Here is a 56275-nt window from a genome sequence, read left to right as displayed (position 1 = left end):
GCGAACGCGAGCAAAAAGCACCTGCTGGACCTGGCTCGCCGACTCGACGTCCGGGGCAGGTCCACGATGAGCAAGGCTGAGCTGGTGGACGCGATCAAGAAGCACAATCGCCGGGTCCGTGGCCGCTGAGAATCGCCGGCCGCGCTCATTTGACCGAACGCACCCGGTGGTGTGGTTTAGGCCCGCGGCTCGCGGGCATCCGGGCAGCCATGGTCGCGTCCACCACGCCCCGTCAGCTGCGTCGATGCCTGAGCGATGTGGACTTTCCGGTGAACAAGCAAGATCTGCTTGACGCCGCCGACCGCAATGGCTGCGACGACGACACGGTCCGCGCCCTGCGGGGCATTCCGCCCGAGACCTACAACAACGCGGCCCAGGTCGCCGCGTCGGTCACCATCGCCGACGACCGTGACGTGCGGCGCCGGTGAGGTCGCGGCGCGTCGCACCCACACCAGGCTCCTGAACCCCGCATTGCGGTGCCGCGCTAGAGAATTGGCCGGCCCCCGGTCACCGCCACCCGCGCGCCGGAGATGTAACTCGCGTCGTCGGAGGCCAACAACACATAAATGGGGGCGAGCTCGGCGGGCTGCCCGGCGCGGCCCAGCGGCGTGTTCTCGCCGAACGATTCGACGCTGTCCGGCGGCATCGTGGAGGGAATCAGCGGGGTCCAGATCGGGCCGGGCGCCACGCTGTTGACCCGAATCCCCTTCTCGCCCAGCAGCTGAGCGAGACTGGCCGAGAAGTTGGCGATGGCCGCCTTGGTCGCCGCGTAGGGCGCCAGGGTGGGGTTGGGCGTATCGGAGTTGACCGATGAACTGCCGATGATCGATGCGCCGGGCTTCATGTGCGGCACGGCCGCCTTGGCGAGATGGAAGTATGCGCCGACGTTGAGCCGGAATGTGTAATCCCATTCCTCGTCGCTGATTTCGTCGAGGCTTTTGTGCATCATCTGGTAGGCGGCGTTGTTGACCAGGATGTCGATGCCGCCGAATTCTTCGACGGCTCTATCCACGACGGCGCGGCAATGGGCCGCGTCGGACAGGTCGCCGGACACCAGTACGCATTTTCGCCCGGCGTCCTCCACGTGGCGGGCGACGTCGCGGGCGTCGTCGTTCTCGCTGAGGTAGGAGATCAGGACGTCGGCGCCCTCTCGGGCGAAAGCGATCGCCACCGCGCGGCCGATGCCGCTATCCCCGCCGGTGACGATCGCCTTCTTGCCCGCGAGCTTTCCCGAGCCCCGGTAGCTGTTTTCGCCGCAGTCAGGAACCGGGTTCATGTCGGCCTGCAAGCCGGGAGGGGATTGTTGTTGAGGCGCAAAGCCCATCTGTTTCCTCTATTCCTGTTTCGAGAATTGCTGCGAGCAAGCCGCTCGCCGGATTTACGGCTCGCGCGTCAGCGGCCGCGCCGTGGGGATGTCGGGGTCGTCGTCGGCTGGGGGTTCGGGATCGCGCCACACTTCGGCGCGGCTGGGCCGGTTCCCGCGCAGCGCGCCGTCCAATTCGTGCTTGAGTTCGTCGTCCTCGCGCGGGCTGTGCTTGGAGCTTCCGCGTTCCATGGACGGCCCCTTTCGTCCTCGTCGGTTTTCGTCCCGCTCCGACTACCCGCCAGTGCCGGGCTTAATCGCTCGTCTCAGGCCGCGGTGGCCGTCGCTGCCTCAGTGACGGAATGTGAATACCGGTACGGATGTTAAAACCCGAGGCGAAAATTGGCTTCCGCCAAACGAAGTGCGTTTTGGCAGCTAATCGCGGCGGCGATTCGTCATTATCCGAAGCCCATGTTTAGCGAGGATGGCGAATGGATACCTGCGGCTTATGTGCGGATTGCCCTTCGGGGGCGATTCTTCGACACGAAAGGGATGAGCATGAGGGTCACGAAGACCGCCATAAAGACGGCTGCCGCTGCCGGGGGGATAGCGGCAAGCATTTTCGCAGCCGCGCCGGCATTCGCCGGGCCGCCGCCGAACATTCAGGGTTTCGGCACCAGTGAGCAGCTCGTCGACGGGCCGTTGATCACCAACTACACGGTGAGCAACCTGCAGCCGAGCAACGTCACTATTCCGGGCTACACGCCCAAGGGGACGCTCTACCAGGCGGATGTCGCCGCCCGGGCGGACGGTGGGCTCGTTACGCCGATGGTCAACGACTTCATCGCCCGTGGCCCCAACGGGCAGAACTACCGGGTGATCGACAAGGTTGGAGTTCCCAATGGTCTCAACCCCGCGCCGATCGCGCAGGGTAGCGAGTCGACCGGAACGTTGTACTTCGACGTGACCGGCGCGCCGCCCAACGGCGTCGTCTACAACGACGGGATGCAGGACATCCTGATGTGGACGTCCAACGTGCCGAGCAGCGCCGCGCCTGGCGCTCCGAGCGTCAGCCCGGCACCGGGTGCGACGCCGGCCCCGGCCCACACTTAATTCGGCTTGTGGGTATCTCCCCGCGTCGCGAGCGACGCGGGGAGTTCCGCTATTTGGGGGCGTGAGGTGAATTGCGCGCGCGCGAATCGGGTACACCGCACCCATGAGTAATCCAGATCACAGACCAGCCGAAGTACGCGAACAGGCGAAACTGAACGCCCAAGAGGCGCGCGCGACGATGGAGGAACGGCGCGGCGGCCAGGACGGCGGAGTCAGCGGCTGGGTCGCCGAGCGCGCCGGCAGGTGGGATCTCAGCGGTCAGGACGAGGCCACTCTGCAGCGGCAGAAATACTTGTGGAATGTCCTGGTGGACTACTGGTTTCGCATGGAAATCGACGGCTGGGAAAATATTCCGGACCCACCCGCCCTGCTGGTGGGGATCCACTCCGGCGCTCCTTTCGTCTGGGACGCCTGGACCGTGGGTCTGCAGTGGTGGCGGCGCTTCGGGCAGGATCGCCCCCTGCACGGCACCGCACATGACGCCTTGATGGCGATTCCGGTGATCGGCCGGTACTTCCGTTCGATGGGAGTGCTGCCGGCCGCCCCCGACGCGATCGCCACCGCCCTCGCCGAAGGTCGTGACGTCGCGCTGTGGCCCGGCGGGGAAGTGGACTCGCTGCGCCCCTGGACCGAGCGCGACCAGGCCAACCTCGCAGGCCGAAAAGGCTTCGTGAAGATGGCGATTCGGGCCGGTGTGCCGATCGTGCCGATCGCCACGGTCGGCGGAGCCGACGCGATGCCGGTGCTGATCCGAGGCGACAAGCTCTCGAAGGCCCTACGACTGGACCGCCTGCTACGCCTCAAGGTGTTCCCGTTGGCCATCTCACTGCCGTGGGGAATCGCGCCGGCGGCGCTGCCGCAGCTGCCGCTGCCGGCCAAGATCAGGACCCGGTTCATGCCCGCCGTGGAGCTCGACCGCGACGCCAAGCGTGCCGACGATGACGCCTACGTCGAGCGCAAGTACCGCGAGGTTCAGGACGCCATCCAGGAAGGGATGGACGCGCTCGCGCGCAAGCGGACATTTCCGCTCTTCGGCTGACCGCGAAATGCTTGGCGCGCATGGGTATTCACTGCACGGGCGTGGATTCCAGCAGTCGCGCCGACTCGTCGCTGATGATCCATTCCGGATGCGGCGGGGTGGCTGCCATGTAGCCCACGCCGCGGACTGTGTCGACCATCGACTGATACCTGGGGCCGAGCTTGGCCCGCAGCCGCCGGACGTGGACATCGACCGAACGGACTCGGCCGTTGCAGTCGTAACCCCACGCCTCGTGCAACAGCCGGGTGCGGGCAAACGCCCGACCGGCATGCTGCACAAGGAAACTCAGCAATTTGAACTCGGTGAGCGTCAGGCCCAGGTCTTTGCCTTCCAGTGACCCGATGAGGCGGGTCGGGTGCAGCAGCAAGGGACCGAATTTCAGAGTTCCGTTGATTGCGTTGCGCCGGTGAGCGATCGCTCGTCCCAGCCGTGCCTGAAGCTCCTCGGCGTCGGTGCCCGGCGGCATGACGTCGTCAACGTTCCACTCACCGTCGACGGTCACGCCGTCGGCCCCGGACACCAGCGCCACCACCGCGGTGGCGGGAGTGTCGGTCGTCAGCCGGCGACAGGCGGCCTGGGCCGCCGCGAGATCCCCACGGGCGTCCACGATCGCCACGTCGCCGGAATGGGCGGTGCCGTCGCGGTCACCGGTGAGCGGCGCTCTCCGCATGATCCGCGCAAATGACTGCAGCGGTGGCAGAGCGCGATCGAAGTCGTCCGCGTCGGTCAGCACTAGTACGTCCAAGGACATCTCCGGAAAAAACTTCGTATGGCTTCCTCGGCCCGTAGGCACCTCAGGGAGATGTCTGCAAGCGCAGCGCTGATTACCCGCTCGTCGCGAAACTATGCAAACTGTGTTGAATTAGCCGGTGGCCGCGTCGGCTCAGCTAACCAGACCGGACGTCCTGTCCTGAATAAAGTCGATGGGTCCGGTCCGTTTTCACAGACCGGACCCATCCTCCCAGCAAGCTACTGATTGGCCTTCTGGCGCTCCTCAGCGGCCTCGGCGCCACCGCGGGCCGCCTCGGCCTCGGCTTCCTTCTTCGCCGCGTCGCGCTGGGCTTCCGCCTTGTCCTGCTGGGCCTGGCCCTCGCGGGTGAGGTCGTCTCGACCCGCCACCGCGCCAACGGCCTCCTTCGCCTTGCCCTTGACGTCCTCAACGACGCCCTTGACGGCTTCAGCAGGTCCCGAGTTGTTGTCCGCCATGGATGAGTTCCTCCTTGTAGGCGTACCTGAGCGATTCGCGCTCACTGCCGATCGCCAAGGCGACCGGTCCGGTCATGCGGTGAGGCTGGCCCTCGTTCTCAAGACCGTGAAATCCCCGCCGCGATGGTGCGGATTCCCCCTGCTGGGCACCCCTCAAACATCCGCGGTCCGCAGAGGGTGAGACCGCCGACGCCGGTGGCCTCACCTGGGCCGATAGCCGCGAAAAGCCGTCGCAATCGCCAACTCCGCGCATAATGCACCCCGCCGACGCCGCGTTGTGCTGCGATGGGGCAGGATGTGAAATGCCGTTCCGGAGGGCCACCCCGGGATGGCACTCTCATGCGAGGAGCCTGATGACGGAATCCAGGGAGCCCAAGGCGCCGGAGAATGGATCAGCTGCCGAGCAGCCGCGACCGCGGCCCAAATACTCCAGGGTGCTGCTCAAACTCGGCGGTGAGATGTTCGGCGGCGGGCAGGTTGGGCTCGATCCCGACGTCGTCGCGCGGGTGGCCCGCCAGATAGCCGAGGTGGTGCGCGACGGTGTCCAGGTTGCCGTCGTGATCGGGGGCGGCAACTTCTTCCGGGGCGCGCAACTGCAGCAGCGCGGCATGGAACGCACCCGCTCGGACTACATGGGCATGCTTGGCACGGTCATGAACAGCCTCGCGCTGCAAGACTTCCTGGAAAAAGAAGGCATCGTCACCCGCGTCCAAACCGCGATCACGATGGGACAAGTCGCCGAGCCCTACCTGCCGCTGCGCGCCGTCCGTCACCTGGAGAAGGGGCGCGTGGTGATCTTCGGTGCGGGCATGGGGCTGCCCTACTTCTCCACCGACACCACGGCCGCGCAGCGCGCGCTGGAGATCCGCGCGGACGTCGTCCTGATGGCCAAGGCGGTCGACGGGGTGTTCACCGAGGACCCCCGGGTGAACCCCGAGGCCCAGCTGATCGCCGCGATCAGTCATCGCGAGGTCATCGACCGGGGGCTGCGGGTGGCCGATGCCACCGCGTTCAGCCTGTGCATGGACAATGGCATGCCGATCCTGGTGTTCAACCTGCTGACCAATGGCAATATCGCCCGCGCGGTCGCCGGTGAGAAAATTGGGACACTGGTCACCACTTGAGGGAAGAGCGAACGATGGTCCGCGCTGACGATGATGCAGAACGCGGTGATGTGGGGGTACCTCCCGCTTGCGGGGGAGAGGAGCGGCGCAATGATTGACGAGGCTCTCTTCGACGCGGAAGAGAAGATGGAGAAGGCCGTAGCGGTCGCCCGTGACGACTTGTCAACCATTCGAACCGGCCGCGCGAATCCGGGCATGTTCTCCCGGATCGCCATCGACTACTACGGCGCGACCACCCCCATCACCCAGCTGGCCAGCATCAACGTTCCCGAGGCCAGGCTGGTCGTGATCAAGCCCTACGAAACCAGTCAGCTGGGCGCGATCGAAACCGCGATCCGCAACTCCGACTTGGGCGTCAATCCCACCAACGACGGCACCCTGATCCGGGTGGCAGTGCCGCAACTCACCGAGGAGCGCCGCCGCGAGCTGGTCAAGCAGGCCAAGGGCAAGGGCGAGGACGCCAAGGTGTCGGTGCGCAACATCCGCCGCAAGGCGATGGAGGAGTTGCACCGCATTCGCAAGGACGGCGAGGCCGGCGAGGACGAGGTCGGCCGCGCCGAGAAGGACCTGGACAAGACGACGCACCAGTACATCACCCAGATCGAGGACCTGGTCAAGCACAAAGAAGGCGAGCTGCTGGAGGTCTAACGGCCGCTCAGCAGCTAAGTTCACCAAGGTCCGTGGCAACCACCGGTGCAGCCAGCACGCCCGATGAGCCGGCGCGTGAGGGCAAGACGACCGCGCAGCAGCCGGCCAAGAAGACCTCCCGCGCGGGGCGCAACCTGCGCGCGGCTATCGCGGTGGGCGCCGGGATCGGCGGCGTGCTCATCGTCACGCTGGTGGTCGCGCCGCGCTTCTGGGTTGCGATCGTCGCGCTCGCCATCCCCGTCGCCACCCACGAGGTGGTACGACGGCTGCGCGAGGCCGGGTACGTCATCCCGCTGATCCCGTTGCTGATCGGCGGTCAGGCCACCGTCTGGCTGACCTGGCCGTTCCACGCCGCCGGCGCACTGGCCGGTTTCGGCGCCACGGTGGTGGTGTGCAACGTCTGGCGCCTGTTCATGCAGGACAACAGCAAGCGTCCCGAGCCGTTCGCGGGGTCCCCGTCGGCCAACTACCTGCGCGACGCCTCCGCGACGGTGTTCCTGGCCGCGTGGGTGCCGCTGTTCGCCTCCTTCGGCGCCTTGCTGGTCTACCCCAAGGACGGCGCGGGCCGGGTGTTCTGCCTGATGGTCACCGTCGTCGCTTCCGACGTGGGCGGCTACGCCGTCGGCGTGCTGTTCGGCAAGCACCCGATGGTGCCCGCGATCAGCCCGAAGAAATCGTGGGAGGGTTTCGCCGGTTCGCTCGTTTTCGGAATCACCGCGGCAATTTTGACCGCGACCTTCCTGGCCGGCAAGCCGCTGTGGATCGGTGCGGTGCTGGGCGTGATCCTGGTGCTGACCTGCACACTTGGCGATCTGGTCGAGTCCCAGATCAAGCGCGACCTCGGCATCAAGGACATGGGTCGCCTGCTGCCCGGCCACGGCGGACTGATGGACCGGCTCGACGGCGTGCTCCCATCGGCGGTCGCCGCCTGGACGGTGCTGACACTCGTGCCCTGAGGAGGGCCGATACTGGACTGGACATGGTCCAACAACTCGTCTTCACCGAACCCCGTCCCAGCAAGCCGCCGCGGCACCTGGCCGACCTGGATGCGGACGGCCGCGCCTCGGCCGTCGCCGAGCTCGGCCTGCCCGCGTTCCGCGCCAAACAGCTCGCGCAGCAGTACTACGGCCGCCTGATCGCCGACCCCCGGGACATGACCGACCTGCCGGCGGCCGTACGGGACCGCGTCGCCGACGCGATGTTCCCGCATCTGCTCACGTCGGCCGCCGAGGTCACCTGCGATGCGGGGCAGACCCGAAAGACGTTGTGGCGCGGGACCGACGGGACGACCTTCGAGTCGGTGCTGATGCGCTATCCGCAGCGCAACACCGTGTGCATCTCCTCGCAGGCCGGCTGCGGCATGGCCTGCCCGTTCTGTGCGACCGGGCAGGGCGGGCTGACCCGCAACCTGTCCACCGCGGAGATCCTGGAACAGGTCCGCTCCGCCGCGGTGGCCCTGCGGGACGATTTCGGCGATCGGCTCTCCAACGTCGTGTTCATGGGCATGGGGGAGCCGCTGGCCAACTACGCGCGGGTGGTGGCCGCGGTGCGCCGCATCACCGAAGCGCCACCGCATGGCTTCGGCATCTCCGCCCGTTCGGTCACGGTCTCCACCGTCGGCTTGGCCCCGGCCATCCGCAAACTGGCCGACGAGCGGCTCGGGGTGACGCTGGCGCTGTCGTTGCACGCGCCCGACGACGAATTGCGCGACACGCTGGTGCCGGTCAACAACCGGTGGAAGATCACCGAGGCGCTCGACGCGGCCCGCTATTACGCCGACGTCACCGGCCGCCGGGTCTCGGTGGAGTATGCGCTGATCCGCGACGTCAACGACCAGCCGTGGCGGGCCGACCTGCTGGGCAAACGCCTGCATCGCGCGCTTGGCCCGCTGGTGCATGTGAACCTGATCCCGCTCAACCCGACCCCGGGCAGCGAGTGGGACGCGAGCCCCAAGGCGGCGGAGCGGGAGTTCGTCCGCCGGGTGCGGGCGCACGGGGTGTCGTGCACGGTGCGGGACACCCGCGGCCGCGAGATCAGCGCCGCGTGCGGACAGCTGGCCGCCGAAGGCGGGTAGCTGGAGCGCAGGCGATTTGGCGGGGGCGTGCGGACAGCTGGCCGCCGAAGGCGGGTAGCTGGAGCGCAGGCGATTTGGCGGGGGCGTGCGGACAGCTGGCCGCCGAAGGCGGGTAGCGCCTACCTGATCCAGCCGCGCCGGCGGCCCCACAGGTCGCGGACCAGGGCGACGAGCACCAAAGCGGCGAACCCGATCAGGAACCAGTTCTCGACGTGGCCGACGTGGTTGCCGCGCAGCATCGCCAGCAGGAACCCGAAGATGACCAGGCCGGTGATGTGCCAGGTGCGGTGGTTGATCCTGCTCCAACCCCACGCCGCCGACGGCACCTCAACGGTGTCGACGCCGGTGAACTGTTCCACCTCGGTACTGGCCACGGTGAGTCCCTTTCGTGATCGGCTGGTAGGGAGATTCTGGCACACCGGTTGCGGGATCGAGCGGGCACAATGAACGAGTGACAATCGCGACACCCGAGCGCCGCCTGCGCGTGCTGGTGCTGGGCAGCACCGGCTCGATCGGCACCCAGGCGCTGGAGGTGATAGCGGCCAATCCCGACCGCTTCGAGGTGGTCGGCCTGGCCGCGGGCGGCGGCAACCTGGACACCCTGCTGCGGCAGCGCGCCGAGACCGGCGTCACCAACGTCGCTGTCGCCGACGAACGCGCGGCGCAGATCGCCGACGTTCCCTACCGCGGCCCCGAGGCGGTGACCCGTCTGGTCCACGACACCGAGGCCGACGTCGTCCTCAACGCGCTGGTGGGCGCGCTGGGCCTGCGGCCGACGCTGGCCGCGCTGGAATCGGGCGCCCGGCTGGCGCTGGCCAATAAGGAATCCCTGGTCGCCGGGGGCCCGCTGGTCCTCGAGGCGGCGCGCCCGGGTCAGATCGTGCCCGTCGACTCCGAACACTCGGCACTGGCCCAGTGCCTGCGCGGCGGCACCCCCGAGGAGGTCGCCAAGCTGGTGTTGACGGCCTCCGGCGGGCCGTTCCGCGGCTGGACCGCCGCCGAGCTCGAGGGCGTCACCCCGCAACAGGCGGGTGCCCATCCGACCTGGTCGATGGGTCCGATGAACACCCTGAACTCGGCGTCGCTGGTCAACAAGGGTCTCGAACTGATCGAAACGCACCTGCTGTTCGGCATCGACTACGACCGCATCGAGGTCGTCGTGCACCCCCAGTCGATTGTTCATTCGATGGTCACCTTCGTCGACGGCTCGACCATCGCCCAGGCCAGCCCCCCGGACATGAAGCTGCCCATCTCGCTGGCCCTGGGCTGGCCGGCCCGGGTTCCCGGTGCGGCGGCCTCTTGCGACTTCACCACCGCCTCCAGCTGGGATTTCGAGCCGCTGGACAGCGAAGTCTTCCCCGCCGTCGAGCTGGCCCGGTATGCCGGCCAGACGGGCGGCTGCATGACCGCCGTGTACAACGCAGCCAACGAAGAGGCCGCCGAGGCGTTCCTGCACGGCCGCGTCGGGTTCCCGGCCATCGTCAAAACCATCGCGGACGTGCTGCACGCCGCCGACCAATGGGCGGTTTCACCCGCTAACGTGGATGAGGTACTAGACGCGCAGCGCTGGGCGCGGGAGCGCGCGCGACGCGCCGTCGCACACGCACGGCCCACCGAGGCCTCCGTCAAGGCCTCCGGAATGGTGTGAGAAAGGTCCTGCAGTCCAGATGATGTTCGTTATCGGCGTTGTGCTGTTCGCCCTCGCCATCCTGATCTCGGTGGCCCTGCACGAGTGCGGCCACATGTGGGTCGCCCGCGCCACCGGCATGAAGGTCCGCCGCTATTTCGTCGGGTTCGGGCCCACGCTGTGGTCGACGCGGCGCGGCGAGACCGAATACGGCCTCAAGGCCGTGCCGCTGGGCGGCTTCTGTGACATCGCCGGCATGACCTCGGTCGAGGAACTGGCGCCCGACGAAACCGACCGCGCGATGTTCAAGCAGGACGCCTGGAAGCGCGTCGCGGTGCTGTTCGCCGGTCCGGGCATGAACTTCGTCATCTGCCTGGTGCTGATCTACGGCATCGCCCTGGTTTGGGGGTTGCCCAACCTGCACCCGCCGACCAGGGCGGTGGTTGGTGAAACCGCTTGTGTCGCACCGGAAGTGGCCCCTGGCAAGATCGCTGACTGCACTGGACCCGGTCCCGCCGCGCTGGCCGGGATCCGCGCCGGCGACGTCGTAACCAAGGTCGGCGACACCCCGGTGTCCACCTTTGAGGACATGGCCGCCGCGATCCGCAAGCTGCACGGCACCGTCCCGGTCGTCGTCGAGCGTGGCGGCAACACGATCACCACCTACGTCGACGTCACGCCCACCCAGCGCTTCCTGAGCAATGGGCCCAATGGGCAGGGCGGGCAGGCGGCTCCGTCGACGGTCGGCGCCATCGGCGTCGCCGCCGTCAAGCTCGCGCCCGCGCGCTACGGCGTGTTCTCCGCGGTGCCGGCGACGTTCGCGTTCACCTGGCAGCTGACCGGCGAGGTGGGCAAGGCGCTGGTCACCATCCCCACCAAGGTGGGCGCCCTGGTACATGCCATCGGCGGCGGGCAGCGTGACCCGCAGACCCCGATGAGCGTGGTCGGCGCCAGCATCATCGGCGGCGAGACCGTCGACCATGGGCTTTGGGTGGCGTTCTGGTTCTTCCTGGCCCAGCTGAACCTGATCCTGGGCGCGATCAACCTGGTGCCGCTGCTGCCGTTCGACGGCGGCCACATCGCCATCGCGATGTTCGAAAAGATCCGCAACCTCGTCCGGTCGGCCCGCGGCATGGTCGCGGCCGCACCGGTGAACTACCTCAAGCTGATGCCCGCCACCTACGTGGTGCTGGTGTTCGTGGTCGGGTACATGTTGCTGACCGTGACCGCTGATCTGGTCAACCCGATCAGGCTTTTCCAGTAGCTAAGGAACTATCACAGTGACCGTTGGCCTGGGCATGCCGGACGCTCCGGCGCCCACGCTCGCCCCCCGCCGCAAGACGCGCCAGCTCATGGTTCGCGACGTCGGCGTGGGCAGCGACTCTCCGATTTCGGTGCAGTCCATGTGCACCACCAAAACCCACGACGTCAACACGACGCTGCAGCAGATCGCGGAGCTGACCGCCGCGGGCTGCGACATCGTCCGGGTGGCCTGCCCGCGTCAGGAGGACGCCGACGCGCTCGCCGAGATCGCGCGGCACAGCCAGATCCCGGTGATCGCCGACATCCACTTCCAACCGAAGTACATCTTCGCCGCGATCGACGCGGGGTGCGCCGCGGTGCGGGTAAACCCCGGCAACATCAAGGAATTCGACGGCCGGGTCGGCGAGGTCGCCAAGGCCGCCGCCGCGGCCGGCATCCCGATCCGCATCGGCGTCAACGCCGGCTCGCTGGACAAGCGGTTCATGGAGAAGTACGGCAAGGCCACCCCCGAGGCCCTGGTCGAATCCGCGCTGTGGGAGGCCTCGCTGTTCGAGGAGCACGGCTTCGGCGACATCAAGATCAGCGTCAAGCACAACGACCCCGTCGTGATGGTCGCCGCCTACGAACAGCTGGCCGCGCAGTGCGACTACCCGCTGCACCTCGGTGTCACCGAGGCCGGCCCCGCTTTCCAGGGCACCATCAAGTCCGCGGTGGCCTTCGGCGCGTTGCTGTCGCGGGGTATCGGCGACACCATCCGGGTGTCGTTGTCCGCGCCGCCGGTCGAAGAGGTCAAGGTCGGCATCCAGATCCTCGAGTCGCTGAACCTGCGGCCGCGCGGGCTGGAGATTGTGTCCTGCCCGTCCTGCGGACGCGCGCAGGTAGACGTCTACACCCTGGCCAATGCGGTCAGCGCCGGGCTGGACGGCCTCGACGTCCCCCTGCGGGTCGCGGTGATGGGCTGCGTGGTGAACGGCCCCGGCGAGGCCCGCGAGGCCGACCTGGGCGTCGCGTCGGGAAATGGCAAGGGGCAGATCTTCGTTCGCGGCGAGGTGATCAAGACCGTGCCCGAGGCGCAGATCGTCGAGACGCTCATCGAGGAGGCCATGCGGTTGGCCTCGGAGATGGGAACCGATCACGGTCCTGACACAACGTCCAGCGGTTCGCCGATCGTGACCGTAAGCTGATGGGGTCCGGTTTCCCGGTCCTTTAGTTCGCAGCACAGAGAGTTCGCCAGATGTCGGCTCCGCCCCTGTTCCGCCTTGTCGGCGAGCGACGGGTGTCGGTGGTGCGCGACGCCGCCGCCGTCTGGCGGGTGTTCGACGAGGATCCCGTGGGCTCGTGCATGGTCGCCGCCCGCGTGGCGGATCACGGCATCGATCCGAATTCGATCGGTGGCGAATTGTGGACGCTGCGCGGCGCGGAGGAATCGCTGTGCTTCGCCGGCGCCAACCTGATCCCATTGCGCGGCGCGCTGGATGACCTGAACGCCTTCGCCGACGAGGCGATGAGCGGGACACGGCGCTGTTCGTCGCTGGTCGGCCGGGCCGACCTGGTGATGCCGATGTGGGAGCGGCTCGAGTCGGCCTGGGGCCCCGCGCGTGATGTGCGTGACAACCAGCCGCTGCTGGCGCTGTCCAGCTTCCCGGACTGCGACATCGACACCGGGGTCCGCCAGGTCCGCCCCGAGGAGCTGGACGCCTACCTGGTGGCCGCCGTCGACATGTTCATCGGCGAGGTGGGCGTCGACCCGCGGGTCGGAGACGGTGGCCGCGGCTATCGCCGGCGGGTGGCCAGCCTGATCGCGGCCGGCCGGGCGTGGGCTCGCTTCGAGCAGGGCCAGGTCGTCTTCAAGGCCGAGGTGGGCTCGCAGTCGCCGGGCGTCGGCCAGATCCAGGGCGTGTGGGTGCACCCCGAGTGGCGGGGCCTGGGGCTGGGCACCGCGGGCACCGCGACGGTCGCCGCGGTGATCGTGGGCAGCGGGCGCACCGCCAGCCTCTACGTGAACAGCTTCAACAGCGTGGCTCGCGCCGCGTACGCCCGGGTCGGCTTCGCCGAGGTGGGCACGTTCGCGACGGTGCTGCTCGACTGAGCCGCCTCGCGAATGTGCGGCTGGCCGCGCACTCGGCGGCGGCGAAGCTGCGGCTGGCCGCACACTCGGCTGGACGCCCGCGTTACATCACGGTCCGATCTCGGTGTGTCGACGCCGGTGCGACAGCCGCGCTTCATAACATCTGTACCAATGGTCACAAAAACCCCACTGGTAATCGTGGCGGCCGGATTGCTGCTTGCGGCCCTCGCGATGTCCGGGTGCACCCCGCGGCCCGACGGCCCCGGCCCGGCGGCCGAGAAGTTTTTCGCCGCCCTGGCGATCGGAGACACCGCCACGGCCGCCCAGCTCAGCGACAACCCGAACGAGGCCCGCGAAGCGCTCAACGCGGCGTGGGCGGGGCTGCAGGCGAGTCACCTCGACACGCAGATCCTCAACGCCAAGTACGCCGAGGACACCGGCACGGTCGGCTACCGCTTCACTTGGCACCTGCCCAAGAATCGGACCTGGACCTACGACGGCCAGCTGAAGATGGCGCGCGACGAAGGCCGCTGGGAGGTCCGGTGGACCACCACCGGCCTGCACCCCAAACTGGGCGAGCACCAGACGTTCGCGTTGCGCGCCGACGCCCCGCGGCGCGCGTCGGTCAACGAGCTCGGCGGCACTGACGTGCTGGTGCCCGGCTACCTGTACCACTACACGCTCGACGCCACCCAGGCCGGATCCGGAGCCGCGCTGATCGGCACGTCGCACGCGATCGTGGACGTCTTGCATCCCTTCAACGGCACCCTGAGCGACCCGCAGTTGCTCGCCGAGCAGGCCAGTGCGGCGACGCAGCCGGTGGACCTGGTGACGTTGCATCCCGACGACAACGACAAGGTCTTCCCGGCGATCGGACGGCTGCCCGGCATCGTCGTCACACCCCAGCCCGAGATCCTGCCGACCGACCCGCATTTCGCCCCGGCGGTCATGGCCGAGGTGAAGAAGGCCGTCGTCGACCAGCTCGACGGCGAGGCGGGCTGGCGCGTGGTCAGCGTCAACCAGAACGGCGTCGAGGTCGAGGTGTTGCACGAGGTGGCGGGTTCGCCGGCGCCGTCGATCTCGATCACGCTGGACCGGGTGGTGCAGAACGCCGCCCAGCGCGCGGTGGACACCCGCGGCGGCAAGGCGATGATGGTCGTGATCAAGCCGTCGACGGGGGAGATCCTGGCGATCGCGCAGAACGGGGGCGCCGACGCCGACGGCCTGGTGGCCACCACCGGCCTGTTCCCGCCGGGGTCGACGTTCAAGATGGTGACCGCGGGCGCCGCCGTGGACCGCGACATGGCCACCCCCAACACCATGCTGGGCTGCCCGGGCCATCTCGACATCGGGCACCGCACCATCCCCAACTACGGCGGCTTCGACCTCGGGGTGGTGCCGATGTCGCGGGCGTTCGCCAGTTCCTGCAACACCACCTTCGCCGAGCTCAGCAGCAAGATGCCGCCCCGGGGCCTGACGCAGGCGGCCAGCCGGTACGGCATCGGGCTGGACTATCAGGTGGACGGCATCACCACGGTGACGGGGTCGGTGCCGCCGACGGTCGACCTCGCCGAGCGGACCGAAGACGGCTTCGGCCAGGGCAAGGTGCTGGCCAGCCCATTCGGGATGGCCCTGGTGGCGGCGACCGTCGCCGCAGGCAAGACGCCGACGCCGCAGCTGATCGCGGGCCGGCCGACCGCGGTGCAGGGCGATACCACGCCGATCAGCCCGAAGATGGTGGACGCGCTGCGGCCGATGATGCGGCTGGTGGTGACCAATGGCACCGCCAAGGAGATCGCCGGCTGCGGCGCCGTCTACGGGAAGACCGGTGAGGCCGAGTTCCCGGGCGGATCGCATTCCTGGTTCGCCGGGTACCGCGGCGACCTGGCGTTTGCGTCGCTGATCGTCGGGGGCGGCAGCTCGGAATACGCGGTCCGGATGACCAAGGTGATGTTCGAGTCGCTGCCGCCCGACTTCCTGGCCTAGCGCCGCTCGCAAGCGCGGCGTTTGCGCCGGGCGCGGCGGGGCGGCGCCATCTGGCCTAGCCGCTCGCGAGCGCGGCGTTTGCGCCGGGCGTGGCGGGGCGGCGCCATTTGGCCTAGCCGCTCGCGAGCGCGGCGTTTGCGCCGGGCGTGGCGGGGCGGCGCCATCTCGCAAGCGCCCGGCCCCCGGGGCCGCTTCGGCGGTAAATTGCGAACATGACGGATCCCGGCGGCGACATGGTGGCATTGCGGGTCTCCGACGCCGACCGCAACGGCACGATGCGGCGACTGCACAACGCCGTTGCGCTCGGGCTGATCGATATCGACGAGTTCGAGCAGCGCTCGTCGCAAGTGTCCTACGCCCGGACGCGGGGCGAGCTGGACGGGCTGGTCGGCGACCTGCCCGGGCCGGGCGCCATCGTCACCTCCGCGGCCGACCGGGTGGAACTGCGCGGCTGGGCCGGCTCCCTGAAACGCCACGGCGAGTGGACGGTGCCCACCCGCCTGGCGCTGGTCCGCCGGCTGGGTTCGATCGAACTCGACCTCACCAGGGCGCGGTTCGCGGGCCCGGTGGTGGTCATCGAACTCGACATGCGGGGTGGTTCGGTGGACATCCGGCTGCCCGACGGGGCGAGCGCGTCGATCGACGACGTCCAGGTCTATGTGGGCAGCGCCCGCGACCGCCGCAAGGACGCCCCGGGTGAGGGACGGCCGCATGTGATCCTGACCGGGCGGGTGGTGTGCGGCTCGGTCACCATCCGGGGACCGCGGCGCTCGCTGATCCGTGGCCGTCTCGACGGCCCGCATCGTGGGCGGGCGCGCGGTTAAGCTGGTCGGCATGCCTGCTCGCACCGCGCTTTCCCCCGGAGAGTTGTCCCCGACTCTGCCGGTGCCCGGCCGCATCCCCCGCCCGGAATACGCCTGGAAGTCCAGTGTGCGCGAGGGCAGCGAGCCGTGGGTGCAGACGCCGGAGGTGATCGAGAAGATGCGGGTCGCCGGCCGGATCGCGGCCGGCGCGCTGGCCGAGGCTGGCAAGGCCGTGGCCCCCGGGGTGACGACCGACGAACTGGACCGGATCGCCCACGAGTACATGATCGACCACGGCGCCTACCCGTCGACGCTGGGTTACAAGGGCTTTCCGAAGTCGTGCTGCACGTCGCTCAACGAGGTCATCTGCCACGGCATCCCCGACTCGACGGTGATCGCCGACGGCGACATCGTCAACATCGACGTCACGGCCTACATCGACGGGGTGCACGGCGACACCAACGCGACGTTCCTCGCCGGCGACGTGTCCGAGGAGCACAGGCTGCTGGTGGAGCGCACCCGGGAGGCGACGATGCGCGCGATCAACGCCGTCAAGCCGGGACGGGCGCTTTCGGTCGTCGGCCGCGTCATCGAGGCGTACGCGAATCGGTTCGGCTACAACGTGGTTCGCGACTTCACCGGTCACGGCATCGGCACCACGTTCCACAACGGCTTGGTGGTGCTGCATTACGATCAGCCGTCGGTGACGACCATCATGCAGCCGGGCATGACGTTCACGATCGAACCGATGATCAACCTGGGAAGCCTGGACTACGAGATTTGGGACGACGGCTGGACCGTGGTCACCAAGGACCGCAAGTGGACCGCGCAGTTCGAGCACACCCTGCTGGTGACCGACACCGGCGTGGAAATCCTCACTTCGGTATAGCAGGCCGTGAACCCTTGAGCGGGGCGCTGCTGGTCGCCGGCACCAGCTCCGACGCCGGAAAGTCGGTGGTGGCGGCGGGCCTGTGCCGGTTGCTGGCGCGCCGCGGCGTTCGGGTGGCGCCGTTCAAGGCGCAGAACATGTCCAACAACTCCGTGGTCACCGTCGAAGGCGGCGAGATCGGCCGGGCGCAGGCGCTGCAGGCGCGTGCGGCGGGGCTGGAGCCCAGCCTGCGGTTCAATCCGATCCTGCTCAAACCGGGCAGCGATCGGACGTCGCAGCTGGTGATCCGGGGCCAGGTCGCCGATTCGGTCACGGCGGCAAGCTATGTGCAGCATCGGGACCGCCTCGCGGGGATCGTCGCGGACGAATTGGCCTGCCTGCGTGACGAGTTCGACGTCGTCATCTGCGAAGGCGCCGGCTCGCCGGCCGAAATCAATTTGCGTGCCACGGATCTGGCCAACATGGGACTGGCGAGGGCCGCGGAGCTGCCGGTGATCCTGGTCGGTGACATCGACCGCGGCGGGCTGCTCGCCCACCTGTTCGGGACGGTCGCTGTGCTCGATCCCGACGACCAGGAGCTGATCGCGGGCTTCGTGGTCAACAAGTTCCGCGGCGACCCCGCTCTGCTGGAACCCGGGCTGCGGCAGTTGCAGGCGATGACCGGGCGCCCGACCTACGGGGTGCTGCCGTACGCCGACGAGCTCTGGCTGGACGCCGAGGACTCCCTGTCGGTGGTTGCGCACCGCGTCGTTGGCACACCGGCGCCGCCGCGTGGGCGCGAGTGGCTGCGGGTGGCCGCGATCCGGTTGCCACGGATCTCCAACTCCACCGACGTCGAGGCGCTGGCCTGCGAACCGGGCGTCATCGTGCGCTGGACCACCGACCCCGCCGCCCTGGCCGACACCGACCTGATCGTGATCCCTGGCAGCAAATCCACCGTCGCAGACCTCGCTTGGCTGCGTGACCGCGGGCTGGCCGACGCGATCGGCGCGCACGCCGCGACCGGCAAGCCGGTGCTCGGTATCTGCGGGGGCTTCCAAATGCTGTGCCGGCGCATCGACGACACCGTGGAATCCGGGGCGGGCGAGGTCACCGGGCTGGGGCTGCTGAACGCGGATATCGCTTTCGGCGAGGCCAAGGTTCTGCGCCGCTGGCCGCGGCCGCTCGCCGGCTACGAAATCCGTCACGGCCGGGTGTCGCGCAGCGCCGAGGAGAGCTGGTTCGGCGCGGAGGGCGGGCGCGACTGCGAACCGCACGGCCTCGTGCGGGGAGCGGTCTTCGGCACCCACTGGCACGGCCTGCTCGACAACGACGATTTCCGCCGCGCGTGGCTCACCCGCGTCGCGGCCGCGGCGGGCCGTGGCGGGTTCGTCGTCGCCCACACCGACGTCTCCGCGCGACGCGGCGCTCAGCTGGACACGGTCGCCGATTTGCTGGCAGGCCATCTCGACATCGACGCGGTTCTCGGCTTGCTCGACGGTCCGCCGCCGCGCCGACCGCGTATCGCAACCCGGTTGCGGCCGTAGGGTGTTCACGGACATGTGCAGGCACGGCAATCGAATTTACGGCGACGCAAGACCCGTTGGGTGCGCACGGAATTCGACAAATCCTCGCGCGCGCAGGCCGGTCCACTGTAGCGTGCGTTAGTGCCCTCAATGATGACCACGCTCGACGGGTTCCCCGTCCCGGTAGCGGTGGCTGGTCCCGAGCAGGGCGTCGTGGTGGTCATCCTGGGGGACGAGAATCGAGTTCCCGCCGCGTACGACGCGGTATGCGAGCGCCTGCACACGGCATCGATTCGGACCGTCGTGATCGGCCTCGACCCGCGCCTGACCCCCAAGTCGGTGATCGGCATCCTCGACGCCCTAGGGATCGGCTGGGCCGTGGTGGTCGGCGACCGCGCCGGCGGCGACGTGGCCTGGGAATTGGCGGCGACGAAGCTGGGCCGGTTCGTGGGCCTGGTCGTGATCGACCGTGGGCACCCGCGGGCCGCCGACCGCGATGGCGTTGTTCGCGACGGCCACTGCCCGCCGGTGGAGATCGGCACCACCGTGCTGGTCAGCTCCCCGGCGGCGCGCGCGGTGGCCCGCGCCAGCCAGCAGTATGTCTACGCGGAATACCGCGTGGTGCACCTGGGCAGGCGCACGGTGCAGGAGTCGACGGCACAGTGGGCCGCCGAAATCGTGTTGCGCACCAGTACCTGGTAAGTCCCTGCGCGCCGAATACCCCACTCGCACAAGCACTCTGCCCGCAGCTTCGCGCGCGTGCGGCACCGATCGGTCTGGGGCGGTACCGTGTCGAGCGGAGCCCGGAGTGCCTGCGCTGAGCGGTTGCTCGACATGAAATCGGGAGAGGACGCGCGGTTGTGAACGCCCCTGGTCGCCCGGTGGTGGGCCTGACCTCATACCTGGAGCGGGTCCGGACCGGGATCTGGGAGATGCCCGCGGGCTACCTGCCGGCCGATTACTTCCAGGGGATCGTCATGGCCGGCGGGGCCGCGGTGTTGCTGCCACCGCAACCGGCGGAACCGCAGATCGTCGGCCCGGTCCTGGACGGCCTGCACGCGCTGGTGATCACCGGTGGCTACGACCTGGATCCCGCCGGGTACGGCCAGCAACCGCATCCGAGCACCGATCCGCCGCGCGCCGACCGCGACGCCTGGGAGTTCGCGTTGTTGCGCGGCGCGCTGGGCCGCGGCTTGCCGGTGCTGGGCATCTGTCGCGGCGCGCAGGTGCTCAACGTGGCGCTCGGCGGCACGCTGCACCAGCACCTGCCCGACATCGTCGGCCATGACGGGCATCGGGCGGGCAACGGGGTTTTCACTAAATTGCCGGTGCGCACGGTTGCGGGTAGCCGGCTGGCCGCCCTGGTGGGGGAGTCCACCACCGCGCAGTGCTACCACCATCAGGCGATCGACAAGGTCGGCGAGGGCCTCGTGGTCAGCGCCTGGGACTGCGACGGAGTGGTCGAGGCGCTGGAGCTGCCCGGAGACAGCTTTGTCCTTGCGGTGCAATGGCATCCGGAACAGTCCCTGGACGACACCCGCCTGTTTGCCGCGATCGTGGACGCCGCACGGTGGTATGCGCAGCGCGCGGGCTGAGCGCGGCTAGGCGACCGTGCCCGGGCGGACCGCGGGCGGCGCCGCGGCCGCCGCCCACGCCCGGGGCGCCGACAGCGTCCCGACCGACGTTGCGTGGCCGACCGCCACGGTGATCGTCGTGGCGGGTGCCACACGCCGATTGGGCAGCAGGCATTGCAGGGCTGCCGCCTTGTTGAGCGAATTCAGGTGGGCGATCGCGACACCCGAGGGCGCCGTCAGAGAGCTCAGCTTCGACAGCGGGCAGGTCGCCGACGCGAGGGAGACATCGAGCGTGGCCAGCGGCGACGAGGACAGCGCCCGCAGCGCGCCGGGGACTGCGGAGATCAACTGCGTGCCCGCGGCCACGACCTCCGGCACCGAGTCCAGCGCCCACGTGCCGTGGGCCTCTCGGCCGGGCGGCAAGGTGAACGGGGTAATGGCCGCGGCGTCCGCCGAGGCCTCGGCGTAGGCGTACACGGCCGCGTTGCCCTGGGCCCACATCCGTTCGTACTCGGCCTCGGTGTCCGCGATCGCGGGACCGGCCAGGCCCAGCGGGTTCGCCAGGATCAGCGACCGGCGCAGCACGCGGTTGGCGGCGATCGTCGGCGGCGGCACCGTCGACGCCAAGGCCGTCTCGTGGGCACGGGCCGCCGCGGCGGCCTGGGCGGCCGCCTGCTCGGCCCGCACCGCCGTGGCGCTGAGCCATTCGACATGGGATGCCGCGCCTTCCGGCGCGGGTGCGGGTCCCTCCCAGCCGGCCACCAGCTTCGAGGTCACCGCCCGGTAATCCGCGACCGCGGTGTGCAGCCGAGTGGCCAGCCGGGCCCAGGCGGCCGCGGCTTCGGTCATCGACCCCGAGCCGGGGCCGTCATGGAGCTGGCCGGATACGACTTCGGGTGGGAGCGTGCTGAAATTCATAGCTGTCTCTGCCTAACGACGGCGCTCTGAGCCCACCGAACATGGGCTCTTTTGTTGGGACGTAGGCGTGGGGGTTACGGGCCTACTTGCACCCGCGGCAGTGCGACGACGGCGGTTGCCGCGGCTTGTCGAGCCTTCAGCAACGAGCGACGCAGAGCTGCGTCAACAGATCCCAGTGCAGTGGCACCGCCCCGGGGGCACGCGACGGGGAGCGGGGTAGCCGAAATGCGTCGGCCGCAAACGAATTCGGTAACGGTGAGCCCATCGACGGTGGTGACGAGCGCGCCCACGTCGGCGGTCGATCCCGCGTCATCCACGCGTTCCTGGTGGTGCCGTGATGCGTAGGCGCGGAGTCAGTTGAAATCCATTGTGCCGCAAGGCTCGTGGTGCGGGCATGTCCCCGCGCCGGGTCAACCCCGGAATGCGCGGCTTCGTGGGACACGGCCAGGTGCGCCGGCCCGACGCCGGAGACCGCCGTCCCGCGCGACGCCCACCCCGCGGTCACCGCGCACAACACGCACAGCGCCGCAACGATCGCGATGGCTGACCGCCATCGCCGATTTCTAGGGGCGCCTCCGACTGTCACAGTGGCCCGAACTTACAACACGAGGCTTGGCTGCCAACGCGTGCGAGCTGTGAAAACGATCAAAGTCCGTTGTGGGTTTCACGATCGCTCGACCTACGTGGCGCCGGGGTGAAATTGGCCACTGGCCCATCGATCACTCGCGGTGCCGGCATCGGGCGACGCGGCGGCTGCCGGGTTCGGCTGTGCGGCCGGCAGCCACGCCCGCGGCACCGATACCGCCCCGATCGAGACGCCCCGTCCGAAACCGGCCAGCACCGCCGCGCGCGTACCCGTGGCGCCCTTCGCCGCGCCGGCGATGGCCACCGCGATCGGGACGCTGGCCGCTCTGGCGAACCCGGTGCGCAGGGTACTCAACGTGGATAACGGCGACGACATCGACAGCATCGCTGTACGGAACCGCCACGACGACGCCGAAGACAGTCCGTCCAGCGCGGCGGGCAGCTTCGAAATTAGTTCACCGCCAGCCGATACCACGTCGTTCGCGTCGACGACGCCGGGCGGGGAGGTGAAGGGCGTCATGGTCGAGGCCGCGGCCGAGGCGTTGGCGTAGGCGTACATGGCGGCGGCGTTCTGCGCCCACATCTGATCGTAGTGGGCCTCCGCGGCCGCAATCGCCGGCATGTTCTGCCGCAAGTGGTTGGTCGCGGCCATGGTTTTGCGCAAACTCCGGTTGGAAACAATGGTTTCCGGCGGCACGGTCGCGGCCAACGCCGACTCGTAGGCGCCGGCGGCTGCGGCGGCGCGAGCGGCGGTTTGCTCGGCTAACTCCGCGGTGGCGCGCAGCCACGTTATGTAGGGCGCCGTCGTGGCGCCCATTTGCACCGCCGCGGGGCCACGCAACCCGTCCAGCAACCCCGCGGTGATGAGGTACTTGGTCGCGGTGTCGCGGAGGCGATCGGCCAGCCGCTGCCAGGTGGCCGCGGCCGCCACCAGTGATCCGGCGCCGGGGCCGGAAAACATTCGCGCGGTGTTGATTTCCGGGGGTAGCGTCCCGTAATCCATGTCTATCTAGACCTCGGGCGGGTCGTCACCGAGTTAGGGCGTGTGGCGGGGTTGGCTGCAAACATGACTTCCTTGCTTGGGGTAGCGACCGACTCTAATCATCGGTGAGCGGGGTAATCCGCGCATGCCGAGCGGCTTGGGCCCTCGGGCTAACGCGATCGGCTTCTGGCCGGCGCGCGGCGCCAGGCCGAAAATGATGGCTGGATTTAGGCGCCGCTCAGCGACGGGACACGCAAAGCATGGTCAAAAGTTGAGCTGCAACGACGGTCGAGGGCGCGCGCGAGGAGCACGCCTCGATGGGCCGTTGCGCTCCCGTGGCCGACGCGAACGACGACAACGTCCAGGCCGACCGCGGCGCGGACAACGAAAAGGTCGTCGGCCGGTCGCGCTTCAGTCCCGCGCTCTTGAAGGCCTTGTCGTCGTTGATGGTGGAGCCGAAGTCCGGATGGGTCCGCGATGCCGAGATGTCCCCGAATTGCGCCGGCCCGGTGGCGGCGGCCGACACCGAGACGGGCTGCGGTGGGCCGGCCTGCGTCGCGACCTGCAACGCCCAGAACCCGAATGCAGCGGCGAAAAGGGACAATGCGGCAACTACGGCCACGGCCGACTGGCGTCGTGGCCGTCGTGAAGATCTGCCTGCACCGCGGTAAGTCACAGTGCCGCCACCGTAACAGGATGTGCGCGCGCCAGCCCGGCCGGGATCCTTTGAAAAAGCGTAAAGGTAGCGCAAATTCGGCTGTGACCGCCTCGCCGGCGGCCAGCGACGGGTCTGCATGCAGCGACTAGTGGTCGGCGGCAGGGGATTTGAACGCGATGAGGGGAATGGCCATCTCGGCAGGCGTCGCCGCACCGTGAAAGCCTATGAGGCGCGCCGATTCCGGCGGCTCGTGTCCCGTTGCCAGCACGGCGGCATCACCGGTGCAGACGGCGACGACGTCACCGATTCGCAGCAGGTGCGCCGGGTTGACCGGTCCGAAAATCCCGGTCGCCACGGCCTGCTCGCGGCTGTAGATGCGCGCACGTCCGTCGAGGATTTCGCTCCAGGTGGCCTGGACGTCCGCCGCCGCGCCCGGCTGGGTGTGCAGGTAACGGACCCGCGGCTCGCCGGCGACCACGCGGAGCCCCGCGCCCAGCCGCGGGTCGGTGTCGAGGTCGAACCGCGCGCCGGGGGGAACGTTGAATCCGCCGTGGTCGGCGGTCACCAGCAGCGCCGCGGTCGGGGGGAGCGCCTCGACCAGCCGGCTCAGCAGCGTGTCGACCTGGGCGGCCGCCTCGTGCCATTGGGACGACCCGACGCCGAATGCATGGGCCGCGGTGTCCAGGGTGGCGGTGTAGCCGTAGACCAGTCCCGGCCCCGCACGCAGCTCGTCGGTGAGCCGCTGCGCGTTGTCGTCCGTCGGGTGGACCGGGCGGAATTCGGCGCCCCGGTACGCCGCGTCGGTCAGCCCGCTGCCGATGAAAGCGGCCGGCAACACCGCCCGCGCGCTGACGCCGGCCCGGTTGAGCCGTCCGAACCAGGTCGGTAGCGGCTGCCACTCGGCGTGCGGGGGGTCGTCGCGCCAGAGGATGTGGTTGATCACCCGATCCGAGCCGGGAACATTGAGTGTGAAGCCCAGGATCCCGTGCTCGCCCGGCTGCGCCCCGGTGCCCATCGACACCAGGCTGGTCGGGGTGGTCGACGGGAAGGTGCAGCTGAGCTCCGTGAGCCGGCCTACCTGGCCCGTCGCCACCTCGGCGAGCAGCGGCGCGCTGCCGGCCAGCTCGCCGAGCAGGTGCCATCCCAGGCCGTCGACCAGCACGACCGCGACGCGATCGACCTGGTCGGCGCCGACCCACTCGGCCAGTCCCAGCTTGTCGACGGTGCCCGGCGCGCCGAGGAGCGCGCCGGCGGCGGGCAACACGTCGCAGAGGGAACGGGGCATGGGGGCCAGTCTGGCACGAAGTTAGACACGCGCCAGTCGCCGGCTCGTCAGGCGCAGCTGCCGATCGGTCGCGTCGGCCAGCGCTCGGACCTGCCCCGGCGAGAGCCGGCCGCACAGCCGCCCCCAGTGCAACGCGACGTCGTCACCGGCGGCCACGTCGGGCACGGCGCTGTAGCCGTCGGTCCAGACGTCGACTGACCGTGGCGACGGTTCGGACAGCGCGAGCGCCTCCCCGTCGAGCGCCAGTCGCCGGCACCGCACCTCGATCCGGTCGTGGTCGCGGGTGAGCACGGTGCCCCAAGTGATGCGGCAGTTATCCAGCACGGTCAGCGGATGCTCGTCCATGCCGCGACCCAAAAACCGGGTCCACGGGTACACGCCGAACACGTGGAAGCTGTGATTGGCGGCGGCCTCGCGGGCGAGGTCCGCCGTCAGGTGCGACCAGTAACGGCCCGCTTGCGGGCCGATGATCGCGAGCAACGCGTCGAAGAATCTTTGGGGTTCCAGGTCGGCCCCGACGCCGCCGCCCAGCCAGTACGACTCGACGAGCCGGTAGTCCAGCGGGTCGGCGATCCCGGTCAGCTCGGACAGTACCCGCAGGTATGGCCAGGCCCCGGAGAACTTGGTCGCCGCTCGGCGCACCTCGTTGTGCGAACCGTCGCGCAGGGTGGCGCCCAGCGGGGGCCCGCAATAGCCCAGCGCGTTGGGCGCGTGGGCGTAGCGGGCGAACATCTCCACGCCGCGCTGCGAGCCGCTGGTGTCACCGGTCAAGCGCGCCCCACCAGCTTGACGGCGTCGCGGTGCAACCGGCCGAAGTTGTAGTAGGCCGCACAGGCCCCCTCGGGGGACACCATGCATGTGCCGATTGGGGTCTCCGGGGTGCAGGCGGTGCCGAAAACCTTGCATTCCCAAGGCTTCAGCACACCCTTGAGCACCTCGCCGCACTGGCACGCCTTGGGGTCGGCGACTCGCACGCCCGGCATCGAGAATCGTAACTCGGCGTCGAATTCCGCGAAGTCGTCGTGCAGCCGCAGCGCGCTCTGGGAGATGAAGCCCAGGCCACGCCATTCGAAGTGGGGACGCAGCGCAAAGACCTTGCCCATCAACGCCAAAGCGGCCGGGTTGCCGCGTTCGGGTACCACGCGGGTGTACTGGTTCTCCACCTCGCAGCGGCCCTCGCGGATCTGGGTCAGCAGCATCGCGACCGCGGCCAGGATGTCCAGCGGTTCGAAGCCGGCCACCACCAAGGGTTTTCGGTACACCTCCGGCACGAACCGGTAGGGGCGGTTGCCTACCACCGTCGACACGTGCCCGGGACCGATGAACCCCGACAGCCGCAGGTCCGGCGATTCCAGGATCGCCTTGATCGGCGGGACGATCATCACGTGGTTGCAGAACACGCTGAAATTGGTCAGCCCCATGTCACGCGTGCGCACCAGGGTCACGGCCGTCGACGGCGCGGTGGTCTCGAACCCGATGGCGAAGAACACCACGTGCTTGTCGGGATTGTCGAGCGCGATCTTCAGCGCGTCCAGCGGCGAATAGACGAACCGCACGTCGGCGCCGCGCGCCTTGGCGTCCAGCAGGCTGCCGTTCGAGCCGGGCACGCGCATCATGTCGCCGAAGCAGGTGAAGATCACGTCGGGCTGGCCGGCCAGCCACATCGCATCGTCGATGCGGCCCATCGGAATCACGCAGACCGGACAGCCCGGGCCGTGCACCAGTTCGACATTCTCGGGCAGCAGGTGCTCGATGCCGTGCCGGTAGATCGTGTGCGTGTGCCCGCCGCACACCTCCATGAACTTGAACTGCTCACCGTCGGTGCCCGCCAACCGTCCGATGGCGCCCAGCAACTTTCGCGCCGCGGCCGGATCGCGGAACTCGTCAACGAATTTCATTGTGCGCTTCCCCTTTCCGATGATGGACCGACCCCGCCCCGACCCTTCGGACCGCATCGTCGTCGGGCTAGATGATCGACGACGAGTCGAACGCTTGGATCTCGGTGTCGTAGGCGTCGCCGAGTTTCTGGACGGCGGCCAGGGTGAGCAGGGCCTCGGTCTCGTCGATCTTGGCCATCGCGAACCCGACGTGGACCAGGACCCAGTCGTCGGGTTCGGGCATGTCGGCCTCCAGTAGCCGGACGCTGATGGTGCGCTGCACGCCGCTGACGTCGACCTTAGCCAGATAGTTGGCGGGATCGGTGATCTCGACGATCCGGCCCGGAATTCCAAGACACATGTGCGACCTCCCTCCTTTTGTCGTGACGACCCCCGGCGCCCTAACAGATCCGCGGCAGGGGATCGCCGACGAGCATGTCGACGATCCGCGTGCCGCCGAATCCGGTGCGCAGCACCACGCTTTCGGCCGGTTCGGTGACGATTTCCCCGACCTCGGCCGCACCGGCGCCCAGCGGATGCGACCGCAGCGCGGCCAGCCCGGCCGCCGCCTGCTCCGGAGCGACGACGGCGATGAACTTTCCCTCGTTGGCGACGTAGAGCGGGTCGATGCCGAGCAGCTCGCAGGCGCCGTTCACCGTGGGCGCCAACGGAAGCCGCTCCTCTTCGAGCAGCACGCCGAGGCCACAGGCCTGGGCCAGTTCGTTGCAGACGGTGCCCACCCCGCCCCTCGTCGCGTCACGCATCCACCGGGTCGACGGGGCGGCCGCCATCAACAGTTCCACGAGGGGGCTGACCGACGCGGTGTCGGACGCGACGTCGGCCTCGATGGCCAGGTCGCCGCGCGCCAGCATGACCGCCATGCCGTGGTCGCCCATCGACCCCGACAGCAGCAGCTTGTCGCCCGGCCGCACCGCCGCCGCCGACAGCTCGCGTCCCGCCGGAATGACACCGGCCCCGGCGGTGGTGACGAACACGCCGTCGGCGGCGCCCCTAGGCACCACTTTGGTGTCGCCGGTGACGATCCGCACGCCCGCGGCGGCGGCCGCCGCCGCCATGTCGGCGACGATCTCCTTCAATTCGGCGATAGGCAAACCCTCTTCGAGCACGAACGCCGCCGAGATCCACGACGGCACGGCGCCGACCATCGCGAGGTCGTTGCAGGTGCCGTGCACGGCGAGCGCGCCCAGGGAGCCGCCGGGAAAGCGTCTGGGTTGCACCACGAACGAATCGGTGGACATGGCCAGGCGTTCGCCGCCAGGCAAGGTCAGGATCGCGCTGTCTCCGAGCGACTCCAGCAGCGGGTTGCGGAACGCTTCCACGAACACGGCGTCCACCAGCGCCGCGGAAGCCTTGCCGCCCGCGCCGTGCGCCAGCGTCACGTGGTCGTCGAGCAGGCGGGGTCGCCGCCTGCGGAACGATTCGATCCGCTCGATCACCTCACCCTCGGCGAAGCGTGGCCCCGACGAAAGGTATTCACCCGCCTGATTTTTCACGCCGCCCCCAGACCCTGCTCGCCGCGGAGATGTTGATGCACGCTCAGCCATAGCCTGTAGCCGAGCAGCGCCTGCGATTCCTGGATCCGGTGCACGCTTTGCGAACGAACGACGAAGCACGCGTCCACATCCGAGTTGTTGGCGAACGCGCCGCCGTCGTAACCGGCGAATCCGATGGTGTACAGGCCACGCTGGTGCGCCTCGGCCAGCGCGGCGAGCAGGTTCGGCGAGCCGCCGCTGGTCGACATCGCGATCGCGATGTCACCGACGGTCGCGCGGGCGATCAACTGGCGGGCGAACACCAACTCGAATCCGACGTCGTTGCCCAGGGCGGTCAGAATCGCCTGATCGGTGGTCAGCGGCCAGGCGGGTAACGGCTTGCCGGCCGGCGGCCGGGCGAACAGCCGTGCCAGCGTGGTGGAATCGGTGCAGCTGCCGCCGTTGCCGAAGGTGAACATGCGCCCGCCCGCGGTGAAACGGCGCGCCAGCTCGGCGGCGGCCCCACCGAGCAGTGCGGCGTTGGCTTCCAGCGTCGAGCGCCGCAGCGTCAGGCTCTCGGCCGCCTTGGCCTGCGCCGACGCGGCGAGGTCGGCCAGCAGCGTGGCGGGATCGTCTTCCTGGGCGTCGATGAAGGGGTACAGGAAGTTGGTGGGCTCGTCGGCGTCGCGGCTCATCGGTCCTCCTCGGCCAGTCTGCCGATCGCCATGCCGGCGTGCACCAGCATCAGGTCCCCGGCGGCGACCGGTTCGATCAGCGTGGTCACCACGGTCTCCACGCCCCGCGCGGTGCGCACGACGGCATGCCCGTCGGCCGACGCCGTCACCGCCTCGCCGGGGCGTCCCTCGTCGCTGCAGGTCACGCAAACCGACTCGGCGCGTTCGGGTTTGAGCAGGCCGGGGTGCTCGAAACAGACGTGGGTCAGTTCCCACAGCAGGTGGTAGAACAGCACGAAGCCACCGGTCGCGGGCACGCGCGGATCGGGGTCGTCGAGCCACAGCACGTGATCCGCTGCGCTCGCTTTGAAGCCCCCCTGCGGGCGGCGTTCGCCGCTGCCGATCCAGATCGTGGTGGCCCCCCAGGCGGGCGCGCGCCGCATCACCGAGCGGACCTGTGCCTCCTCGGCCCCGGAAACCGCGACCACGATGTCGCCGGGGCGCACCGAGACCCGCACCAGGTCCACCAGGTCGGGTCCGGTCAGCGCCACCGCGGGCAGCGCGCGTTTGCCCATGATCACCGGGTGGACGAATTCGACCGCGATGTGCAGCGCATGCGGTTCCCACGACGGTGCGATGGACCACATAGTGGCGCCGGCGGCGAAGCGCTTGGCGAGTGTGAATGCGGTGGCGGCGAGGTCTTCGGCCAGTTCGGCGCCGAGCCCGCGATCGATCGCCGTGGTGGTCATGGTTCAGCCCTCCTCCCGCGCGGTCAGCATGGCGATCGCGGCCTGGCCCAGGGCGAGCCCGCCGTCGTTCGGCGGAACGGTGTGGTGGGTCAGCACCTCGAACCCGGCCAGCTGTAACCGTTGTCGACATGCCTTGAGCAACAACACGTTCTGGAACACCCCGCCGGTCAGGCCCACCAGCCGGGTGGTGCCGGCCACCCGACCGACCACCTCGACGACGGCGACCGCGACGGCCCGGTGAAACGCCGCGGCCAGCGGCGCGGGCCGCGCGCCGGCGCGCAGCGCCGACACCAGCGCCCGCACCATGGCGGCGGGGTCGATCACCCCGTCTGCGCGCACGGTGAGCGACAGCGGCGGCCCGGCCGGCGCACCCGCCGATTCCGCCAGCGCCTCCAGCTCGATGGCGGCCTGGCCTTCGTAGTCGATGCGGTGCCGAACGCCGAGCAGCGAGGCGACGGCATCGAAGAGGCGACCCACGCTCGAGCAGGGCACACATCCGGTTCCGGACTCCAATTGCGAACGCGTGACACGTAATTCGTCCCCGGTCGCGGCGGCGACGGGCGCCAAGTCGGGGGCCCAGTCGATGCCGGCGCACCACAGCTGGGACAGCGCCATCCGCCAGGGGTGGCGCACCGCGGCGTCACCACCGGGCAGCGGCACCCCCAACAGGTGGCCGGCCCGGACGAATCGGTGGCTGTCGGTACCGAGCCGCAGAATCTCGCCGCCCCAGATGGTCCAGTCGCATCCGTAACCGGTGCCGTCGAAGGCGACGCCGATGACGGGTTCGCCGAGGCGTCCGTGCTCGGCCAGCAGCGAGACCACGTGCGCGTGGTGGTGCTGAACGAGGTTCAGCGGTCGGGCGTCGGCGTGGCGCTCCGCCCAACTGCGGGTGTGGTATCCGGGATGCAGATCGGCGGCCAACCGCGCCGGCTCGCCGCGCATTTCGGTGAGCTGGCTCACCGCCCGCTCGAACGCGCGCAGCGTCTCCCAGGTGCCCATGTCGCCGATGTGCCCGGACAGGTAGGCCCGCGGGCCGTCGGTGAGACAGAACGTGTTCTTCAATTCCCCGCCGACGGCGAGCACCGGCGGCCCCGGCATGTTCAGGTCGACCGGCAGCGGCGCATACCCACGGGAGCGGCGGATCGGCAGTTCGTGACCGTCGACCACGCGGACCACCGAGTCGTCGCACGGGACGTGGATCGGGCGGTCATGGTCGAGGACCGCGTCGCACAGCGCCGGAAGTCTGTGTGCCGCATCGTCGTCGGTGAAGCAGATGGGTTCGTCGGATCGGTTGGCGCTGGTGAGCACCAGGGCATCGGGCACCGGCGCGGCGGCGCCCGGTACGGGTGTCAGGAGCAGGTGATGGAGGGGGGAATACGGCAGCATCAGGCCGAGCAGTGGGCTGCCGGGGGCGACTCCGTCGACCACCGGGGCGTCCGGCCGGCGCTTGAGCAACACGATCGGGCGGGCGGGAGCCAGCAGCGCCGCCGCCTCGGTGTCATCGACGTAGGCGTAGGCGCGCGCGGCGTCGAGGTCGCGGACCAGCATGGCAAACGGCTTGGCGCCGCGAGCCTTTCGTGCACGCAGGGCGGCGACGGCCGTGTCGTCGGCGGCAGCGCAGGCCAAGTGGTAGCCGCCAACGCCCTTGATGGCCACCACGGCGCGCGCGGCGAGCGCGCGTTGGGTGGCCGCCAGCGCGGCGTCCACCCCGTCGACCCGGCCGGCCGCCGACGAAAACCACAGGGATGGACCGCAATCGTGGCAGGCGATGGGCTGCGCGTGAAACCGGCGATCAGCGGGGTTGTGGTATTCGGTGGCGCAGCGCTCACACATGGCGAACCCCGCCATGGTGGTGGCCGGGCGGTCGTAGGGCAACCGGCGGATGATGGTGAAGCGCGGCCCGCAGTTGGTGCAGGTGACGAACGGGTGGCGGTAGCGCCTGTCCTGCGGATCGAACAGCTCGGCGACGCAGTCGTCGCACATCGCGATGTCGGGCGGAATCGGCGTCGTTTCACCGGGTGCGGCGCGGCTGGTCACTATCCGGAATTCGCGACCGCGGCCGGCATCGGGGGCGAGCTCGTGAATGGTCACGTCGCTGATCCGGGCCAGCGCCGGCGCCTCCGCGCGCAGGCGACGTGCGAATTCGGCCAGGCGTGCCCGGTGGCCCTGCACCTCGACAAAGACGGCGCCGGAATCGTTGCCGACGAAACCGGACAAGCCGAGCTCGGTCGCGATGCGGTGGACGAACGGCCGGAAGCCGACCCCCTGCACGACACCGGTCACGGTGAAGCGCTGCCGAACCCGGGTAGAAGCGGGGTCGTGCCGCAGCAGCAGGGGCGACGGGGCCATCTCAGCCGCCCTCCGGAAGGTCGAACGGATCCGTGCGGCCCCTGCCCATCAGTTCGAGCCCGGCCATCGCCTGCTCGGCACCCTCGCGGTCGGTCTTCTCGACGGCGAAGCCCATGTGGATGATGACCCAGTCACCCGGGACGAATGTCTCTTCCGGCAGCATGCCGACGTTGACCCTGCGCTGTTCGCCGGTGACGTCGACCAGCGCGAGCTGGCCCTCGTAACCGTCCAGCATCCGGATCACTTGGCCGGGGATCCCTAAACACATGGCTCAGCGGTCCTCTCGGCTGGTCGCCATCGAGTGTGACCGCAGCGCCGCGACGATCTCTTCGACGGCGCGCGCGGCGCGGGGAACCGCCCTGGCCACGGGTTCGGTGAGCCCGATGCCCTCCTCGACACTGCCCGCCTCGCACCCGACGACGACCGTGTACGGGGGATTGCCGCCCAGTGCCCGCAGGCTGGCGAACACCGTGGCGGGATCCATGCCGTGGCCGTCGAAACCGATTGTGGCCGGACTTGATTCATGGTCGGCCTGGAAGACGTGCAACGTGCCGGGGCTCCCGCGGCTGGGCACGGCGTCGATGAGGACCAGGGTGTCCCAGTCCTCGAGCAGGTCGTAGGCCAGGTGCATGCCGCTGATGCCGTAGTCGGTGACGCGGACGCTCGGATCCCCGCGGGAGATCTCGGCGGTGCGGATCACTTCGGATCCGAACCCGTCGTCGCCCAGGAAGATGTTGCCGATGCCGGCTACCAGGATGCGCGCTGTCATTCCCCGAGCCGGCTACATCCGCCTGAGCTTGAGGTAGCGGCGGGCGTCGGGCAGGGATACCACCCCCAGCACCAATCCGGCCGCGAGCACCAATGCGATGATCGCGACGAATATCCAACCCAGGATCTCCATCTCGAACACTCCTTTCACGAGTTTGCCGGGCTGCGTTGAGCTTCCAGGGGCTCGATTTCGTCCGGGGAGAAGTACAGGTATCGGCCGTACCAGTCGTGCAGGTCGGCGGCCGGGTCGTCCTCGACGACGACGCCGACATGCTTGTTGCCCTCGACGTCTTCGTGCACCGAAGTGACACGGGCGGTCTTGCCGGCAACGAAGATGTCCTGCGCGTCGGCGTTTCGTCTCGGCCGCAACCGGACCTGACTGCCGCGCGCCACCCGGATCCCGTTCACCAGCACCGCGTCGATTTCGGGACGGACCGCGTTGTCGGCCAGCGGGTCCCACCAGTCGACCCCCTCGGGGACCTCTGGCACCAGACCCGCGATCGCGTGGGGGTCGCGCAACACACCGTGCAGGCGCGCCATGGCGTCGGGGGACATGGCGTCGCACTGGTCGATGATCCGCGCCGCTCGCGGATCGGTGGCGCGGGCCTGCGCCTTCTCCTCGTCTGTCATCGTCATCACGCGCAGCGTGAGGATCTCGTCGATCTCGGTGCAGTCGAACAGCGCGGTATCGCTCTGTTCGGCGACCTCCGGGTGGTCGTAGAGGATAATCGGCGAAATCAGCAGCGAGTCGCGAGCTCCCGGCGGGCCGGCCAGCACCGGGAAGCAGCGGTGCTGAGCGCACCGGGACACCGCGTCGGCCGCAGCCGGCGACGGCTCGAGCAGCGAAACGAACCGCCCCCGCCCGAGTTCGGCGATGAGGTGCGTGCCGATCATCGACCGCGCGATCGCGTCGTTCTTGTCCACCGTGCCGGTGCCGACGTTGCGGATGCGCACGGACACTCGGCACAGGTTGCCGTCCGCCTCGCTGGCGAGCGTCAACACGCCGCGCACCTCCCGTCGTTGGCGCACCAGGCGCCCACCGTCGACCGTCTCGACGTCAGTGCCCGCGGCGGCCGTCACCGACAGTGTCCAGGTTCGCCCGTCCAAGGCGACGGGGCCGAAGGGCCGTTCACACTCGACCGCCTCGTCCCAGGTGAGCCACGAACCACCCGGGCTCGTCAGCTCATCGACGGGTTCGTATTCGCCGTGGGCGATTTCCCGTTCGGCCCGGCGGTGTTGCAGTTGCAGGAACCGCACCGTCAGGTTCAGCTCCCGGGCCCCGTCGACCAGGAACTGTGCCGCCATGCTGTCGTCCTCGCCCAGGCCCGCGTCCGCCGCCCCGGGTGGTCCCAGAACGCCGAATTGCCAGCGCGATTGGTTCTTGGTCGACGTCCCGCGGTAGGGGTAGAGCAGGTAGCCCTCATAGAGGACCGCGTCGGCGACGGCGCGGGCCCGGTCCTGATCCTCGGTCATCGCGCCGCCTCCCGGTCCGCATCCAACAGTGAGGTGATCGCGTGGTCGAGATCGAGCAGCCCGTGCGCCGACTTGTAGGCGGCCAGCGCGCTGATGGTTTCGTGACTCAGCCGCAGCCAGCCGGCATTCGGATAATGCTGGGCGATCAGCTGCCGCCAGACCGTGACCGGCATGTCGTAGCGGTATTCGCAGTCCCATGGCACCTGCTGGACGGAGAAGCCGCGCTCGGATTTGACGAAAATCGTTCCGCTGAACAGGAACTGGAGCGGCAGTGCGCCCTCGTGCAACGCGTGCAGATATTTAGCGGCGGCGACCTCGAAGTCGTAGGTGCAATCCAGGGGGAGCGCCGCAGTGGTGGTGCCGGTGAATCCCGGCACCATCGCGGTGCAGTGCTGCCACAGGAAGGTGCGTTGCGTGCTCGCCCAGCGTTCGCGCGGGCCGAACAGATCGGTCAGCCCTGCGGCTTCGTCGTCGGAGTAGGACCGGCGCAGCGGTTCGATGCGGACCTGGCAGCGCAGGGCGATCGCGTGCACCGGATCGTCGTCGCCGCCGGTGGTCACCGCGATGCGGGCGGTCAGCACCGGGCTGACCGTGTACGGTTCGGGCGCCACGTCGAGGACCGTGAAGTCGATGTCCATCATGGCGGCGTCTCAGCAGGTGTTGTTAGTGCGCGGGCGTTGAGGTGGGAGAAGAAGCCGTCGATGAACGCGCGCGCCTCCTGTCCCCCGTCGAACCCGCGCCACAGCAGGCGCAGCCGCCCGACGAATTCGTAACAGGCGTCGATTGGGACCAGGTAGGTTTGCGGCGGGCCGCTCTCCGGGACGCGGACCAACAGCGCCTCCACGTCGTCGGCCAGCAGTCTCACCCGCGCGTCGGCGCCACTGAGTGTGTCCCAAATGTCCAGCGCGAGTTCGGATTCACACGCGCCGGCCGGTCCTGGGTAGAAGGCGACGGTGCGCCCGAGCGCGGAGTTGGTGAAGAAGAAGGCCACCCCCACCGGAATCTGCAGTGCCTCCCACGCGCGGCGGTCCAGCGCGAACTGCGGGAAGGACAGATACCGGTCGGGCACCGCGCGGTAGCGCAGTTCGGCCTGGGTGTCGGTGAACAGCAGATAGCAGGCCCGGCACACGCACATGAGCTGCCGGTCGGCCACATTGACCACGTGCTGGTGAGAGTCGGCGACTGATTCCGAGCACATTTCGCACCGCTCGCCGGCCGGTGCGGCGACCGGCCGGTTGCTGCGGATGCGGGTCAAGACCTCGTAGGGCGTGGTCATGCGGGGGCGCCCATCACGTGCACCGGTTCGCGGACCGGCAACGCCACCGACAGCACGCCATCGCGGACCAACAACGGAAGCGGGTCCAGGTGCGCGCCGCTCACGCTCGCCCCGGCATGTACGGCGTCGAAGTCCGTCTGGCAGCGCGGGCAGCGCAATTGCGCCCCAAGCAGTTTCGCGCCGGCCAGCGTGGCGTCGCACACCGGGCAGTGGTCGCGGTAGGCGAACGTCTGGTCGCCGACCCGGCACGCCAGCACGGTGGTCACGCCGACCCGATAGCCCGCCACCTCCCCGGGCGCCAGCTCGGCCAGCTCGGGCGCCGCAAGCCACCTGCTGGACCCGTTGGAATGCACGCGGGCCAGTAGCGATTCGGCCGGGATGACGGTCGTGGTTTCGGGCTCGGCCGTCGCCACCTCGATCGAGGAGATCTCGGGGGCCGCGGCGCGCACCGCGTCCTCGACGGCCAACTCCAGCGTCACCGCCGACGACGGACAGCTCTTGCAGCTGCCGGTGAACGCCAACCGTACGGTGTCGCCGTCGACTCCGATGAGGTCGACGTCGCCGCCGTGCGAGCCCAGATACGGCCGCACCCGGTCCAGCGCGTCGGAGACCCGGCGGTGCACATCGTGCGGGTGCAGGCCGTGCACGAGGAGCAGGCTGGCCACCAGGTCGTCGGTGGCCAGCCGCTCGGCTATGCCCGGGTCCTTCATCAGGCACTGCATGATCCGTTGCAGCCCGGCCCCGTAGAGGCCGACCACCTCGCGGACCAGCTCGGTCGCGCGCTCCTGTGCGGCCGGCCCACTGGCCGCGCAGGAATCCAGAAGGGTCTGGATTCGATCGCCCGCTGTGCGCCACCGCGCCTCGATTTCGTCAAGGGTGTCCGGGCGATCCACCTTGACTCACTCCATCGATTGTGATGACCTGCTGCGCCCGGCTTCGCCGAGCTTGCAGTCATCACCGCCGGCGGGTGACTGTGTCGGTGTGTGCAGTCTGTCGAGGGTCTTGCCCTTACCCAGGTACATGTGCACACCGCAGGGCAGGCACGGATCGAAGCTGCGCACCGTGCGCATCACGTCGATGCCCTTGAAGTTCTCCCGGCCGTTCTCTTCGAAGATCGGCTGGCCTTGCACCGCATCCTCGTACGGGCCCGGCGTGCCGTAGCTGTCGCGGGGGTTGGCGTTCCACGGGGTGGGCGGGTATGGATGATAGTTGGCGATCTTGCCGTCCCGGATCACCAGGTGGTGGCTGAGCACACCGCGAACCGCCTCGGTGAACCCGCACCCGATGGCCTCGTCTGGCACCTCGAAGCGTTCCCACGTCTTGGTGCGCCCGGCGCGGATCTCCTCGAGCGCCTTCTCGGCGAAGTACAGCCCGCACGCGGCCGCGTAGGCCTGGAAATAGGTGCGCGCGCGGTCGCGTTCGATGGTGTTGCTGCCGTACTTGGGGACCTTCCACTCCAGTTCCACCGGGCCCTTGAGCGCGGTCTTCGGCAGGTTGATCTTGACGCTGTTCCCGGTTGCCTTGACGTAGCCGATGTCGACGAGGCCGGCCAGTGCGGTCGCCCACAACCGGGCCAACGGACCGCCGCCGGTGTCCAGCGCCAGGTGGTCCTTGCCGTCGAACCAGCGCGGCGACATCACCCAGCTGTACTTGCCGCCGTCTAAGTCCCGCTTCTGCGGATGTGGGTTGGTGTGCTGATTCCACGGGTGGCGCCGGTCCACCGTGTTGCCCAGCGGATCGGTCTTGACGAACATCTCCTGGTCGGTCCAGTCGTCGTAATACGAACTGCCCAAAAGGATCCGGATGCCCAGGTTGATGTCGACCAGCGAGTGGGTGACGAGTTTGCCGTCGACCACGACGCCCGGGGTCACGAACATCGCGTTCCCCCAGCGCTCCATGTCCTTGTACGCGAAGTTGCACACCTCGGGGTCCTGGAACGAGCCCCAGCAGCCGAGCAGGGTGCGGCGCAGTCCGACGTTCTCGTAACCGGGCAGTGCGGTGTAGAAGAAGTCGAACAGGTCGTCGTGCATCGGCACGACCTTCTTCATGAACTCCACATAGCGCATCAGCCGGGTCATGTAGTCGGTCATCAACTGGATGGTCGCGACGGTGCCGACCCCGCCGGGGTACAGCGTGGACGGGTGCACATGGCGACCCTCCATGAGGCAGAACATCTCTCGCGTCCAGCGGCTGACCGCCAGCGCCTCGCGGTAGAACTCGCCGCTGAACGGGTTGAGCGACCGCATGATGTCGGCGATCGTCCGGTACCCGTGCGCGCCCGCCTGCGGCGCGGGCGTCTTCTCCGCCTGGGCCAGGACGCTCGGGTTGGTCTCGGAGACCATCTTCTCGCAGAAGTCGACGCCGACCAGGTTCTCCTGGAAGATGTTGTGGTCGAACATGTATTCCGCGGCCTCGCCCAGGTTGACGATCCACTCGCCGAGGTGCGGTGGCTTGACCCCGTAGGCCATGTTCTGCGCGTAGCACGAGCAGGTGGCGTGGTTGTCGCCGCAGATTCCACAGATGCGGCTGGTGATGAAGTGCGCGTCGCGAGGATCCTTGCCCTTCATGAAGATCGAGTAGCCGCGGAAGATCGACGAGGTGCTGTGGCACTCGACGACCTGTCGGTTCTTGAAGTCGATCTTGGTATAGATACCCAGGCTGCCGACGATTCTGGTGATGGGATCCCAGGCCATGTCGACGAGTTGGCTGGGTTCCCGGTTGGCGTGCATGGGTTCAGGGGTGATGGTTGCCATTGCAGTACCGCTCTCCGCCCCGAGGGCTTCTGTGATGAGAACGGAGCGCGCCGACCCGGTGGCCGAAGTGGCCTACCAGGTGCGGCGCGCCCCGGTGGTTAGTTGATCGCCGTTGTGGCGCCAGCGCGGCTCCTTGTCGACGGTGCGACCCGTGATACCCCTCAAATTGCGAATCACGGTGCCGTACAGTCCCGACGCGGTGCTCGATAACTTGCCGCCCGGCGGTTCGTCCATGAAGGGCATGAACTTGTCGGGGAAGCCCGGCATGGTGCACCCGATGCAGATGCCACCCACGTTGGGGCAGCCGCCGACACCGTTGATCCATCCGCGCTTGGGCACGTTGCACTTGACCACCGGGCCCCAACAGCCCAGTTTGACAATGCATTTCGGCGATCCGTAGTCGGTGGCGAAGTCGCCCTGCTCGTAGTATCCGGCCCGGTCACAACCCTCGTGGACGGTGTTGCCGAACAACCACTTGGGGCGCAGGGCGTCGTCGAGCGGAATCATCGGCGCCTGACCGGTCGCCATGTAGAGCAGGTAGGTCAGCGTCTCCGACAGATTGTCGGGATGGATCGGGCAACCGGGCACGCACACGATCGGGATGCCGGCCTTGCTCTTCCACTCCCACCCGAGGTAGTCGGGCACCCCCATCGCCCCCGTTGGATTGCCGGCCATGGCGTGGATGCCGCCGTAGGTGGCGCAGGTCCCGACCGCGACGACCGCGGTGGCCTTGGGCGCCAGCCGGTCGAGCCACTCGCTGGTGGTCATCGGCTGGCCGGTGGCGGGGTCGTTGCCGAACCCGCACCAGTAGCCCTCGTCTTTGAGCTTCTCGTTGGGGATGGATCCTTCGACGACGAGCACGAAAGGTTCGAGCTCACCGCGGTCGGCCTTGAAGAACCACGACAAGAAGTCGTCCGCCCCGCCATTGGGGCCGCATTCGAAATCGATTAGGGGCCAGTGCACGGCGACCTTCGGAAGCCCCGGTAGAGCTCCCAGGGCGATCTCCTCGACCGTCGGTTGGGTGGCGGCAGTCAACGCCACCGAATCGCCATCACAACTGAGCCCCGCATTAATCCAAAGAACGTGGATCAATGCTTCTTCTGCTTTGACTGCTGCTTCTGTTGGCATGCTGCAGCTTTCCGGGGCCGGGCTGAGAGACCCCTACGCCGCCGGAGTCGACCGTCGGCCCACTTGCGCAGCGCTATTTTTTGGGTCTACTCCTTGCCGCCGAGCGTGTCAACGGTTCTGCGACACCAACTAGTTAGACAACCATTGCATAGTATTTCGCCCCGCGGCGCGGGCGCCGGCGGACAGGCCGGCGGCCCCGGGGATCATGCGAATAGCTTGCAGAACGCCCGGTCAGGCCGCCGGCTCCGCGGCGAATCGCCGCAGCCAGCCGAACCACGCGGCCATTCCGGCTCCGGTGCGCGCACTGAGCGGCAGGATCGTCGCCGTCGATTGACCTTACGCACGTGAGCGATGTATTCAGCGACGTCCGCGTCGAGGTGAGGAACCAAGTCAATCTTGTTGAGCAGCACCACATCCACGGAACGGAACATCACCGGATACTTCAGCGGCTTGTCCTCGCCCTCGGTCACCGAGTACACCATGGCCTTGGCGTGCTCGCCGACGTCGAACTCCGCCGGGCAGACCAGGTTGCCGACGTTCTCGATGATCACCAGGTCCAGCGCGGGAAGATCGAGACCGGGCAGGGCGCGGTTGACCATCGGCGCATCGAGGTGGCATTCACCGCCAAAACCGTTGCTGGTGTTGAGCAGTGAGATCTGGGCGCCGCGCCCCCGAAGCTTGGCCGCGTCGAGATCGGTGGCGATGTCGCCTTCGATCACCCCGATGGCACGCTCGCCGGCGAGCTCGTCGAGTGTGGCCTGCAGGATGGTCGTCTTGCCCGATCCGGGCGAGCTCATCAGGTTGAGCGTGCGCACGCCGTTGCTCTCGAACGCCGCCCGGTTCGCATCGGCCAACAGGTCGTTCTCGGCGAAGATCGCCTCCAGCACGTCGACCCGCTGCTTGCCGGTCCGGTACTGGCCATGGTCGGCGTGCTGGTGATCCGGATCGTCGTGCTCGTGGGTGTGCACCGTCCCGTCGTCATGCCGATGAAATCTGCCCATGGTCAAATCCGTTCGGAAGAGCCGCTTTTCATGAGACGTCCAGCGACGTCACCAAGAATTCGTTGCCGTGCAGAACCTCGACGTCGGAGCTTTCGCACTGCGGGCACCAGATCGACCAGGCGGAGGTGATCTCCGATCGCCGCCCGCAGGCGCGACAGTTCACCTCGGCGCCGACGCACTCGAGCTCCAGCTCGGCCTCCGGCATGTTCTCGGCGTCGCGCACCAGAGTCCAGCAGAACGAAAGCGATTCGGGTACCACCTGGCGCAGCGCCCCGATCCGCACCCGCACCACGTCGACGTGCCGACCGCCGGCGTGGGTCTTGGCCACATCGGCGATGGCTTCGCACAGCGACAGCTCATGCACCGCCGATCACCGGCGTCCGCCGCAGGCTCATGAGCACTGTTCTACACCGAACGCCCGGGGTGCGCAGCAGTGTCAGGGCGAGGACGTCCACTTCTGTTCCAGCCGGCCGTAGCGCCAGACCAGCACGGCCACTGCCCAGGTGATGACGAACGCGCCCACGATGAAATAGCCGACGGTGTTGAGGTCCAACTCGCCGATCCAGTTCCAGAATGCGCCGCGCCACCCGAACTGCTCGGCGAACAGGGTGAGGAGTTCGACGGTGCCGATCAGCAGCGCGACCACGACCGACAGAGCGGTGATGGTGATGTTGTAGTAGATCTTGCGGACCGGGTTGGAAAAGGCCCAGCCGTAGGCGAAGTTCATGAACGAGCCGTCGATCGTGTCCAGCAGGCACATGCCGGCGGTGAACAGCACGGGCAGACACAGGATGGCGTACCACGGCAGTCCGGCGGCGGCGCTGGTGCCGGCCAGCACCAGCAGCGCGATCTCGGTCGCCGTGTCGAAGCCAAGGCCAAACAGCACCCCGACGGGATAGGAGTGCCACGACTTGGTTATCGATTTGGTGAAGCGGCCGAGGAACCGGTTCATCAGCCCCCGGTTGTCCAGCTGCCGTTCGAGTTCGGCGCCGTCGGTTTCGTGGTCGTAGTCGCCGCGGCGCAGCCGCGCGAACACCCGCAAGATGCCCACCAGTACGACGACGTTGAGCAGGGCGATGGCATAGAGGAATATGCCGGAAACGCCGGTACCGATCAGCCCCGTGTAATGGTGCAGCCCAGACGAGTCGTCCCGGACCGGCCCGACAATCGTCTTGACCCCGGACGCCAGCAGGATCGCCAGCGCGAAGACCACCGTGGAATGGCCAAGTGAGAAGAAGAATCCGACGGCGAGCGGGCGCTGCCCGTCATTCATCAGCTTGCGGGTGGTGTTGTCGATGGCGGCGATGTGGTCGGCATCGAAAGCGTGCCGCAGGCCCAGGGTGTAGGCGGTCAGCCCGACGCCCACGCCAAATGCCTTGCCGCCGAGGCTCAGTTGTGCGGGGGCGACCAGGGCCACCAAGGTGAGCCAGCCGACCAGATGGAGCGCGACGATGATCGCCAGCATCGAGGCCAGGCGCCACCACTCCGCCGCGGTCAGCGCGCTGCGAACCTTGGCCGGCCATGACGGCCGCTGGCCGAGCTCGGTACTGGCCACTGGGGTCCTTCCGGGAAGGAGGGAACAACCGGCACGACTGTATGTGCTGTTGCAGGCTAGATGCAAGTCGGTCGCAGGACACCGGGTTCCCGATCCGGGAGGCGAATTCGGCCGAAAACTGGCGCGCCCCGCGGAGCGGCGCGACACTGGGCGGATGACGCCCAAGCCGTCGGATCTGGACCCCTCCGTCGAGGCGCGGATCGGTGATCTGTTGCGCGCCCGGGGGCTGCGGCGGATGTCCTCGCGGATCCAGGTGCTGGCGGTGCTCGAGCCCGTCGACGGGCACCTGCCGGTCGCCGAGATCCACGAGCGGGTGCGGGCGGCATTGCCGCACGGCGCCCATGCCCCTGACGTCGCGACCATCTATCGCACGGTGACCACCCTCGTCGGGCAGGGGATGCTGCACGCGCTGACCCTCGACGGCGGCGTCACCACCTACGGGATGGCCACCGCGCCGCACCACCACGCCGTGTGTACCGAGTGCGGCTCGATCATCGAGGTGCCCGCCCGGCAGCTCAGCTCGGCGCTCGAGCACGCGATGGCGGGCAGTTGCTTCGCGCTCTCGGAGGCCGCGGGCCTCACGCTGCACGGGCTGTGCCCCCAGTGCCAGGACGACAAGCGGCCGCTCAAACGTTCCGGGCGCTGACGGTGGCGTCCCCGTCTAGCCCAGATCCAGTAGCGCATTTTCGACCACTTCCGGCAGCGCCGGATGAATCCAGTACTGCCCGCGGGCCATCTCCGGGGCGGTCAGCCCGAAGCTCATCGCCTGGATCAGCGGCTGGATGATCGACGATGCCTGGGGGCCCATGACGTGCGCGCCCAACAGGCGCCCGGTGCTCCGCTCAGCGATCAGCTTGACTATTCCGGTGGTGTCCTCCATGGCCCAGCCGTAGGCTACGTCGCCGTAGTTGTGTATCGCGACCGAGATGTCGAATCCCCTTGCCATAGCCTGGTTTTCGGTCAGTCCGACGGCCGCCAGCTGGGGATCGGTGAACACCGCCGACGGCACGTAGCGGTGATCGGTGATGACCATCGCATCGGTGTCGTCCCAGTCGCACAGGATGTTGTGCCGCACGACGCGGGCCTCGTGGTTGGCGACGTGCTTGAGCTGGTAGGGCGAGGAAACGTCGCCGAGGGCGAAAACGCCGCGGGCGGACGTGCGTTGGTATTCGTCGACCACCACCCGGCCATCCACGACGTCGACGCCCGCCTGTTCGGCGTCCAGCAGGTCGGCGTTGGGGACGCGGCCGGTCGCGACCAGCAGCAGGTCGGCGTTCAGGGTCGACCCGTCGTCCAGCCGCAGGGCGACGCCGGAGTCGTGGCTGGTGCCGCCCACGACGTTGCGGTGGGTGCGCAGTTCCCATTTGGCCGCGGCGATGCGGGTGAAGCGTTTACAGAGGGTGTCGTCGCAGTGCCGCAGCAGCGTGCCGCCCCGGATCACCAGCGTCACCCGCACGCCGAGAGCGGAGAAGAGGTGGGCGAATTCTGCTGCTACGAAGCCACTTCCAACGATCACGAGGTGCTCGGGCAACTCCGGGATCCGCATGATCGTATCGCTGGTGTGATACGCGACGCCGCAGTCGAGGATCGCGGGCGGGATGACCGGCCGCGACCCCGTCGCGATCACCACCTGATCGGCGGTGAACTCCTCACCGGTGCCGGTGTGCAAGAGGTAGCGCCCGTCGGGCTGAACCGGCCCGAATCGCACGTGCTGGCTGTACAAGTCGACATTGGGTGATGCCCGGCGATAATCTTCGCCGCTCATCGAGATCGGATCGATGCGCCCGAAGATGCGCGAGACGATGTCGTCCCAGCGCACCCGGTCGAGGTGCGCATCGACCCCGTAGCGCGCCGCGTCCCGGATCGTCGTGGCGACCTCGGCGGCGTAGACGAACATCTTGGTCGGGATGCAGCCGACGTTGAGGCAGGTGCCGCCGAACGTGCCATGCTCGCACAGCGCCACCCGCTTGCCGATGAAGCGATCGTCGAGAAGGCTGTTGCCCGAGCCGCTTCCGATAATCGCGATGTCGTAAGTCTCCACCCCGTCACCCCTGCTTCGAAGAGGTGCGGTCGGCGTTGAGGTAGTGGTCCAGCCAGCGGTCGAGCTGGCGATAGGCCGCCTGCCGCGGCTGCGGCAGCGACAGGAACACGTCGTGTTTGGCGTCGTCGATCGGAACGATGGTGCTGTGGTTCCCGATGCAGCCGGCCCGCCGGGCGATCTGGGTGACGTCGAGAACCGCGTCGCCGCGCTGCATGGACGCCGCGTCACTGGTTTCCCGCACGGTGTGATCCGAACGCAGGATCAGATTGGGCACCCCGACATCCAACCCGCGGTGCAGCCGGGCGTGGCCACGGCGGATGGCGTGCAGCCAGCCGAGCGTGATGGGAAAGCCCCCCACCGGTTTCCACTGCAGGTCGTAGTCGAACTCGCCGTGGTAGTCGCGGTGCAGCGTGGTGCCGTAGCCGCCCTCGGTGGGTGTCCGGACCACCCCCTTGGCCCGCACCCGGGACAGGCCCGCGATCAGCGCCGAGGTCACCGAATGGCGCAGGACCGCCGGGCCGTGCAGGTCCAGGAACGGGCTGTTGAGCACCAAACCCCCGATCCCGGCGTGCGCCGCGGCATCGCGCCGGCGAAGCCGGTCCAACCACAACGACACGATGAGCCCGCCGGAGGAATGGCCGTACACCAAGACCTTGGCGGGCCGGTCCTGGTCGCGGATTGCCCCCAGCGCGTGTTCGAGCTCGGCGTCATAGTGCTCGAGATTGGTGATGAAGTGCGGCGTCTGACCGTCGCGACGCGAGCGCCCGCATTTCTGGAGGTCCAGCGCGTAGAAGGCGAAGCCGCGGTCGGCGAAGTGATCGGCCAGGGCGGTGTTGAAGAAGTAGTCGGTGTAGCCGTGCACGGCGAGCACCGCGTGGCCGGTCGCCGGGGGGCCGGTGGGCTCGCCGCGCCGGATCAGCGTGGCGACGATCTCGCCCTCGCCGACCGGGTCGGGCCCGAGGGGGATGGTGCGCTGCCAATAACCGGGCAGGACATCGGGCACCCAGCCAGTCACGAGGCCAGCTTAGAGGTTTTGCTGGTCGCGGGGAGGCGCACACCGTTCGCGACCGGTACCGCTCGGGATAGCCTGGGGACCGGCCCAGTCGAGGAAAGGACCAGGAACAGGTGTCGTCGCTAGCCCGAGCCGCACGCGCGGACGTCGTGCTGGTGGGCGCGGGCATCATGAGCGCGACGCTGGGCGCGTTGCTGCGCCGGCTGCAGCCCGACTGGTCGATGACCATCGTCGAACGGCTGGACGCCGTCGCGGCGGAGAGCAGCAGTCCCTGGAATAACGCCGGTACCGGGCATTCGGCGCTGTGCGAGCTCAACTACACCCCGCAGACTCCCGACGGCTCGATCGACATCACCAAAGCGGTACGGATCAATGAGCAGTTCCAGGTGACCCGGCAATTCTGGGCGTATGCCGTCCAGAACGGGATCCTGACCGACACCGGCTTCTGCAACCCGATCCCGCACGTGAGCTTCGTTCGCGGGGCGCAGCGCGTCGAGTTCTTGCGTCGCCGGCAACGGGCGTTGGCGGCCAACCCGCTGTTCGCCGGCACCGAATTCATCGATGACGCCGACGAGTTCGCCCGCCGGCTGCCGTTGATGGCCGCCAAGCGTGACTTCTCCGAGCCGACCGCGCTCAACTGGGCTCCCCACGGCACCGATGTCGACTTCGGTGCGCTGGCGCGCCAGCTCATCGGCTATTGCGTGCAGGGCGGGGCGACCGCGTTCTTCGGCCACGAGGTCCGCGACCTGACCCGGCAATCGGACGGCGGCTGGACGCTGCTGATTCGCAATCGCCGCACCGGCGAAAAGCACCGGCTGAACGCCAGATTCGTCTTCGTCGGCGCCGGTGGCGACGCGCTGCCGTTGCTACAGAAGTCCGGCATCGAGGAGGTCAGGGGCTTCGCCGGGTTCCCGATCGGCGGCCGGTTCCTGCGCACCGACAACCCGGCGCTCACCGCGGCCCACCGGGCCAAGGTGTACGGGGTTCCGGCGCCGGGGGCCCCGCCACTGGGCGCGCTGCACCTGGATCTGCGGTTCGTCAACGGCAAGTCGTGGTTGGTGTTCGGCCCGTACGCCGGGTGGTCGCCGAAGTTCTTGAAGCACGGCCGCCTGTCGGACCTGCCGCGCTCGGTGAAGCCGGACAACGCCTTGTCCATGCTCGGTGTCGGGCTCACCCAGCTGACGCTGGTCAACTACCTGCTCGGCCAACTGCGGCTTTCCGAACCCGACCGCATCGACGTGCTGCGCGAATTCGCCCCCAGCGCAGTCGATTCCGACTGGGAGCTGACGGTGGCCGGTCAACGTGTGCAGGTCATCCGTCGGGACCGACGCAAGGGAGGCGTGTTGGACTTCAGCACCACCGTGATCTCGGCTGCCGACGGCAGCATCGCCGGGCTGCTGGGCGGCTCGCCGGGGGCGTCGACGGCGGTGGCCGCCATGCTCGACGTTCTCGAGCGCTGCTTCGCCGACCGCTATCGCTCCTGGCTGCCGAGACTCAAAGAGATGGTGCCCTCGCTGGGCGTCGAGCTGTCCCGCGAGCCGGCGTTGTACGACGAGGTGTGGTCCTTCAGCAATGAGGTGCTGGGGTTGAAGTCCGATTCGGGGGTTCGGTCATGAGTGAAGCGTTGCGTCGGTCCTGGGCCAAAGATCTTGGCGCACAAACTCTTTACGAGCTGCTGAAGCTGCGGGTGGAGGTGTTCGTGGTGGAGCAGGCCTGCCCGTACCCGGAGCTGGACGGACGCGATCTGCTCGCCGAGACCCGGCACTTCTGGTTGGAGACCGACGACGGCGAGGTGATTTGCACGCTGCGGTTGATGGAGGAACACGCCGGCGGCCAGAAGACGTTCCGGATCGGCCGGTTGTGCACCAAACGCAGCGCGCGCGGGCAGGGTCACACCACCCGGCTGCTGCGGGCCGCCCTCGCCGAGGTGGGCGACTACCCGTGCCGGATCGACGCGCAGACGTACCTGGCCGACATGTACGCCCGGCACGGATTCGTCCGCGCCGGCGAGGATTTCGTCGATGATGGCATTCCGCACGTGCCGATGCTCAAGCCCTCGCGCCCCGCTCCCCGCCTCACGGAGTTGCCGTGAAGCCGTATCCGTTCAGCGCGATCGTCGGGCACGAGCAGCTGCGCCTTGCGCTGTTGCTGTGCGCCGTGCGCCCGGAGATCGGCGGTGCGCTGATCCGGGGCGAGAAGGGCACCGCCAAGTCGACGGCCGTGCGCGGCCTGGCGGCGCTGTTGTCCGCCGCGACCGACGGCGAAGGGGCAGGTCTCGTCGAAATGCCGCTCGGCGCAACCGAAGACCGGGTGATCGGCTCGCTGGACCTGCAGCGGGTGCTGCGCGACGGCGAGCACGCGTTCTCGCCGGGGCTGTTGGCCCGCGCGCACGGCGGCGTGCTTTACGTCGACGAGGTCAACCTGCTGCATGACCATCTGGTGGACGTGCTGCTCGACGCCGCGGCCATGGGTCGGGTGCACATCGAGCGTGACGGTATCTCCCATTCCCACGAGGCGCGGTTTGTCCTCATCGGCACCATGAACCCGGAGGAAGGCGAACTGCGTCCGCAGCTGCTGGACCGGTTTGGTCTCACCGTCGACGTACACGCCTCGCGCGACGTCGACGTGCGGGTGGAGGTGGTCCGGCAGCGCATGGCCTACGAGGCGGACCCCGACGCGTTCGTCGAGCGGTACGCCGACGCCGAGGCGGAACTGGCCCGGCGCATCGCCGACGCCCGGGCGCTCGTCGGCGAGGTGGCGGTGCCGGACAACGAATTACGGCGCATCGCGGCGGTGTGCGCGGCGTTCGACGTCGACGGGATGCGCGCGGACCTGGTGGTGGCCCGCACCGCGGCCGCGCACGCCGCCTGGCGCGGAGTCAAGGCCGTCGAAGAACAGGACGTCCGGGTGGCCGCCGAGCTGGCGTTGCCCCATCGGCGCCGCCGCGACCCGTTCGACGACCCGGGCATCGACCGCGACCAGCTCGACGAGGCGCTGGCGCAAGCCGGTGACGACGATTCCGAACCCGACCCCGACCCGCCGGTCGGCGGTCAGTCCGCGGAAGGAACTGCGGAGCAACCGAATTCGTCGTCCACGCAGAAGCCGCAACCGCCGCGCCCCAGCGCGCCACCGTCGAAGACCTTCCGCGCCCGCGCGCTGACGGTGCCCGGGGTCGGCGTCGGCGCGCCCGGGCGGCGCTCGCGGGCGCGCAACGCGACCGGCAGCGTGGTCGCGGCGGCCGGGGGCGACGACACGAACTCCGGCCCGCACGGGCTGCACCTGTTCGCCACCCTGCTCTCGGCCGCCGAGCGCGCCGGCACCGGGCCATTGCGGCCGGGCCCGGACGACGTGCGACGGGCGATCCGCGAGGGGCGCGAAGGCAACCTGGTCATCTTCGTCGTGGACGCCTCGGGATCGATGGCGGCGCGCGATCGCATGGCCGCGGTCAGTGGGGCGACGTTGTCGCTGCTGCGCGACGCCTACCAGCGCCGCGACAAGGTCGCCGTGATCACCTTCCGCCAGCACGAGGCCAGGCTGCTGTTGCCCCCGACGTCGTCGGCGCACATCGCCGGCCGGCGACTGGCCCGGTTCGACACCGGCGGCAAGACCCCTTTGGCCGAGGGCCTGCTCGCCGCGCGGGAACTGATCGTGCGGGAAAAGGCGCGCGACCGTGCCCGGCGGTCCCTGGTGGTGGTGCTCACCGATGGCCGGGCCACGGCCGGACCCGACCCGTTGGGCCGCAGCCGGGCGGCGGCCGCCCGCCTGGTGGCCGAGGGCGTCGCCGCGGTGGTCGTGGACTGCGAAACGTCGTACGTGCGGCTGGGTTTGGCCGCGCAGCTGGCGCGCCACCTCGGCGCCCCGGCGGTGCGCCTCGAGCAGTTACACGCGGACTCCCTGACACGCGCCGTGCGAAACGCGGCCTGAGAAGGTAAACGCTGATGCCCCAAGGCCGACCAGTCCAGGTGCCCGACGACGGGCTGAGCACCAGGGCGCGGCGCAACACCCCGGTCTTGGCGGTGCACACCGGCACGGGCAAGGGAAAGTCGACCGCGGCATTCGGAATGGCGTTGCGCGCCTGGAACGTCGGGCTCTCCGTCGCCGTGTTCCAGTTCGTCAAGAGCGCGAAATGGAAGGTGGGGGAGGAAGCCGCCTTCGCCCGCCTCGGTCAACTGCACCAGCAGCACAACGTCGGTGGGCCCGTCGAATGGCACAAGATGGGCTCGGGTTGGTCGTGGTCGCGCAAGGCGGGCAGCGAGCTCGATCACGCGACCGCCGCCGCCGACGGATGGGCGGAGATCACGCGTCGGCTCGCCGAGCAGCGCCACGACTTCTACGTGTTGGACGAGTTCACCTACCCGCTGAAATGGGGATGGGTGGATGTCGACGGGGTGGTGGACACGCTGCTGGCTCGGCCCGGCCACCAGCACGTCGTCATCACCGGGCGCGACGCCCCGCAGCGGCTGATCGAGGCCGCCGACCTCGTCACCGAGATGACCAAGGTCAAGCACCCGATGGACGCGGGCCGCAAGGGGCAGAAGGGCATCGAGTGGTGAGTGTCCCCGCCGTCGTGGTCGCCGCGCCGGCGTCGGGCAGCGGAAAGACTACCGTTGCAACGGGTTTGATCGGCGCCCTGCGGCGCGCGGGTCATGTCGTCGCGCCGTTCAAAGTCGGTCCGGACTTCATCGACCCCGGCTATCACGGCCTGGCCGCCGGGCGTCGCGGCCGCAACCTCGACCCGGTGCTGGTCGGCGAGGACCTCGTCGGCCCGCTGTACGCCCACGGGGCCGGCGGCGCGGACATCGCGGTGATCGAAGGGGTGATGGGACTCTTCGACGGGCGGATCGGCCCCGCCGCGACCGGCCCCGCCGAGGGCTCCACCGCGCACGTGGCCGCTCTGTTGGGCGCAGCCGTGATCCTCGTGGTCGACGCCCGCGGGCAGAGCCACAGCGTCGCCGCACTGCTGCACGGGTTTTCGACCTTCGACCCCGCGACGCGGGTCCGCGGCGTGATCCTCAACCGGGTCGGTTCGGCCCGGCACGAACACGTGCTGCGGCAGGCCTGCGAGCAAGCTGGCGTCGCGGTGCTGGGCGCCATCCCGCGGGCCGCCGAATTGGAATTGCCGACAAGGTATTTGGGCCTCGTTACCGCGGTGGAGTACGGGCGGCGCGCGCGGCTTGCGGTCGAGGCGATGACCGACCTGGTCGCGCGCCACGTCGACCTGGCGGCCGTGGCGGCGGTCGCCGCGAGCCGCGAGGGCCAGGCGTGGGACCCGGCGACGGTGGTGGGGGAGGCCCCCGGCCGGCGCGCCACCGTGGCGGTGGCGGCGGGCAAGGCGTTCACCTTCGCCTATGCCGAACACGCCGAGCTCCTTCGGGCCGCCGGCGCCGACGTGGTCGAATTCGACCCGCTCGCTGACCCATTGCCCGACGACACCGACGCGGTGGTGCTGCCCGGCGGCTTCCCGGAACAGTTCACCGCCGAGCTGTCGGCCAACGAGGTGGTGCGCCGGCAGATCAACGAGCTGGCCGCCGCGGGCGCGCCGATCCACGCCGAATGCGCCGGCCTCATCTACCTGGCCACCGAGCTCGACGGCCAGCCGATGTGCGGGGTGCTGGCCGGGGCGGCGCGGTTCACCCCGCACCTGACGCTGGCCTATCGCGACGCCGTCGCCGTGGCCGACTCGCCGCTGTACGCCGCCGGGCAGCGGGCGGTGGGACACGAATTCCACCGGACCGCAGTCACTTTCAGTGATGGTTACCAACCCGCGTGGGTGTACCGCGGCAACGACGTGGACGCGGTGCGAGACGGCGTCGTGCACGCCGGCGTGCACGCGTCGTACCTGCACACCCATCCGGCCGCGGCGCCGCACGCCGTCGCGCGGTTCGTCGCACACGCGGCCGCCCGCCGCATGCCTTCCGTCTAGTACCGATGGTGGCGACCCGCAGCGCCCGGCGTTGTCGCGCTCGCGGTCGCCACTAGTTCCGATGGTGGCGACCCGCAGCGCCCGGCGTTGTCGCCGCGCTCGCGGTCGCCACTAGGCTTGCCGGGTGACCGAGAACGCCTACCTCGCCGGGCTGCGCCTGGACGGCAAGAAGGTAGTGGTGGTCGGCGGCGGGTCGGTCGCCCAGCGCCGGCTGCCCCTGCTCATCGCCAGCGGCGCGGACGTCCACGTCATCTCCCGCAGCGCCACCAGGTCGGTCGAGGCGATGGCCGGAATCACGTTGTCCCTGCGCGAATACCGCGACGGTGACCTCGACGGAGCCTGGTACGCGATCGCGGCCACCAACGACCCCCAAGTGAATGCGGCCGTCGTCGCCGAGGCCGAACGGCGCCACCTATTCTGCGTCCGCGCCGACATCGCCGTGGAGGGAACCGCGGTGACACCGGCGTCCTTCCGCTACGAAGGATTATCGGTCGGCGTGCTGGCCGGCGGCGAGCACCGCCGCTCCGCGGCGATCCGCTCGGCCATCCGGGAAGCGCTGCAAACCGGACTCATCGCGCCGGACAGCGCCGTGAGCTCCGACGCGGCGCGCGGCGGGGTGGCACTGGTCGGCGGGGGACCCGGTGACCCCGAACTGATCACAGTGCGCGGGCGCCGGCTGCTGGCCCACGCCGACGTCGTCGTCGCCGATCGGCTCGCACCGCCGGAGCTGCTGGCCGAGCTGCCGCCCCATGTGGAGGTCATCGACGCCGCCAAGATCCCCTACGGGCGGGCGATGGCGCAGGACGCCATCAACGACGTCATGATCGAGCGCGCCCGCTCCGGGAAGTTCGTCGTCCGCCTCAAGGGCGGGGACCCGTTCGTCTTCGCCCGTGGCTACGAGGAAGTGCTGGCGTGCGTCGACGCCGGAATCCCGGTCACCGTGGTGCCGGGTGTGACCAGCGCCATAGGGGTGCCCGCCCTGGCCGGCGTTCCGGTCACGCACCGGGCCACAAATCACGAATTCGTGGTGGTCAGCGGCCATCTGGCGCCCAACCATCCCGAATCGTTAGTGAATTGGAATGCATTGGCCGCGATGTCCGGGACCATCGTGTTGCTGATGGCCGTGGAGCGCATCGAACTTTTCGCCGATGTGCTGATAAAGGGCGGCCGACCTGCGGATACTCCCGTTCTGGTGGTCCAACATGGGACCACGGCCGCGCAGCAGACTTTGCGGGCGACTCTCGCCGACACGCCCGAAAAGATCCGCGCCGAAGGCATCCGACCTCCCGCGATCATCGTGATCGGGCCGGTGGCCGCTTTCGGGCTTTAAACAATTCTTAAGATTACTGTAAGGTAATCCTTTATGACGGCCCTCAACGAAACCGAGCGCGCGATGCGGAACTTCACGTCCGCGCGCCCCGATCGTCCGGCCCCGGCGCGCTCCTCGCGCCCGGCGGAGACCGCCTCCACTCGCATCAGCAAGTACTACCCGGCCTGGCTGCCTTCCCGTCGCTTCATCGCGGCCGTGATCGCCATCGGCGGTATGCAGTTGCTGGCGACCATGGACAGCACCGTCGCCATCGTCGCGCTGCCCAGAATCCAGAACGAACTGAGCCTGTCCGACGCGGGCCGCAGCTGGGTGATCACCGCTTACGTGCTCACGTTCGGCGGGCTGATGCTGCTGGGTGGCCGGCTGGGCGACACCATCGGGCGCAAGCGCACCTTCATCGTCGGCGTCGCACTATTCACCATCTCTTCGGTCCTGTGCGCGGTCGCCTGGGATGAGGCGACGATGGTCATCGCGCGGCTCTCGCAGGGCGTCGGCTCCGCCATCGCCTCGCCGACCGGACTGGCACTGGTCGCGACCACCTTCCCCAAGGGCCCGGCCCGTAACTTCGCGACGGCGGTGTTCGCCGCCATGACCGCCATCGGTTCGGTGATGGGCCTGGTGGTCGGCGGGGCGCTGACCGAGGTTTCCTGGCGGCTGGCCTTCCTGGTGAACGTGCCGATCGGGCTGGTGATGATCTACCTGGCCCGCACCGCGCTGCGCGAGACCAACCGTGAGCGGATGAAACTCGACGCGACCGGGGCCATGCTGGCCACGCTGGCCTGCACCGCCGCCGTCTACGCCTTCTCGATGGGGCCGGAGAAGGGCTGGGTGTCGATCACCACCATCGGCTCAGGTGTGGTGGCGATGGGCGCGGCGCTGGCGTTCGTCATCGTGGAGCGCACCGCCGAAAACCCGGTCGTCCCATTCGACCTGTTCCGCGACCACAACCGGCTGTTCACGTTCGCCGCGATCTTCCTCGCCGGCGGGTTGATGTTCAGCCTCACCGTGTGCATCGGCCTGTACGTCCAGGACATCCTCGGCTACAGCGCGCTGCGCGCCGGCGTCGGCTTCATCCCGTTCGTCATCGCGATGGGGATCGGCCTGGGCGTTTCGTCACAGCTGGTGTCGCGGTTCTCGCCCCGGGTGCTGACCATCGGCGGCGGCATCCTGCTGTTCTGGGCGATGCTCTACGGCTGGGGGTTCATGCACCGCGGCGTGCCCTACTTCCCCAACCTGGTGCTGCCCATCATCGTCGGCGGCATCGGCATCGGCATCTGCGTCGTCCCGCTGACGCTGTCGGCCATCGCCGGGGTCGGTTTCGACCAGATCGGCCCCGTGTCGGCGATCGCGTTGATGCTGCAGAGCCTCGGCGGCCCCCTGGTGCTGGCCGTCATCCAGGCCGTCATCACCTCGCGCACGCTCTACCTGGGCGGCACCACCGGCCCGGTGAAGGTGATGAACGACCTCCAGCTGCACGCGCTCGACCAGGGCTATACCTACGGCCTGCTGTGGGTGGCCGGGGTGGCCGTCATCGTCGGTGGTGCGGCGCTGCTGATCGGCTACACGCCCGCGCAGGTGGCCCACGCACAAGAGGTCAAGGAAGCGATCGACGCCGGCGAGCTGTAGCTCAACGGGTTTCACCGCTAACGCCGAGGCGGGTCGAGAACCATTCGGTGCTCGCCGTATTTGATAGCGCCCGCGATATCAAATTCCCGAAGGCTCGCATGTCCCTAAGCACCGGGCTGTGCTGACGCTCTGCGCCCGCCCCCGACAAGTTAGGCTGGCCCGCTGTGATTACCCGGATGTCCGAGCTCTTTGTGCGCACGTTGCGCGACGATCCCGCTGACGCCGAAGTGCCCAGCCACAAACTCCTGATCCGGGCCGGCTACGTCCGGCCCGTCGCGCCCGGGCTGTACAGCTGGCTGCCGCTCGGCCTCAAGGTGCTGCGCCGGATCGAGCGCGTCGTCCGCGAGGAGATGGACGCGATCGGCGGGCAGGAGATCCTGTTTCCCGCACTGCTGCCGCGCGCGCCGTACGAGACGACGAACCGATGGACCGAGTACGGCGACGGCGTGTTCCGGCTCAAGGACCGCCGCGGCAACGACTACCTGCTCGGGCCGACGCACGAGGAGGTGTTCACCCTGACCGTCAAGGGCGAATACAGCTCCTACAAAGACTTTCCGGTGCTGCTGTATCAAATCCAGAACAAGTACCGTGACGAGGCGCGGCCGCGGGCGGGGATCCTGCGGGTGCGCGAGTTCGTCATGAAGGACTCCTACTCCTTCGACATCGACGACGCCGGACTCAAGGCCGCCTACCACGCGCACCGGGAGGCCTACCAGCGCATCCTCAACCGGCTCCAGGTGCGCTACGTGATCGTCTCCGCGGTCTCGGGGGCGATGGGCGGCAGCGCCTCGGAGGAGTTCCTGGCCGAGAGCCCGGTCGGCGAAGACACCTTCGTGCGCTGCCTGGAATCGGGCTACGCGGCCAACGTCGAGGCCGTCGTCACCGCCCGCCCGGAGGCCAAGCCCATCGATGGGTTGCCGGAGCCGGTGGTGCACGACACCGGTGACACCCCGACCATCGCCACACTGGTGGACTGGGCCAACTCCGCCGGCCTTGGCCGCACCGTCACTGCGGCCGACACCCTGAAGAACGTCTTGCTCAAGGTGCGCCAACCCGGCGGGGATCCGGAACTGCTGGCCATCGGACTGCCCGGCGATCGTGAGGTCGACGACAAGCGGCTGGGCGCGGCGCTCGAGCCGGCCGAATACGCGTTGCTCGACGACACCGACTTCGCCAAGTATCCGTTCCTGGTGAAGGGTTACATCGGTCCGAAAGCACTGCAGGACAACGGGGTTCGCTACCTCGTCGACCCCAGGGTGGTGGACGGCACCAGCTGGATCACCGGGGCCGACGAGCCCGGCCGGCACGTCGTCGGCCTGGTGGCGGGGCGGGATTTCACCGCCGACGGCACCATCGAGGCCGCCGAGGTGCGCGACGGCGATCCGTCCCCCGACGGCGCCGGCCCGCTGGTGTCGGCGCGGGGGATCGAGGTCGCGCACATCTTCCAGCTCGGCCGCAAATACACCGACGCCTTCACCGCCGACGTGCTCGGTGAGGACGGCAAGCCGGTGCGGTTGACCATGGGCTCTTACGGCCTCGGGGTTTCGCGGATGGTGGCGGTGATCGCCGAGCAACACCATGACGAGCTGGGGCTGCGCTGGCCCGCGGCGGTCTCGCCGTTCGACGTGCACCTCGTGATCGCCAACAAGGACGCGGACGCGCGCACCGGAGCCACCGAGCTGGCCGCCGACCTGGACCGGTTGGGCGTCCAGGTGCTGCTCGATGACCGTCAGGCCTCCCCGGGGGTGAAGTTCAAGGATGCCGAGTTGCTGGGCGTGCCGCGGATTCTGGTGGTGGGCCGCGGCTGGGGCAACGGCGTCGTCGAGCTGCGTGACCGCTTCAGCGGGCAGACGCGTGAGCTGGCCACCGGGCCGTCGCTGGCCACCGACGTCGCGGCCGCGCTGAGCGGGTAGCGCTCGAAATCCCTTGCGGCTAGTCGTTTCCGCCCGGGAAGCTCGTCGTGATGGGCCACGCGCCCAGCACGCGGTTCCAGCGGGCGGCCATCACGGCGCTCTGCGTCAGGGCCGTCGAGGAGAAGGCGCGGTCGTCGGCGGTCTCGGCGTGCTCGATCACCACCCGCCATGCCGACGCGCAGTCGTTCTCCATCCGGGCGGCCAGGCGTGCCGCGTCCGCGGCGCTGCCGATCAGCATCGGCAGCTGGTAGCCGGGGGCGGCGACCGGGGCATTGACCTTGCGGGCGGTCAGCATCGCGATCACGTCGTCGCGGCGCTGGCGGTGCTGCAACAGGGCCTCCACCACCATGCCGTTCACGCTGGGCGGCGACAGCGCCGAGACCATGCCGTAGCCGTAGATCGTCGAGTGTTCGATGGCCAGCGCGTCGCACAGCGCCGCGTTGTCGGCGTCTTTTCCTGATGTCATATCGAGCTGGAGCTCATATCGACGGGCCCCCGGGTACCAGGGCGACCGTGTACGACGCCGTGCAGGACGCGATGATGGACGCCAGCAGCCCGGCCCGGTAACCCGATTCGCCGGCCACCAGGCGGCTGGCGCTGTCGGCCGACGCCCGAAGGGCGTTGATCACGTCGGTCACCGGCGGTGGGGGCGGCGGCGGGCCAGCCGGCTCGGCCGCGCTCGGG

56 protein-coding genes and 2 pseudogenes (1 of these 58 cut by a window edge) are annotated in these 56275 nt (G+C 69.0%); 27 read left to right on the top strand and 31 right to left on the bottom strand.

Going from position 1 to position 56275, the window contains the following annotated elements; all coding sequences use genetic code 11:
- On the top strand, positions 1–129 hold the end of the coding sequence (locus A5695_RS24255; RefSeq protein ID WP_068088459.1) for a ChaB family protein. 285 nt of this gene lie to the left of the window's left edge; 129 of the gene's 414 nt are visible here — the last part of the coding sequence; its start codon lies off the left edge, out of view; the stop codon is at positions 127–129.
- 80 nt (positions 130–209) lie between these two features.
- Positions 210–428, top strand: a complete 219-nt coding sequence (locus A5695_RS28040) for a DUF2795 domain-containing protein (RefSeq protein ID WP_082946274.1) — start codon at positions 210–212, stop codon at positions 426–428.
- 56 nt (positions 429–484) lie between these two features.
- Here the strand turns inward: A5695_RS28040 and A5695_RS24250 are convergent, their stop codons facing one another.
- Together A5695_RS24250 and A5695_RS29255 are read right to left on the bottom strand one after the other, a co-directional pair.
- Positions 485–1324, bottom strand: a complete 840-nt coding sequence (locus A5695_RS24250; protein WP_068088456.1) for an SDR family oxidoreductase — start codon at positions 1322–1324, stop codon at positions 485–487.
- Positions 1325–1378: 54 nt separating this feature from the next.
- Positions 1379–1555 (bottom strand): hypothetical protein, encoded by a 177-nt coding sequence (locus A5695_RS29255; RefSeq protein ID WP_197515605.1) that lies wholly within the window; start codon positions 1553–1555, stop codon positions 1379–1381.
- Between the two features lie 306 nt (positions 1556–1861).
- On the opposite strand from A5695_RS29255, the gene A5695_RS24245 reads away from it, so the two are divergent.
- On the top strand, positions 1862–2416 hold the full coding sequence (locus A5695_RS24245; RefSeq protein WP_068088453.1) for an MPT63 family protein: 555 nt from the start codon (positions 1862–1864) through the stop codon (positions 2414–2416).
- 103 nt (positions 2417–2519) lie between these two features.
- Positions 2520–3455, top strand: coding sequence for a lysophospholipid acyltransferase family protein (locus A5695_RS24240; protein ID WP_068088450.1), 936 nt, complete (start codon positions 2520–2522; stop codon positions 3453–3455).
- A gap of 28 nt (positions 3456–3483) precedes the next feature.
- Here the strand turns inward: A5695_RS24240 and A5695_RS24235 are convergent, their stop codons facing one another.
- Both A5695_RS24235 and A5695_RS24230 read right to left on the bottom strand, forming a co-directional pair.
- Positions 3484–4206: a response regulator transcription factor gene (locus tag A5695_RS24235; protein WP_068088447.1), complete on the bottom strand. Its 723-nt coding sequence runs from the start codon at positions 4204–4206 to the stop codon at positions 3484–3486.
- Positions 4207–4424: 218 nt separating this feature from the next.
- Positions 4425–4661 (bottom strand): CsbD family protein, encoded by a 237-nt coding sequence (locus A5695_RS24230; protein ID WP_067901776.1) that lies wholly within the window; start codon positions 4659–4661, stop codon positions 4425–4427.
- Positions 4662–5014: 353 nt separating this feature from the next.
- Here A5695_RS24230 and pyrH point away from each other — a divergent pair, with 353 nt between their 5' ends.
- The 4 genes from pyrH (at position 5015) to rlmN (ending at position 8507) form a co-directional block, all read left to right on the top strand.
- On the top strand, positions 5015–5785 hold the full coding sequence (pyrH, locus tag A5695_RS24225; RefSeq protein WP_068088444.1) for a UMP kinase: 771 nt from the start codon (positions 5015–5017) through the stop codon (positions 5783–5785).
- Positions 5786–5875: 90 nt separating this feature from the next.
- Positions 5876–6433, top strand: a complete 558-nt coding sequence (frr, locus tag A5695_RS24220; protein ID WP_067269849.1) for a ribosome recycling factor — start codon at positions 5876–5878, stop codon at positions 6431–6433.
- Between the two features lie 32 nt (positions 6434–6465).
- Positions 6466–7389, top strand: a complete 924-nt coding sequence (locus A5695_RS24215) for a phosphatidate cytidylyltransferase (protein ID WP_068088441.1) — start codon at positions 6466–6468, stop codon at positions 7387–7389.
- Between the two features lie 23 nt (positions 7390–7412).
- Complete coding sequence (rlmN, locus tag A5695_RS24210; RefSeq protein ID WP_068088438.1) at positions 7413–8507, top strand: 23S rRNA (adenine(2503)-C(2))-methyltransferase RlmN; 1095 nt, start codon at positions 7413–7415, stop codon at positions 8505–8507.
- Positions 8508–8626: 119 nt separating this feature from the next.
- Here rlmN and A5695_RS24205 read toward each other — a convergent pair whose 3' ends face one another.
- On the bottom strand, positions 8627–8881 hold the full coding sequence (locus A5695_RS24205) for a DUF2631 domain-containing protein (protein WP_068088435.1): 255 nt from the start codon (positions 8879–8881) through the stop codon (positions 8627–8629).
- Positions 8882–8958: 77 nt separating this feature from the next.
- Between A5695_RS24205 and dxr the strand changes: the two genes are divergently transcribed.
- The 10 genes from dxr (at position 8959) to A5695_RS24155 (ending at position 20243) form a co-directional block, all read left to right on the top strand.
- Positions 8959–10155: a 1-deoxy-D-xylulose-5-phosphate reductoisomerase gene (gene dxr / locus A5695_RS24200; protein WP_068088431.1), complete on the top strand. Its 1197-nt coding sequence runs from the start codon at positions 8959–8961 to the stop codon at positions 10153–10155.
- A 19-nt stretch (positions 10156–10174) separates the two neighbouring features.
- Positions 10175–11398, top strand: a complete 1224-nt coding sequence (locus A5695_RS24195) for an RIP metalloprotease (protein ID WP_068088428.1) — start codon at positions 10175–10177, stop codon at positions 11396–11398.
- 16 nt (positions 11399–11414) lie between these two features.
- The gene (gene ispG / locus A5695_RS24190) at positions 11415–12581 is read left to right on the top strand and encodes a flavodoxin-dependent (E)-4-hydroxy-3-methylbut-2-enyl-diphosphate synthase (RefSeq protein ID WP_068088425.1); all 1167 of its coding nucleotides are present in this window, start codon (positions 11415–11417) and stop codon (positions 12579–12581) included.
- A 50-nt stretch (positions 12582–12631) separates the two neighbouring features.
- Positions 12632–13486 (top strand): GNAT family N-acetyltransferase, encoded by an 855-nt coding sequence (locus tag A5695_RS24185; RefSeq protein ID WP_068088422.1) that lies wholly within the window; start codon positions 12632–12634, stop codon positions 13484–13486.
- Between the two features lie 150 nt (positions 13487–13636).
- On the top strand, positions 13637–15451 hold the full coding sequence (locus tag A5695_RS24180) for a penicillin-binding transpeptidase domain-containing protein (RefSeq protein WP_068088419.1): 1815 nt from the start codon (positions 13637–13639) through the stop codon (positions 15449–15451).
- Between the two features lie 212 nt (positions 15452–15663).
- Complete coding sequence (locus tag A5695_RS24175; protein ID WP_068088416.1) at positions 15664–16275, top strand: DUF1707 domain-containing protein; 612 nt, start codon at positions 15664–15666, stop codon at positions 16273–16275.
- A 10-nt stretch (positions 16276–16285) separates the two neighbouring features.
- Positions 16286–17143 carry a type I methionyl aminopeptidase gene (gene map, locus A5695_RS24170; protein WP_068088542.1) on the top strand — a complete coding sequence of 286 codons (858 nt, stop codon included), beginning with the start codon at positions 16286–16288 and terminating at the stop codon, positions 17141–17143.
- Between the two features lie 14 nt (positions 17144–17157).
- Positions 17158–18669, top strand: a complete 1512-nt coding sequence (locus tag A5695_RS24165; protein WP_068088412.1) for a cobyric acid synthase — start codon at positions 17158–17160, stop codon at positions 18667–18669.
- A 129-nt stretch (positions 18670–18798) separates the two neighbouring features.
- Positions 18799–19350, top strand: coding sequence for an alpha/beta hydrolase (locus tag A5695_RS24160; protein WP_068088408.1), 552 nt, complete (start codon positions 18799–18801; stop codon positions 19348–19350).
- A gap of 137 nt (positions 19351–19487) precedes the next feature.
- Entirely contained in the window at positions 19488–20243 is a 756-nt protein-coding gene (locus A5695_RS24155) for a gamma-glutamyl-gamma-aminobutyrate hydrolase family protein (protein WP_231974961.1), read from the top strand.
- Between the two features lie 6 nt (positions 20244–20249).
- On the opposite strand, the gene A5695_RS24150 is transcribed toward A5695_RS24155, so the two are convergent.
- The 22 genes and pseudogenes from A5695_RS24150 to A5695_RS24045 form a co-directional block, all read right to left on the bottom strand.
- Positions 20250–21140 carry a PPE family protein gene (locus A5695_RS24150; protein ID WP_068088405.1) on the bottom strand — a complete coding sequence of 297 codons (891 nt, stop codon included), beginning with the start codon at positions 21138–21140 and terminating at the stop codon, positions 20250–20252.
- A gap of 679 nt (positions 21141–21819) precedes the next feature.
- Positions 21820–22728 (bottom strand): PPE family protein, encoded by a 909-nt coding sequence (locus A5695_RS24145; protein ID WP_068088402.1) that lies wholly within the window; start codon positions 22726–22728, stop codon positions 21820–21822.
- 217 nt (positions 22729–22945) lie between these two features.
- Positions 22946–23329 (bottom strand): hypothetical protein, encoded by a 384-nt coding sequence (locus tag A5695_RS24140; RefSeq protein WP_082946272.1) that lies wholly within the window; start codon positions 23327–23329, stop codon positions 22946–22948.
- Between the two features lie 181 nt (positions 23330–23510).
- On the bottom strand, positions 23511–24650 hold the full coding sequence (locus A5695_RS24135; protein ID WP_068088396.1) for an alkaline phosphatase family protein: 1140 nt from the start codon (positions 24648–24650) through the stop codon (positions 23511–23513).
- A gap of 21 nt (positions 24651–24671) precedes the next feature.
- Positions 24672–25421, bottom strand: a complete 750-nt coding sequence (locus A5695_RS24130) for a DUF6390 family protein (protein WP_255398694.1) — start codon at positions 25419–25421, stop codon at positions 24672–24674.
- Entirely contained in the window at positions 25418–26548 is a 1131-nt protein-coding gene (gene hypD, locus A5695_RS24125; protein WP_068088393.1) for a hydrogenase formation protein HypD, read from the bottom strand. Before hypD ends, A5695_RS24130 begins: the two co-directional genes overlap by 4 nt.
- A gap of 67 nt (positions 26549–26615) precedes the next feature.
- On the bottom strand, positions 26616–26888 hold the full coding sequence (locus A5695_RS24120; RefSeq protein ID WP_068088390.1) for a HypC/HybG/HupF family hydrogenase formation chaperone: 273 nt from the start codon (positions 26886–26888) through the stop codon (positions 26616–26618).
- Positions 26889–26928: 40 nt separating this feature from the next.
- Positions 26929–28041, bottom strand: coding sequence for a hydrogenase expression/formation protein HypE (gene hypE / locus A5695_RS24115; RefSeq protein ID WP_082946271.1), 1113 nt, complete (start codon positions 28039–28041; stop codon positions 26929–26931).
- Entirely contained in the window at positions 28038–28715 is a 678-nt protein-coding gene (locus tag A5695_RS24110; RefSeq protein ID WP_068088387.1) for an SIS domain-containing protein, read from the bottom strand. Before A5695_RS24110 ends, hypE begins: the two co-directional genes overlap by 4 nt.
- Complete coding sequence (locus tag A5695_RS24105; protein ID WP_068088384.1) at positions 28712–29443, bottom strand: HypC/HybG/HupF family hydrogenase formation chaperone; 732 nt, start codon at positions 29441–29443, stop codon at positions 28712–28714. The genes A5695_RS24110 and A5695_RS24105 overlap by 4 nt, the downstream gene beginning before the upstream one ends.
- A gap of 3 nt (positions 29444–29446) precedes the next feature.
- Positions 29447–31792: a carbamoyltransferase HypF gene (gene hypF, locus A5695_RS24100; protein ID WP_068088381.1), complete on the bottom strand. Its 2346-nt coding sequence runs from the start codon at positions 31790–31792 to the stop codon at positions 29447–29449.
- Position 31793: 1 nt separating this feature from the next.
- Positions 31794–32060: a HypC/HybG/HupF family hydrogenase formation chaperone gene (locus A5695_RS24095; RefSeq protein WP_068088378.1), complete on the bottom strand. Its 267-nt coding sequence runs from the start codon at positions 32058–32060 to the stop codon at positions 31794–31796.
- A 3-nt stretch (positions 32061–32063) separates the two neighbouring features.
- On the bottom strand, positions 32064–32561 hold the full coding sequence (locus tag A5695_RS24090) for a hydrogenase maturation protease (RefSeq protein ID WP_068088375.1): 498 nt from the start codon (positions 32559–32561) through the stop codon (positions 32064–32066).
- A gap of 146 nt (positions 32562–32707) precedes the next feature.
- Positions 32708–34033 carry a hypothetical protein gene (locus tag A5695_RS24085; protein WP_068088372.1) on the bottom strand — a complete coding sequence of 442 codons (1326 nt, stop codon included), beginning with the start codon at positions 34031–34033 and terminating at the stop codon, positions 32708–32710.
- On the bottom strand, positions 34030–34674 hold the full coding sequence (locus A5695_RS24080; RefSeq protein ID WP_068088368.1) for a DUF6084 family protein: 645 nt from the start codon (positions 34672–34674) through the stop codon (positions 34030–34032). Before A5695_RS24080 ends, A5695_RS24085 begins: the two co-directional genes overlap by 4 nt.
- Positions 34671–35309, bottom strand: coding sequence for a DUF5947 family protein (locus A5695_RS24075; protein ID WP_068088365.1), 639 nt, complete (start codon positions 35307–35309; stop codon positions 34671–34673). The genes A5695_RS24080 and A5695_RS24075 overlap by 4 nt, the downstream gene beginning before the upstream one ends.
- Complete coding sequence (locus A5695_RS24070) at positions 35306–36202, bottom strand: NifU family protein (protein WP_068088362.1); 897 nt, start codon at positions 36200–36202, stop codon at positions 35306–35308. Before A5695_RS24070 ends, A5695_RS24075 begins: the two co-directional genes overlap by 4 nt.
- A gap of 6 nt (positions 36203–36208) precedes the next feature.
- Entirely contained in the window at positions 36209–38062 is a 1854-nt protein-coding gene (locus tag A5695_RS24065; RefSeq protein WP_068088360.1) for a nickel-dependent hydrogenase large subunit, read from the bottom strand.
- Between the two features lie 72 nt (positions 38063–38134).
- Entirely contained in the window at positions 38135–39190 is a 1056-nt protein-coding gene (locus A5695_RS24060) for a hydrogenase expression protein HypE (RefSeq protein ID WP_068088357.1), read from the bottom strand.
- Positions 39191–39421: 231 nt separating this feature from the next.
- Positions 39422–40191: pseudogene (gene hypB / locus A5695_RS24055) on the bottom strand (hydrogenase nickel incorporation protein HypB).
- Positions 40192–40219: 28 nt separating this feature from the next.
- On the bottom strand, positions 40220–40555 hold the full coding sequence (locus A5695_RS24050) for a hydrogenase maturation nickel metallochaperone HypA (RefSeq protein WP_068088354.1): 336 nt from the start codon (positions 40553–40555) through the stop codon (positions 40220–40222).
- A gap of 72 nt (positions 40556–40627) precedes the next feature.
- Positions 40628–41746 carry a HoxN/HupN/NixA family nickel/cobalt transporter gene (locus A5695_RS24045; protein ID WP_068088349.1) on the bottom strand — a complete coding sequence of 373 codons (1119 nt, stop codon included), beginning with the start codon at positions 41744–41746 and terminating at the stop codon, positions 40628–40630.
- Between the two features lie 154 nt (positions 41747–41900).
- Here A5695_RS24045 and A5695_RS24040 point away from each other — a divergent pair, with 154 nt between their 5' ends.
- Positions 41901–42392 carry a Fur family transcriptional regulator gene (locus A5695_RS24040; RefSeq protein WP_068088346.1) on the top strand — a complete coding sequence of 164 codons (492 nt, stop codon included), beginning with the start codon at positions 41901–41903 and terminating at the stop codon, positions 42390–42392.
- A 15-nt stretch (positions 42393–42407) separates the two neighbouring features.
- On the opposite strand, the gene mtr is transcribed toward A5695_RS24040, so the two are convergent.
- Together mtr and A5695_RS24030 are read right to left on the bottom strand one after the other, a co-directional pair.
- A complete protein-coding gene (gene mtr, locus A5695_RS24035) occupies positions 42408–43787 on the bottom strand; it encodes a mycothione reductase (RefSeq protein WP_068088343.1) in 1380 nt (459 codons plus the stop codon).
- Positions 43788–43791: 4 nt separating this feature from the next.
- On the bottom strand, positions 43792–44802 hold the full coding sequence (locus A5695_RS24030) for an alpha/beta hydrolase (protein ID WP_231974960.1): 1011 nt from the start codon (positions 44800–44802) through the stop codon (positions 43792–43794).
- Between the two features lie 110 nt (positions 44803–44912).
- Between A5695_RS24030 and mqo the strand changes: the two genes are divergently transcribed.
- The 8 genes from mqo to A5695_RS23990 all read left to right on the top strand — a co-directional run bounded on the left by mqo (position 44913) and on the right by A5695_RS23990 (position 55591).
- Positions 44913–46415, top strand: coding sequence for a malate dehydrogenase (quinone) (gene mqo / locus A5695_RS24025; RefSeq protein ID WP_082946270.1), 1503 nt, complete (start codon positions 44913–44915; stop codon positions 46413–46415).
- Positions 46412–46891 (top strand): GNAT family N-acetyltransferase, encoded by a 480-nt coding sequence (locus tag A5695_RS24020; RefSeq protein ID WP_068088338.1) that lies wholly within the window; start codon positions 46412–46414, stop codon positions 46889–46891. The genes mqo and A5695_RS24020 overlap by 4 nt, the downstream gene beginning before the upstream one ends.
- Complete coding sequence (locus A5695_RS24015; protein WP_068088335.1) at positions 46888–48723, top strand: magnesium chelatase subunit D family protein; 1836 nt, start codon at positions 46888–46890, stop codon at positions 48721–48723. The genes A5695_RS24020 and A5695_RS24015 overlap by 4 nt, the downstream gene beginning before the upstream one ends.
- Positions 48724–48737: 14 nt before the next feature.
- Positions 48738–49352, top strand: coding sequence for a cob(I)yrinic acid a,c-diamide adenosyltransferase (gene cobO / locus A5695_RS24010; RefSeq protein WP_068088332.1), 615 nt, complete (start codon positions 48738–48740; stop codon positions 49350–49352).
- On the top strand, positions 49349–50722 hold the full coding sequence (locus A5695_RS24005) for a cobyrinate a,c-diamide synthase (protein WP_068088329.1): 1374 nt from the start codon (positions 49349–49351) through the stop codon (positions 50720–50722). The genes cobO and A5695_RS24005 overlap by 4 nt, the downstream gene beginning before the upstream one ends.
- 124 nt (positions 50723–50846) lie before the next feature.
- The gene (cobA, locus tag A5695_RS24000) at positions 50847–52052 is read left to right on the top strand and encodes a uroporphyrinogen-III C-methyltransferase (protein WP_068088326.1); all 1206 of its coding nucleotides are present in this window, start codon (positions 50847–50849) and stop codon (positions 52050–52052) included.
- A 33-nt stretch (positions 52053–52085) separates the two neighbouring features.
- Positions 52086–53678: an MFS transporter gene (locus A5695_RS23995; RefSeq protein ID WP_068088323.1), complete on the top strand. Its 1593-nt coding sequence runs from the start codon at positions 52086–52088 to the stop codon at positions 53676–53678.
- Positions 53679–53842: 164 nt separating this feature from the next.
- Positions 53843–55591, top strand: coding sequence for a proline--tRNA ligase (locus A5695_RS23990; RefSeq protein WP_068088320.1), 1749 nt, complete (start codon positions 53843–53845; stop codon positions 55589–55591).
- Positions 55592–55610: 19 nt separating this feature from the next.
- Here A5695_RS23990 and A5695_RS23985 read toward each other — a convergent pair whose 3' ends face one another.
- Together A5695_RS23985 and A5695_RS23980 are read right to left on the bottom strand one after the other, a co-directional pair.
- Positions 55611–56057 carry a ferritin-like domain-containing protein gene (locus A5695_RS23985; protein WP_068088317.1) on the bottom strand — a complete coding sequence of 149 codons (447 nt, stop codon included), beginning with the start codon at positions 56055–56057 and terminating at the stop codon, positions 55611–55613.
- Positions 56058–56070: 13 nt separating this feature from the next.
- Positions 56071–56275 (bottom strand): annotated as a pseudogene (locus tag A5695_RS23980) (hypothetical protein); the annotation flags it as partial.

This window comes from Mycobacterium sp. E1747 (assembly GCF_001667775.1).
Taxonomy (GTDB): domain Bacteria; phylum Actinomycetota; class Actinomycetes; order Mycobacteriales; family Mycobacteriaceae; genus Mycobacterium.
The sequence above is the reverse complement of the archived record's forward strand: the minus strand, read 5'-3'. Positions and strand labels throughout refer to the sequence as shown.

Bases quoted from the DNA above. Each gene is read 5' to 3' on its own strand.
- A5695_RS28040 (WP_082946274.1), top strand. From the start codon at position 210: ATGGTCGCGTCCACCACGCCCCGTCAGCTGCGTCGATGCCTGAGCGAT.
- A5695_RS24250 (WP_068088456.1), bottom strand. From the start codon at position 1,324: ATGGGCTTTGCGCCTCAACAACAATCCCCTCCCGGCTTGCAGGCCGAC.
- A5695_RS29255 (WP_197515605.1), bottom strand. From the start codon at position 1,555: ATGGAACGCGGAAGCTCCAAGCACAGCCCGCGCGAGGACGACGAACTC.
- A5695_RS24245 (WP_068088453.1), top strand. From the start codon at position 1,862: ATGAGGGTCACGAAGACCGCCATAAAGACGGCTGCCGCTGCCGGGGGG.
- A5695_RS24240 (WP_068088450.1), top strand. From the start codon at position 2,520: ATGAGTAATCCAGATCACAGACCAGCCGAAGTACGCGAACAGGCGAAA.
- A5695_RS24235 (WP_068088447.1), bottom strand. From the start codon at position 4,206: ATGTCCTTGGACGTACTAGTGCTGACCGACGCGGACGACTTCGATCGC.
- A5695_RS24230 (WP_067901776.1), bottom strand. From the start codon at position 4,661: ATGGCGGACAACAACTCGGGACCTGCTGAAGCCGTCAAGGGCGTCGTT.
- pyrH (WP_068088444.1), top strand. From the start codon at position 5,015: ATGACGGAATCCAGGGAGCCCAAGGCGCCGGAGAATGGATCAGCTGCC.
- frr (WP_067269849.1), top strand. From the start codon at position 5,876: ATGATTGACGAGGCTCTCTTCGACGCGGAAGAGAAGATGGAGAAGGCC.
- rlmN (WP_068088438.1), top strand. From the start codon at position 7,413: ATGGTCCAACAACTCGTCTTCACCGAACCCCGTCCCAGCAAGCCGCCG.
- A5695_RS24195 (WP_068088428.1), top strand. From the start codon at position 10,175: ATGATGTTCGTTATCGGCGTTGTGCTGTTCGCCCTCGCCATCCTGATC.
- A5695_RS24185 (WP_068088422.1), top strand. From the start codon at position 12,632: ATGTCGGCTCCGCCCCTGTTCCGCCTTGTCGGCGAGCGACGGGTGTCG.
- A5695_RS24180 (WP_068088419.1), top strand. From the start codon at position 13,637: ATGGTCACAAAAACCCCACTGGTAATCGTGGCGGCCGGATTGCTGCTT.
- A5695_RS24175 (WP_068088416.1), top strand. From the start codon at position 15,664: ATGACGGATCCCGGCGGCGACATGGTGGCATTGCGGGTCTCCGACGCC.
- map (WP_068088542.1), top strand. From the start codon at position 16,286: ATGCCTGCTCGCACCGCGCTTTCCCCCGGAGAGTTGTCCCCGACTCTG.
- A5695_RS24160 (WP_068088408.1), top strand. From the start codon at position 18,799: ATGATGACCACGCTCGACGGGTTCCCCGTCCCGGTAGCGGTGGCTGGT.
- A5695_RS24150 (WP_068088405.1), bottom strand. From the start codon at position 21,140: ATGAATTTCAGCACGCTCCCACCCGAAGTCGTATCCGGCCAGCTCCAT.
- A5695_RS24145 (WP_068088402.1), bottom strand. From the start codon at position 22,728: ATGGATTACGGGACGCTACCCCCGGAAATCAACACCGCGCGAATGTTT.
- A5695_RS24135 (WP_068088396.1), bottom strand. From the start codon at position 24,650: ATGCCCCGTTCCCTCTGCGACGTGTTGCCCGCCGCCGGCGCGCTCCTC.
- hypD (WP_068088393.1), bottom strand. From the start codon at position 26,548: ATGAAATTCGTTGACGAGTTCCGCGATCCGGCCGCGGCGCGAAAGTTG.
- A5695_RS24120 (WP_068088390.1), bottom strand. From the start codon at position 26,888: ATGTGTCTTGGAATTCCGGGCCGGATCGTCGAGATCACCGATCCCGCC.
- A5695_RS24110 (WP_068088387.1), bottom strand. From the start codon at position 28,715: ATGAGCCGCGACGCCGACGAGCCCACCAACTTCCTGTACCCCTTCATC.
- A5695_RS24105 (WP_068088384.1), bottom strand. From the start codon at position 29,443: ATGACCACCACGGCGATCGATCGCGGGCTCGGCGCCGAACTGGCCGAA.
- hypF (WP_068088381.1), bottom strand. From the start codon at position 31,792: ATGGCCCCGTCGCCCCTGCTGCTGCGGCACGACCCCGCTTCTACCCGG.
- A5695_RS24095 (WP_068088378.1), bottom strand. From the start codon at position 32,060: ATGTGTTTAGGGATCCCCGGCCAAGTGATCCGGATGCTGGACGGTTAC.
- A5695_RS24090 (WP_068088375.1), bottom strand. From the start codon at position 32,561: ATGACAGCGCGCATCCTGGTAGCCGGCATCGGCAACATCTTCCTGGGC.
- A5695_RS24085 (WP_068088372.1), bottom strand. From the start codon at position 34,033: ATGACCGAGGATCAGGACCGGGCCCGCGCCGTCGCCGACGCGGTCCTC.
- A5695_RS24080 (WP_068088368.1), bottom strand. From the start codon at position 34,674: ATGATGGACATCGACTTCACGGTCCTCGACGTGGCGCCCGAACCGTAC.
- A5695_RS24075 (WP_068088365.1), bottom strand. From the start codon at position 35,309: ATGACCACGCCCTACGAGGTCTTGACCCGCATCCGCAGCAACCGGCCG.
- A5695_RS24065 (WP_068088360.1), bottom strand. From the start codon at position 38,062: ATGGCAACCATCACCCCTGAACCCATGCACGCCAACCGGGAACCCAGC.
- A5695_RS24060 (WP_068088357.1), bottom strand. From the start codon at position 39,190: ATGCCAACAGAAGCAGCAGTCAAAGCAGAAGAAGCATTGATCCACGTT.
- A5695_RS24040 (WP_068088346.1), top strand. From the start codon at position 41,901: ATGACGCCCAAGCCGTCGGATCTGGACCCCTCCGTCGAGGCGCGGATC.
- A5695_RS24020 (WP_068088338.1), top strand. From the start codon at position 46,412: ATGAGTGAAGCGTTGCGTCGGTCCTGGGCCAAAGATCTTGGCGCACAA.
- cobO (WP_068088332.1), top strand. From the start codon at position 48,738: ATGCCCCAAGGCCGACCAGTCCAGGTGCCCGACGACGGGCTGAGCACC.
- A5695_RS23995 (WP_068088323.1), top strand. From the start codon at position 52,086: ATGACGGCCCTCAACGAAACCGAGCGCGCGATGCGGAACTTCACGTCC.
- A5695_RS23985 (WP_068088317.1), bottom strand. From the start codon at position 56,057: ATGACATCAGGAAAAGACGCCGACAACGCGGCGCTGTGCGACGCGCTG.